Source organism: Bordetella ansorpii (genome assembly GCF_900078315.1).
GTDB classification, from domain to species: domain Bacteria; phylum Pseudomonadota; class Gammaproteobacteria; order Burkholderiales; family Burkholderiaceae_B; genus Bordetella; species Bordetella ansorpii.
Window position 1 is genome coordinate 1144834 of record NZ_FKBS01000014.1, and the last position, 55140, is coordinate 1199973.

The 55140-nt window shown below is 64.5% G+C and carries 56 protein-coding genes, 1 tRNA gene and 4 pseudogenes (2 of these 61 cut by a window edge); 32 read left to right on the plus strand and 29 right to left on the minus strand.

The annotated features are described in order from the left end of the window. The 8 genes in view from A7W11_RS12875 to A7W11_RS12910 are tightly spaced (at most 38 nt apart) and all read right to left on the minus strand, a layout consistent with a single transcriptional unit that may run on beyond the window. A protein-coding gene (locus A7W11_RS12875) for an AAA family ATPase (RefSeq protein WP_066412673.1) crosses the window boundary here: on the minus strand, positions 1 to 517 show its 5' portion. The gene continues 2108 nt to the left of window position 1, outside the view; only the first 517 of its 2625 coding nucleotides appear in the window; its start codon is at positions 515 to 517; the stop codon falls past the left edge of the window. A 9-nt stretch (positions 518 to 526) separates the two neighbouring features. Beyond that, positions 527 to 1252 (minus strand): CBASS effector endonuclease NucC, encoded by a 726-nt coding sequence (gene nucC, locus A7W11_RS12880; protein WP_066412676.1) that lies wholly within the window; start codon positions 1250 to 1252, stop codon positions 527 to 529. 38 nt (positions 1253 to 1290) lie between these two features. Next, positions 1291 to 2193, minus strand: a complete 903-nt coding sequence (locus A7W11_RS12885) for a CBASS oligonucleotide cyclase (protein ID WP_003105624.1) — start codon at positions 2191 to 2193, stop codon at positions 1291 to 1293. Further along, complete coding sequence (gene cap7, locus A7W11_RS12890; protein WP_003090159.1) at positions 2193 to 2693, minus strand: type III CBASS phage resistance system CD-NTase-associated protein Cap7; 501 nt, start codon at positions 2691 to 2693, stop codon at positions 2193 to 2195. Before cap7 ends, A7W11_RS12885 begins: the two co-directional genes overlap by 1 nt. Continuing rightward, the gene (gene cap8 / locus A7W11_RS12895) at positions 2690 to 3160 is read right to left on the minus strand and encodes a type III CBASS phage resistance system CD-NTase-associated protein Cap8 (protein WP_003105626.1); all 471 of its coding nucleotides are present in this window, start codon (positions 3158 to 3160) and stop codon (positions 2690 to 2692) included. Before cap8 ends, cap7 begins: the two co-directional genes overlap by 4 nt. After that, positions 3157 to 4071 (minus strand): CBASS system CD-NTase-associated protein Cap6, encoded by a 915-nt coding sequence (gene cap6, locus A7W11_RS12900; protein ID WP_003105629.1) that lies wholly within the window; start codon positions 4069 to 4071, stop codon positions 3157 to 3159. The genes cap8 and cap6 overlap by 4 nt, the downstream gene beginning before the upstream one ends. Before the next feature lie 17 nt (positions 4072 to 4088). Continuing rightward, the gene (locus A7W11_RS12905; protein ID WP_003109777.1) at positions 4089 to 4664 is read right to left on the minus strand and encodes a PIN domain-containing protein; all 576 of its coding nucleotides are present in this window, start codon (positions 4662 to 4664) and stop codon (positions 4089 to 4091) included. Continuing rightward, on the minus strand, positions 4661 to 5131 hold the full coding sequence (locus tag A7W11_RS12910; RefSeq protein ID WP_003050245.1) for a helix-turn-helix domain-containing protein: 471 nt from the start codon (positions 5129 to 5131) through the stop codon (positions 4661 to 4663). Before A7W11_RS12910 ends, A7W11_RS12905 begins: the two co-directional genes overlap by 4 nt. Before the next feature lie 203 nt (positions 5132 to 5334). Here A7W11_RS12910 and A7W11_RS12915 point away from each other — a divergent pair, with 203 nt between their 5' ends. The 16 genes from A7W11_RS12915 (at position 5335) to A7W11_RS12990 (ending at position 19374) form a co-directional block, all read left to right on the plus strand. After that, entirely contained in the window at positions 5335 to 5718 is a 384-nt protein-coding gene (locus tag A7W11_RS12915; RefSeq protein WP_003120001.1) for an integrative conjugative element protein, RAQPRD family, read from the plus strand. After that, positions 5715 to 5948, plus strand: coding sequence for a TIGR03758 family integrating conjugative element protein (locus A7W11_RS12920; RefSeq protein ID WP_003050225.1), 234 nt, complete (start codon positions 5715 to 5717; stop codon positions 5946 to 5948). The genes A7W11_RS12915 and A7W11_RS12920 overlap by 4 nt, the downstream gene beginning before the upstream one ends. Positions 5949 to 5964: 16 nt before the next feature. Further along, positions 5965 to 6324, plus strand: coding sequence for a TIGR03745 family integrating conjugative element membrane protein (locus tag A7W11_RS12925; protein ID WP_003090173.1), 360 nt, complete (start codon positions 5965 to 5967; stop codon positions 6322 to 6324). Between the two features lie 11 nt (positions 6325 to 6335). After that, positions 6336 to 6734 (plus strand): TIGR03750 family conjugal transfer protein, encoded by a 399-nt coding sequence (locus A7W11_RS12930; protein ID WP_003105639.1) that lies wholly within the window; start codon positions 6336 to 6338, stop codon positions 6732 to 6734. Beyond that, entirely contained in the window at positions 6731 to 7423 is a 693-nt protein-coding gene (locus tag A7W11_RS12935) for a PFL_4703 family integrating conjugative element protein (RefSeq protein ID WP_003105641.1), read from the plus strand. The genes A7W11_RS12930 and A7W11_RS12935 overlap by 4 nt, the downstream gene beginning before the upstream one ends. Next, positions 7420 to 8331, plus strand: coding sequence for a TIGR03749 family integrating conjugative element protein (locus tag A7W11_RS12940; protein ID WP_004350604.1), 912 nt, complete (start codon positions 7420 to 7422; stop codon positions 8329 to 8331). Before A7W11_RS12935 ends, A7W11_RS12940 begins: the two co-directional genes overlap by 4 nt. Then, positions 8321 to 9739, plus strand: coding sequence for a TIGR03752 family integrating conjugative element protein (locus tag A7W11_RS12945; protein ID WP_066412683.1), 1419 nt, complete (start codon positions 8321 to 8323; stop codon positions 9737 to 9739). Before A7W11_RS12940 ends, A7W11_RS12945 begins: the two co-directional genes overlap by 11 nt. Beyond that, on the plus strand, positions 9720 to 10169 hold the full coding sequence (locus tag A7W11_RS12950; RefSeq protein ID WP_003109775.1) for a TIGR03751 family conjugal transfer lipoprotein: 450 nt from the start codon (positions 9720 to 9722) through the stop codon (positions 10167 to 10169). The genes A7W11_RS12945 and A7W11_RS12950 overlap by 20 nt, the downstream gene beginning before the upstream one ends. Continuing rightward, positions 10169 to 13060: a conjugative transfer ATPase gene (locus A7W11_RS12955; RefSeq protein ID WP_003105079.1), complete on the plus strand. Its 2892-nt coding sequence runs from the start codon at positions 10169 to 10171 to the stop codon at positions 13058 to 13060. Before A7W11_RS12950 ends, A7W11_RS12955 begins: the two co-directional genes overlap by 1 nt. A 24-nt stretch (positions 13061 to 13084) precedes the next feature. After that, positions 13085 to 13852: a DsbA family protein gene (locus tag A7W11_RS12960; RefSeq protein WP_003090202.1), complete on the plus strand. Its 768-nt coding sequence runs from the start codon at positions 13085 to 13087 to the stop codon at positions 13850 to 13852. 175 nt (positions 13853 to 14027) lie between these two features. Beyond that, positions 14028 to 14522 (plus strand): JAB domain-containing protein, encoded by a 495-nt coding sequence (locus tag A7W11_RS12965; RefSeq protein WP_003090203.1) that lies wholly within the window; start codon positions 14028 to 14030, stop codon positions 14520 to 14522. Between the two features lie 164 nt (positions 14523 to 14686). Then, complete coding sequence (locus A7W11_RS12970) at positions 14687 to 15133, plus strand: TIGR03757 family integrating conjugative element protein (RefSeq protein ID WP_003109772.1); 447 nt, start codon at positions 14687 to 14689, stop codon at positions 15131 to 15133. 83 nt (positions 15134 to 15216) lie between these two features. Continuing rightward, positions 15217 to 16080 carry a TIGR03756 family integrating conjugative element protein gene (locus tag A7W11_RS12975; RefSeq protein WP_425265766.1) on the plus strand — a complete coding sequence of 288 codons (864 nt, stop codon included), beginning with the start codon at positions 15217 to 15219 and terminating at the stop codon, positions 16078 to 16080. A gap of 9 nt (positions 16081 to 16089) precedes the next feature. After that, positions 16090 to 17484, plus strand: coding sequence for an integrating conjugative element protein (locus A7W11_RS12980; RefSeq protein ID WP_003109770.1), 1395 nt, complete (start codon positions 16090 to 16092; stop codon positions 17482 to 17484). Further along, a complete protein-coding gene (locus A7W11_RS12985) occupies positions 17481 to 17840 on the plus strand; it encodes a hypothetical protein (RefSeq protein ID WP_003090212.1) in 360 nt (119 codons plus the stop codon). Before A7W11_RS12980 ends, A7W11_RS12985 begins: the two co-directional genes overlap by 4 nt. Before the next feature lie 13 nt (positions 17841 to 17853). Continuing rightward, a complete protein-coding gene (locus tag A7W11_RS12990) occupies positions 17854 to 19374 on the plus strand; it encodes a conjugal transfer protein TraG N-terminal domain-containing protein (RefSeq protein WP_003090214.1) in 1521 nt (506 codons plus the stop codon). A gap of 11 nt (positions 19375 to 19385) precedes the next feature. On the opposite strand, the gene A7W11_RS12995 is transcribed toward A7W11_RS12990, so the two are convergent. The 3 genes from A7W11_RS12995 to A7W11_RS13005 all read right to left on the minus strand — a co-directional run bounded on the left by A7W11_RS12995 (position 19386) and on the right by A7W11_RS13005 (position 21107). Then, positions 19386 to 19751 carry a DUF3742 family protein gene (locus A7W11_RS12995; RefSeq protein ID WP_003090216.1) on the minus strand — a complete coding sequence of 122 codons (366 nt, stop codon included), beginning with the start codon at positions 19749 to 19751 and terminating at the stop codon, positions 19386 to 19388. Positions 19752 to 19835: 84 nt separating this feature from the next. Next, a complete protein-coding gene (locus A7W11_RS13000; protein ID WP_003090219.1) occupies positions 19836 to 20468 on the minus strand; it encodes an RES family NAD+ phosphorylase in 633 nt (210 codons plus the stop codon). A gap of 12 nt (positions 20469 to 20480) precedes the next feature. Next, positions 20481 to 21107, minus strand: coding sequence for a hypothetical protein (locus A7W11_RS13005; protein WP_003109769.1), 627 nt, complete (start codon positions 21105 to 21107; stop codon positions 20481 to 20483). A 315-nt stretch (positions 21108 to 21422) separates the two neighbouring features. Here A7W11_RS13005 and mobH point away from each other — a divergent pair, with 315 nt between their 5' ends. The 4 genes and pseudogenes from mobH to A7W11_RS13025 all read left to right on the plus strand — a co-directional run. Further along, positions 21423 to 23270, plus strand: coding sequence for a MobH family relaxase (gene mobH, locus A7W11_RS13010; protein WP_003109768.1), 1848 nt, complete (start codon positions 21423 to 21425; stop codon positions 23268 to 23270). 293 nt (positions 23271 to 23563) lie between these two features. Then, positions 23564 to 24760: pseudogene (locus A7W11_RS13015) on the plus strand (efflux RND transporter periplasmic adaptor subunit). Positions 24761 to 24852: 92 nt separating this feature from the next. Further along, positions 24853 to 25334 (plus strand): annotated as a pseudogene (locus A7W11_RS13020) (efflux RND transporter permease subunit); the annotation flags it as partial. Positions 25335 to 25577: 243 nt separating this feature from the next. Further along, positions 25578 to 27044: pseudogene (locus A7W11_RS13025) on the plus strand (chromosome partitioning protein ParB); the annotation flags it as partial. A gap of 207 nt (positions 27045 to 27251) precedes the next feature. Here A7W11_RS13025 and A7W11_RS13030 read toward each other — a convergent pair. The 10 genes from A7W11_RS13030 to A7W11_RS13075 all read right to left on the minus strand — a co-directional run bounded on the left by A7W11_RS13030 (position 27252) and on the right by A7W11_RS13075 (position 35319). Then, the gene (locus A7W11_RS13030; protein ID WP_023980163.1) at positions 27252 to 27770 is read right to left on the minus strand and encodes a GNAT family N-acetyltransferase; all 519 of its coding nucleotides are present in this window, start codon (positions 27768 to 27770) and stop codon (positions 27252 to 27254) included. A gap of 17 nt (positions 27771 to 27787) precedes the next feature. Then, on the minus strand, positions 27788 to 29017 hold the full coding sequence (gene chrA / locus A7W11_RS13035; protein ID WP_003107233.1) for a chromate efflux transporter: 1230 nt from the start codon (positions 29015 to 29017) through the stop codon (positions 27788 to 27790). Beyond that, the gene (locus A7W11_RS13040) at positions 29014 to 29343 is read right to left on the minus strand and encodes a PadR family transcriptional regulator (protein ID WP_015014846.1); all 330 of its coding nucleotides are present in this window, start codon (positions 29341 to 29343) and stop codon (positions 29014 to 29016) included. Before A7W11_RS13040 ends, chrA begins: the two co-directional genes overlap by 4 nt. Before the next feature lie 71 nt (positions 29344 to 29414). Beyond that, positions 29415 to 29837: an arsenate reductase (glutaredoxin) gene (gene arsC / locus A7W11_RS13045; RefSeq protein ID WP_003107236.1), complete on the minus strand. Its 423-nt coding sequence runs from the start codon at positions 29835 to 29837 to the stop codon at positions 29415 to 29417. Positions 29838 to 29851: 14 nt separating this feature from the next. Then, positions 29852 to 30937: an ACR3 family arsenite efflux transporter gene (gene arsB / locus A7W11_RS13050; protein WP_003109696.1), complete on the minus strand. Its 1086-nt coding sequence runs from the start codon at positions 30935 to 30937 to the stop codon at positions 29852 to 29854. A gap of 10 nt (positions 30938 to 30947) precedes the next feature. After that, positions 30948 to 31445: an arsenate reductase ArsC gene (locus tag A7W11_RS13055; protein ID WP_003107241.1), complete on the minus strand. Its 498-nt coding sequence runs from the start codon at positions 31443 to 31445 to the stop codon at positions 30948 to 30950. Positions 31446 to 31457: 12 nt separating this feature from the next. Further along, positions 31458 to 31928, minus strand: a complete 471-nt coding sequence (locus A7W11_RS13060; RefSeq protein ID WP_003107243.1) for an ArsI/CadI family heavy metal resistance metalloenzyme — start codon at positions 31926 to 31928, stop codon at positions 31458 to 31460. Between the two features lie 13 nt (positions 31929 to 31941). Beyond that, positions 31942 to 32289, minus strand: a complete 348-nt coding sequence (locus A7W11_RS13065; RefSeq protein ID WP_003107245.1) for an ArsR/SmtB family transcription factor — start codon at positions 32287 to 32289, stop codon at positions 31942 to 31944. Between the two features lie 929 nt (positions 32290 to 33218). Next, positions 33219 to 34643 carry a Cu(+)/Ag(+) sensor histidine kinase gene (locus A7W11_RS13070; RefSeq protein ID WP_003121551.1) on the minus strand — a complete coding sequence of 475 codons (1425 nt, stop codon included), beginning with the start codon at positions 34641 to 34643 and terminating at the stop codon, positions 33219 to 33221. After that, a complete protein-coding gene (locus A7W11_RS13075) occupies positions 34627 to 35319 on the minus strand; it encodes a heavy metal response regulator transcription factor (protein WP_003097513.1) in 693 nt (230 codons plus the stop codon). Before A7W11_RS13075 ends, A7W11_RS13070 begins: the two co-directional genes overlap by 17 nt. Positions 35320 to 35573: 254 nt before the next feature. Here A7W11_RS13075 and A7W11_RS13080 point away from each other — a divergent pair, with 254 nt between their 5' ends. From A7W11_RS13080 to A7W11_RS13120, 9 genes are all read left to right on the plus strand, one after another. Beyond that, a complete protein-coding gene (locus A7W11_RS13080) occupies positions 35574 to 37475 on the plus strand; it encodes a copper resistance system multicopper oxidase (protein WP_003097515.1) in 1902 nt (633 codons plus the stop codon). A 25-nt stretch (positions 37476 to 37500) separates the two neighbouring features. Continuing rightward, positions 37501 to 38481 (plus strand): copper resistance protein B, encoded by a 981-nt coding sequence (locus A7W11_RS13085; RefSeq protein WP_005408883.1) that lies wholly within the window; start codon positions 37501 to 37503, stop codon positions 38479 to 38481. A 37-nt stretch (positions 38482 to 38518) separates the two neighbouring features. After that, positions 38519 to 39004: a DUF411 domain-containing protein gene (locus A7W11_RS13090; RefSeq protein WP_066412685.1), complete on the plus strand. Its 486-nt coding sequence runs from the start codon at positions 38519 to 38521 to the stop codon at positions 39002 to 39004. A gap of 33 nt (positions 39005 to 39037) precedes the next feature. After that, a complete protein-coding gene (locus A7W11_RS13095; RefSeq protein ID WP_003097518.1) occupies positions 39038 to 39310 on the plus strand; it encodes a DUF2933 domain-containing protein in 273 nt (90 codons plus the stop codon). Positions 39311 to 39465: 155 nt separating this feature from the next. Further along, the gene (locus A7W11_RS13100; protein WP_197286470.1) at positions 39466 to 41904 is read left to right on the plus strand and encodes a heavy metal translocating P-type ATPase; all 2439 of its coding nucleotides are present in this window, start codon (positions 39466 to 39468) and stop codon (positions 41902 to 41904) included. A 141-nt stretch (positions 41905 to 42045) separates the two neighbouring features. After that, positions 42046 to 42432 (plus strand): copper homeostasis periplasmic binding protein CopC, encoded by a 387-nt coding sequence (gene copC / locus A7W11_RS13105; protein ID WP_003090319.1) that lies wholly within the window; start codon positions 42046 to 42048, stop codon positions 42430 to 42432. A 4-nt stretch (positions 42433 to 42436) separates the two neighbouring features. Beyond that, positions 42437 to 43363: a copper homeostasis membrane protein CopD gene (gene copD, locus A7W11_RS13110; RefSeq protein ID WP_003116797.1), complete on the plus strand. Its 927-nt coding sequence runs from the start codon at positions 42437 to 42439 to the stop codon at positions 43361 to 43363. 128 nt (positions 43364 to 43491) lie between these two features. After that, positions 43492 to 43776 carry a CopK family periplasmic copper-binding protein gene (locus A7W11_RS13115; protein WP_003090336.1) on the plus strand — a complete coding sequence of 95 codons (285 nt, stop codon included), beginning with the start codon at positions 43492 to 43494 and terminating at the stop codon, positions 43774 to 43776. Between the two features lie 231 nt (positions 43777 to 44007). Beyond that, the gene (locus tag A7W11_RS13120) at positions 44008 to 44898 is read left to right on the plus strand and encodes a LysR family transcriptional regulator (protein ID WP_014833982.1); all 891 of its coding nucleotides are present in this window, start codon (positions 44008 to 44010) and stop codon (positions 44896 to 44898) included. 4 nt (positions 44899 to 44902) lie between these two features. Here A7W11_RS13120 and A7W11_RS27465 read toward each other — a convergent pair whose 3' ends face one another. From A7W11_RS27465 to A7W11_RS27475, 3 genes are all read right to left on the minus strand, one after another. Then, positions 44903 to 45208 (minus strand): helix-turn-helix domain-containing protein, encoded by a 306-nt coding sequence (locus tag A7W11_RS27465; protein WP_003097526.1) that lies wholly within the window; start codon positions 45206 to 45208, stop codon positions 44903 to 44905. Positions 45209 to 45384: 176 nt separating this feature from the next. Then, on the minus strand, positions 45385 to 45741 hold the full coding sequence (locus tag A7W11_RS29195) for a hypothetical protein (protein WP_459562135.1): 357 nt from the start codon (positions 45739 to 45741) through the stop codon (positions 45385 to 45387). 415 nt (positions 45742 to 46156) lie between these two features. Beyond that, positions 46157 to 46949, minus strand: a protein-coding gene (locus A7W11_RS27475) for an IS5-like element ISStma16 family transposase (RefSeq protein WP_086009121.1) whose coding sequence is annotated in 2 segments (ribosomal slippage) — positions 46157 to 46691 and positions 46690 to 46949 — 795 coding nt in all. Because the reading frame shifts where the segments join, the coding sequence is not laid out codon by codon here. 278 nt (positions 46950 to 47227) lie between these two features. Here A7W11_RS27475 and A7W11_RS13140 point away from each other — a divergent pair. Beyond that, positions 47228 to 48463: a TolC family protein gene (locus A7W11_RS13140; RefSeq protein WP_024099874.1), complete on the plus strand. Its 1236-nt coding sequence runs from the start codon at positions 47228 to 47230 to the stop codon at positions 48461 to 48463. Positions 48464 to 48601: 138 nt separating this feature from the next. Here the strand turns inward: A7W11_RS13140 and A7W11_RS13145 are convergent, their stop codons facing one another. Next, the gene (locus A7W11_RS13145) at positions 48602 to 50536 is read right to left on the minus strand and encodes a tyrosine-type recombinase/integrase (protein WP_003097548.1); all 1935 of its coding nucleotides are present in this window, start codon (positions 50534 to 50536) and stop codon (positions 48602 to 48604) included. Positions 50537 to 50763: 227 nt separating this feature from the next. Next, a tRNA-Gly gene (locus A7W11_RS13150) sits at positions 50764 to 50839 on the minus strand. Between the two features lie 295 nt (positions 50840 to 51134). Between A7W11_RS13150 and murB the strand changes: the two genes are divergently transcribed. Beyond that, positions 51135 to 52211, plus strand: coding sequence for a UDP-N-acetylmuramate dehydrogenase (murB, locus tag A7W11_RS13155; RefSeq protein ID WP_066412687.1), 1077 nt, complete (start codon positions 51135 to 51137; stop codon positions 52209 to 52211). A 77-nt stretch (positions 52212 to 52288) separates the two neighbouring features. On the opposite strand, the gene dapB is transcribed toward murB, so the two are convergent. Together dapB and A7W11_RS13165 are read right to left on the minus strand one after the other, a co-directional pair. After that, on the minus strand, positions 52289 to 53083 hold the full coding sequence (gene dapB / locus A7W11_RS13160; RefSeq protein ID WP_066412689.1) for a 4-hydroxy-tetrahydrodipicolinate reductase: 795 nt from the start codon (positions 53081 to 53083) through the stop codon (positions 52289 to 52291). Between the two features lie 302 nt (positions 53084 to 53385). Next, positions 53386 to 53823: pseudogene (locus tag A7W11_RS13165) on the minus strand (outer membrane protein assembly factor BamE); the annotation flags it as partial. 164 nt (positions 53824 to 53987) lie between these two features. On the opposite strand from A7W11_RS13165, the gene fur reads away from it, so the two are divergent. Further along, entirely contained in the window at positions 53988 to 54407 is a 420-nt protein-coding gene (gene fur / locus A7W11_RS13170; RefSeq protein WP_066412691.1) for a ferric iron uptake transcriptional regulator, read from the plus strand. 72 nt (positions 54408 to 54479) lie between these two features. On the opposite strand, the gene A7W11_RS13175 is transcribed toward fur, so the two are convergent. Next, positions 54480 to 55140, minus strand: the 3' portion of a protein-coding gene (locus tag A7W11_RS13175; RefSeq protein WP_066412692.1) for an amino acid ABC transporter ATP-binding protein. The gene runs 68 nt beyond the window's last position; only the last 661 of its 729 coding nucleotides appear in the window; its start codon lies beyond the right edge, outside the window; the stop codon is at positions 54480 to 54482.

Sequence of the window (55140 nt, forward strand, 5' to 3'; positions counted from 1 at the left end):
CGGGCTGGACGGCCTGCGCCTCGCCCGCCGCCGTAGACGACAGGACTGGCGCGATGTGGCGGCGCAGGCGAGCGTTGTTGCAGTACGTCCGCTGGTCGACCCGCTTGGCCTGCGCTTCGCTGATCGAACCGAGCATCGCCACTTCCAAGGCTTCGCAGAAGCTGCTCTTGCCGGTGCCGTTGGCACCGTAGACCAAGGTGATGTCATGGCTGAGGTCGAACGTCTCCTGCCGCATGAATCCTCGAAACGGCCCGACTTCGAGCTGGTGCAGTCGCCCGAGCGCCGGCCCGTTTTCGGGGCCGCGCGCGTCCCCGTCGTAGGCGACAGGCATCTGCGCCAGATGCGCGATGGCCAGCGGCGCCAAGCGCGTGGAGCGCCCCCGGCGTGCAGCACCGACCTCGGCCAGTGGCTGCAGGTGATCGAGCACCAGGTGCGCCAGCCGGCGCACGTCGTCGTGCACGTGCCGCTGCGTCAAGTGCGCCAGGAACCGGTGGTACTCCGAACGTATGCTTGCCACAGCGACCCCTCACTTGGTCAACCACTGACCGTAAGCCTCCACATCGATCATGGGGACCGTTCCACTGAACTGAAGCTGCGCGATCAGCTTGAAAAGAAACGCGGTCGCCGGCTTGTTTTCGTTGGTGTAGCTGTACGCGCCGCTGGCTTGGTCATAGAAAAAGTGCCCGTGGGCGGCAACGCATCCGATGTCCACACGCCCCTCGGTGAGGTTTGCGTTCAGCGCCTTGTCCATGGATGGACCCAATGCAGGACTCCATTCGCTCTCGAAGGTGAGCAAGCCACCCAGAATCGGAATCAACGGCTTCGCTGGGTAGGTCCCGCCAGCGTGCGGGATCGGCAGGCTCGTGCGGTGCAGCCTGCGCACACTGGCGACCTTCTCCTGGGCATAGGCCACAAGCCCCGCGTCAGCCGTCTGCTTGGCCTCGAAAACGGCGTACACGCTTTCGGCTGGAATGATCGTCTCGTTCTCGTAGGTGAAGATAAAAGGCGAATATTGCCGATCAAACACCACCACATCGATCTGCTGGCTGAAGTTCCCCAGGCTGTCCACCACATGCGCCTTCGCCGCCTGGTACCGTTTGGGCAGATAGGTATCCAGCATGTCGATCCAGACGTTCTCGCTCGCATCCCCCTTCGTACCCGGGTGACCGAAGGTCTTGCGTACTACGGACAAGCGCTGCTGGATGTCTTCATGCAGGGACGACAGGAGCTGGGAAAGCGACCACTGGGACATGCTGTACCTCGATGGGACGTGTATGGAAGCCGATGGAATCAGGACAGTGGGAACTTGGGGCCAAACAGTGCGCGCCAGGCGCGAAGCGCTTCGATATTGCGACCACGACGCGCGTGGTCGATGGCGATGCTTGCGTCCTGGCTCGCCTGGAACAGCAGCTGCTGCGCGCGCTGCTTGCGCGCGGCATCCATATCGTTGCTGATCGCCGGGCCAAGTCCGGCGGGATCCGGCCACTCGTCATGAACACGATCGGCAAGCGTGGCAAAGAACGACTGGATCTCGCGATCGAACGATCCTCCCCAGCCGCCGTAAAGACACTCAAGGGCCATTACCTCGATCAGGAACGAGGGCTTCACCGGCTTCTGATCGCCGTGCTTGGGATTGTTGTTCCAGTACTTCACCATGCGCACGAGACCTTTCCACTCATTGCCATAGGCTTGGTGCGCTGCGGTCGCCTTGTCCTTATGGATCTCCGGGTCCGTCTTGATCCACTTTCCGGACGCCGTATCGGGGATCTCATACTGGTCGCCGGTGTCGAATGCGGGCACCGCATCCACGCTGACCACCCGGTAGTCCGTGTTGTCCTCCGCGTCGATGTGAACACCGAAATCCACGTTGATCGAGCGCGCCTGTTTGCGCACGGCCGCCGAACCGTATTTCTCCACCAATGCAGAGTGGAAATCATCCAGCACTACCGATGCGGCCTTGCCGTGGTAATGCTTCTCCGAGTCCTTCAGCACGAAGAAGATGTCGATATCCTTGAGCGGCTTCGTCTTCGTGTATCGAGCATAGGACCCGGTCAGGAAGCTGCGCGCAATGCCGAACTTGGTCTGCAGGTAGTCCCGCACTTCGTTCTGGCGTTGCGAGGCATTCTTCTGTTCGCGTTCGTTGAGTTCCAGACGCGACTTGAACTTGCGAAAAGCTTCATCGATCGACAGCATCAGCGTTGCCTCCAATATCCGGCCTGACCCGCCAGGCCGCTGTGTTCGACAGTCGAGCCTAGGCTCTGCTTGACCATTCCATCCGTCGAGCGATAACTTCCTTTGCTCCACCCCTCCACATCAGGCCGCCCTGGCTTTGTATCGAGCATTAACTTGTACTTGGCCTGCGATGGCAGCAGCCCAGCTTTCTTGATCGCGTACTTCAACTGCTCGGTATCTGTCCAGAAGCTGCCGTCGCCATCGGACCACCCATACACGATGTCGATATCCCATCGGGTCACGAGTTTGTCGGTTGCCGGGTTGTAGATCTCCAGAATCACCTTGCGCAGATCACCGGTCCCGAGCCACGTCTTGATGGCTCGGGTATTGCTCTCCCAGCGATCCGCGAAGTGCTCGGGGTCCAGCCCACTGAGCAGGATGATGTCTTTCAAGCTCTTGAGGATGTTGTCGGTCACATAGGTAACCGAGTGCGTGTACGAGTAGGTGGCGACGGTGCTCATGACTTGAGGAAACCTCCGAGGTCGAGCGACAGCGCTTGTCCAGCATCGGCCTGCGCCTGCGTGGCAATTCCTTGGCTCAAGTCCCGTGCAATGATGCGAGAACTGTGCTTTTTGAGCGCGGTTTGCACCCAGCCGAGCTGCTCCTTCGGACACGGCAGCGAGACTCCCCAGTCTCCCTTCAACGGCTCGAACCCCAAGACTTCTTCGTTGGCATCATCACCATCGATCGCGTCTTCGTCGAAGAGGCAGTAGATCCTGGTCCGTGGTCCATCGCATGTCGCAACGATGGGCGCGCTCTTGGGTGCCTGGTCGGCGATCAAGCTGGCGGCCACGCCCGCCACGGCCCTGAGTTCAGAGCGAGCCGTGCCGTCCTTGCCCTGAGTGAGCAGTTCGACAATGGCATCCCACGTCTGCAACGCATCGCGGTGCGGCGAGCTGCGAAACGTCCGGCTGACAACGGTGGTCATTTTTGCTTCCCTCCTTGAAGGCGCATTTGCGTTGCCTGTCGTATCGCACTGCGCAGGTGCTCTACGGAAAGCTTGTTCGGATCGATAGCCACTTGCGGGTCGGCCGCGAGGGCGTTGGCTACGACCTTGCGAATGGCCCGACCATCCAATCCGACGCACTCGCCAGCGCACGCGTCGAACTGGTGAGCCGAGGAAAGCTTGCCAATCCCCGGAAATGTCTTTGCCAGGCCATTCAGGCAGTCCACCAGGATCTGCTTGCAGGCATCCTTGCCGGGCAGTGGCACCTCCATCACCATGTCGCAACGAGATAGGAAGGCACTGTCGACGGCCTGTGGGAAGTTGCTGGTGGCCACGAACAGCAGATGCGGGTTGCGTTCGGCCAACATGTCCAACTGCACCAACACCGCGTCGGTGGCCCGGTGCACATCAACCGGGTTGGCTTCCAGGCTGAGCTTGGCTCGATCAGCCGCAAGCGTTTCGACCTCGTCCAGAAGGACGATCGTCGGGCCCGCCGCTGCGGATTCTGCGATCGATTGCGAGAACAGGTCTGCCACGGCGCGTTGAGTCTTTCCCATTGCAGAGCTCGTCAGCGTGTGAGGCTCTACTTCCAGCAATCGAAACTTCGCAGAAGAAAAAGATTCGGCCACACGATGCGCCAAGCCCCGTGCCAAGGAGGTCTTCCCAGTCCCCGGCGGGCCGACCAACAAGATCACGCCGTGCAGGGGGAGTACCGTGCGCTCCACCTTGGGGCGCACCGTGAAGTTGACGATCGCCTGTGACAGCAACTGCTTCTTGAGAGCTTCGTCCATGACGATGGAATCCCACAGGGCGCCCAGCGACGTGTCCGGCAGCTTCCAGCTTCGATGGATGCCTTTCGGCAAAGTGGCGTCTGATGAAGGATTCTTGGTCATCCGTGGCTCTCGGCGGGTCAGAGAATGGTGCGATAGGTCGCCAGCACCTTGGTCGTTTGCACAAGGCCCTGGCGCAGCAGGATTTCGAGATAGCGGTCCACCTCGATCGGCGGATGCTTGAGTTGGGCACGCTGGCGCTGCGCAGCCGACACCACGGCGGCCGCGTCCAGATCCAGTAGGTTGTCCACAAACTCATCGGGGTGCTGCGATTCGATGCCGTACGGAGCCAGCAGATCGTTCGGGAAATCCCGTTCGTTGAACGTCACAATCACGCTCGCACCGCAGCGAATCGCCGCAGCCAGGACGTGCCGGTCGTCCGGATCGGGCAATGTCAGGCCTGCCACGAGCGCTTCGTAGCCCTCCACCAAGCCGTCCGGAATTGCCCGGTCCATGAGATCCGACGTCCTGTCGACCTGAACCCGGGTGAGATCGGGGCGGTTGATCAACAGGTTGCGTTTCCACTCCTCATGAATGGCTTGGCTCCACCGCGCCCGGAAGCGGCCAGACAGGCCGAGCCACATCAGGAAATCCCGCAGTGGCGCGGGATATAGAACGCACGCGTCGTAGACGGCGGTGAATGGGGAATGCCTCATTCGTATCCCATTCCCAACTCTTGCGACTGCTGAGCGAGTTCGGCCATCGCCTGCTCACTGGCGCGCTCGCGCGCTTCCTTGTACTGCATCAGATCGGCGAACCTCACCCTGCGGTGCTTGCCGGTGCGATGAAATGCCAACACCCCATCTTCGAGCAGCTTGACGAAATGGGGACGGGACACGTTGAGCAAGTCCGCCGCCTCTTGGGTCGTCAGCTCTGCATGGACGGGCACCACCTTTACTGCATTGCCATCGGCCAACTCGGCCAGGATGTCGACCAGCAGGCGTAAAGCCGAGGTAGGCAGTTCCACCTGATGAGCCTGTTTGTGGTCATCAAAGATCTGGATGTGCTGCGTCTCGAACTGGGTTGCGAGGTAAGCCGCCAAGGCACGTTGACCCTGGACGGCTGCCTTCACCTCTCCCGCGGCGGGAAGGGTCATCTTGGATTGGGCAGTGGCGGTGGTCATGGGTAGCTCCTAAGCGAAAACGGTTGCAGAGCCGATCATATTCGAAATACTCGAAAAACGCAATAATCGAAGCGCGACCCGTGCTTTTGTAGGTTCGCTCGCAGCATGCCCAATCCGGTCGTCCGCCAGTTCCTATTGTTTGCGGCCTGAAACAGCCCTGATCTCCACGATCAACCCATTGCTGATCACACAGGAATGGCGCGATGGTGGCTTCGATCTGGCTGCGCGCCGCGCATCGCGGCGTGCCCACTTTTTTCGTGACGGCCCTCGTGCTGGGCCAGTCCCCGATGGCATTGGCCGAGTCCCCGGCGCAGCGCCAGGAGTTGGTCGCCGCGCTGCGCCAGCTCGACGCGCTGGAACGCACCGTCGCGGACAGCGCCGCGCATGCCCCCATCCAGCCGGGCGAGCGCTACCACTTCGATTACCCACGGCTGCTGGCTGACCTGGCGCGCGTGCGCGCCGGCATCCAGTTCCACCTGACGCCATCACGCGCTCAGCCGCGCGACCCCTCCGAACTGGCCGGCGACTACCGCACCGAGCGGGCCGCTTCGCCATCGCCGAAGACGACTGCGGAGGGCGAGCAATGAACGGCGCCCAGGTCTCGGCATTTCAAGCCAACAGCGGTATCGCGCCTTCCGCGATGGCGACCGTCCTGGTCGGCGTCGTGTTCGCGGTCCTGCTCGTGTGGGGCGTCTGGGCCATCCGAACGGCCTATGTGGGGTGGTCCGAGAGCCGCCTCAACCAGCGCCAGTTCCTCGGCGTCTGCATCCGCTTCGTCGCGATGTACCTCGTCCTGAGTTTCTTCCTCCTGTCCTGACATGAAAGGCCCGACCATGCACAACCGCAACCTCACTTCCCGTTTTGCCCAGCGCGCCGCCGTGGCCCTGGGCGCCGCCGCGCTGCCCGCACTGTCGTTCGCGCAAGGTCTGCCGCAGTTGGAGAACCCGACGCGCGGCACCGGCAACGGCATCATGGAGACCATCCGCAACTACGGCTACGACATCATCATGCTCGTGGCCCTGCTGGTGGTGGCGTCGATGTTCATCGGCGTCTGCTACCACGCCTACGGCACCTACGCGGAGATCCACACCGGCCGCAAGACGTGGGGCCAATTCGGCCTCACGGTCGCCATCGGCGCCGTGCTGCTCGTGATCGGCATCTGGCTGCTCACCGAAGCCACCGGCATCCTGTAAGCGAGGCCGGTATGTCCGAGCAGCAGCACGTCCGTGCGGACGGGACGGTCACGTTCCTTCCGCACCGGCTCAACCGCCATCCCGTGGTCGTGCGCGGCCTCACCGCCGACGAGCTGTGGATCTGCTGCGGCCTGTCCGGCGCGGCCGGCCTGCTGGTCGGCGCGCCGCTTTCGTGGGTGTTCCGCACGATCGCCATCGCACCGACGTTCGTTGTCCTGGGCGTGGCCTTGGGCGTGTTCATCGGCGGCGGCATCCTGCGCCGCCTCAAGCGTGGGCGCCCCGACACCTGGCTGTATCGACAGTTGCAGTGGCGCATCGCAACGCGCCATCCGCTGATGGCCGGCTGGGTGGGCGGCCACGTGCTGATCTCGCGCTCGGGCTTCTGGTCCACCCGCAGGAGCATGCGATGAGCCGCTTCAAGAACGAGATCGCCCACCTGCAGGCGCACATCAAGACCTTGCGCCTGGGCGCGGGCGCGCTGGTCATTGTCGCCCTGGTCATGGGCGGCGGCTGGTGGAGCGCGCCGCGCGACCTGACCATCCACGTCCCGCCCGACCTGCGCTCTGGCAGTACCCGCAAGTGGTGGGAAGTGCCGCCCGAATCGGTCTATGCGTTCACGTTCTACGTGTTCCAGACGCTGAACCGCTGGCCGACCAATGGCGAAGAAGACTACTCGCGCAACCTCCATACGCTCTCGCCGTACCTCACCCCGTCCTGCCAGGCCTTCCTGCGGGCGGACTATGACTACCGCCGCTCCACGGGCGAGCTGCGTCAGCGCGTGCGCGGCATCTACGAGATTCCCGGCCGCGGCTATGGCGACGACCCCACGGCGCGCGTGCGCACCGTATCCGATCGCGACTGGGTGGTGACGCTGGACATCACGGCGGACGAGTACTACGGCGCCGAGCAGGTCAAACGCGCCCTGGTGCGCTATCCGATCAAGGTCACGCGGGTGGACGTCGATCCCGCCCGCAACCCGTTCGGCCTGGCGCTGGACTGCTACGAAGGCGCGCCCCAGCGCATCAGTGCACCGGAGCCGGCGCGCCCGGCGCCGAGTGACCTGAATCCGCAAGCGCCTCAAGGAGGAAACACCCCATGAAGCATCCTGTACTCGCGCTGCTGGGGCTACTGGCCGTGGCCGCGGCACCCGTCGCCCAGGCGGTGGAGATCCTGCGTTGGGAACGCATGCCACTGGCAGTGCCGCTGAAGGTCGGTCAGGAACGCATCGTGTTCATCGACCGGAACGTGCGCGTGGGCGTGCCCGCGGGCGTGGGCGAACGCCTGCGCGTGCAGAGTGCGGGTGGCGCGGTGTACCTGCGCGCCAGCGAGCCGATCGAGCCCACGCGGTTGCAACTGCAGGACGCCGACACGGGCGCGCTGATCCTGCTGGACATCGCAGCCGAACCGCCCAAGGACGGGGAAGCCGAGCTGGAGCCGGTGCGCATCGTCGAGGGTGACAGCGCACCGGGACGCTATGGCGAGCAGGCCGACAGTGCCGAGGCCCCGGCACGCGCCCAGGGCCAGGCAGGTGCGCGGACCGCGCGGCGCGAAACTCCGGTCCCTGTCGTGCTGACGCGCTTCGCCGCGCAGAACCTCTACGCACCGCTGCGCACCGTCGAGCCGCTTCCGGGCGTCATGCGGGTCAACCTGCCCCGCGACCTCGACCTGGACACACTGATGCCAACGCTGCCGGTGCGCGCGGTCGCGCTCGCGTCGTGGCGCCTGGAAGACCAATGGGTGACTGCCGTGCGCCTTACCAACACCGGCGCCGACTGGGTCGCGCTCGACCCGCGCGTGCTGCAAGGCGATTTCCTCACCGCCACCTTCCAGCACGAGGCGCTGGGCCCGCGCGGCACGCCCGAGGACACGACCGTCCTCTACCTGGTCACGGGCGGCCGCGGCCTCGCGCAGTCGCTGCTGCCGGCGATTCACCGCTTCGACCCTGCCGTGCATCTGCCGCAGCCGGACGGCGACGAGAACGCCAAGGAGGCCCGCCATGCGCAGTAACGGCCTGCTCAAGTGGCTGATGATCCCTGTCGCCATCCTGGTGCTGTTCGTCGGTATCCGGCTGTTCTCGGGTGGAGGCAGCACGGCGCCACCCGCGGCGGACAACGGCGCCCAGCTCACGCCCGAGGAAATGAAGGCGCTGGGCATCGAAGGCGACACCCCGCGCGACACCGTGGCGACGCTCGTTGCCCAAGTGAAGCAGTTGCGCACCGAGCTTCAGACCGCGCTCTCGGACAACAAGTCGCAGCGTGAAGAGAACCAGCGACTGCGCCAGCGCGAGAACTCCATCGACCAGCGCATCAACTCGGCGCTCGAATCCGAGCGGTCCAACCTGCGCCGCGACCAGGAGCAGGCGGCCAGCGCGCGCCAGCAGACCGAAGGGCTGCTCGCCGACCTGCAGCGGCGCCTGGACAGCATCGGCGGGCGCGGCGGCGGCCATGCGGACCTGCCCGTGGGCCTGGGGCTGCAGGGCGGCGACGAGGCCGGCATGGAGGGCGGCGTGCGGTGGGTCGAGCCGGACGACGCAAAGCCCGCCGAGGGGCGCAACGGCGGTCGTGGCGCGAGCGGCGGAATGAGCTTCCCCACGAGCTTCGGCCCGGCGCAGAGCACGCTCGAAACCACCGCGGAAACCGTGGCCAACGCGGGCGCCCGCGCCTCTGGGGTCAAGAGTGCCAAGCCGGTCTATACCGTGCCGACCAACTCCACGCTCATGGGTTCGGTCGCCATGACCGCGCTGATCGGCCGCGTGCCGATCGACGGCACGGTCAACGATCCCTATCCGTTCAAAGTCCTGGTCGGGCCGGACAACCTGACCGCCAATGGCATCGACATTCCCGACGTGGCCGGCGCCGTGTTCAGCGGCACCGCATCGGGCGACTGGACGCTTTCGTGCGTGCGCGGCCAGGTGCGCAGCATCACGTTCGTCTTCAACGACGGCACGATCCGCACGATCCCCGAAGACCGCGAGGGCAACCAGCAGAACAACCAGCAACGCGACGGCTTGGGCTGGATCAGCGATCCCCACGGCATTCCTTGCGTCAGCGGCGAGCGGCGCAGCAACGCCCAGCAATACCTCGGCTCGCAGGCCCTGATCACCGCGGCCGGTGCCGGTGTGGCCTCGCTCATCGAGAGTGGCAGCGGCCGCATGTCCTATGTCGGCTCGGACGGCTCCATCGGCACCGTGGGCATCACCGGCCAAGAAGCGGTCGGCCAGATTCTCGCGGGCGGTGTCCGGGACATGTCGGCCTGGGTCAACAAGCTCTACGGCCAAGCCTTCGCCGCCGTCTATGTCCAACCCGGCGCCAAGGTTGCCGTCCACCTCGAAAAGCCGCTCGCCATCGACTTCGATCCCGAAGGCCGCAAGGTCGATCACCGCGCAGGAGAAAGCCATGCCCTTGAACTTGACTAACCTGGCCCGTGGCCTAGCACTGGCCCTCGCCGTCGCGGTGCTCGCCGGCTGCGCCACCAGCAAGGAAAAGCTGTTGACCCACGGTGACCGCACGATGATGGACATCTGGCAGCAGGAGGCCGGCGACGGCGGTGGCGCAGCCGGACGGAACGCCGGCCGCCAGTTGCTCGATGCGCGCCAGAGCCTGCGTCGGCCCCTGACCGACGCCGACGTGCAGGCCGCACCTGTCGAGCAGATGCGCTACACGCGCACCGCGCGCAATGAGGTTCACCGCCAGTTCCAGCGTCTGCCCAATCCCGATCTCGTGATGTACGTGTACCCGCACCTGGCCGGCACCGACCCCGTTCCCGTGCCGGGCTACACGACGGTTTTCCCCTTGTACCAGCGCGTGCAGTACGCGATGCCTGGCGAGAGGACGGAGGACTACTGATGCGGTGGAAACTTCCATGGCCGAAGCTGGCTGCCGTCAGCGCCGAAGACACCGCCGCCGACGAGCAGCCGGACGGCTGGCAGCGCCACGTCGAGGCCTTGCAGCAAGCCGGCATCCCCGAACCCGGCGCCGCGGTCCAGGGCCGCAAGCCGGCGACCGTGGCCGACGAGCAGGCGCTGTACGACGTCGCACCGTCCTTCGTGGAACTGCTGCCCTGGGTGGAGTTCTTGCCCGAGTCGAAATCGATGCTCCTGGAGGACGGCCAATCGGTGGCCGCCTTCTACGAGCTGGTGCCGCTGGGCACCGAAGGCCGGGAACCCGGCTGGCTCGCGCATGCCCGCGACGCCCTGGAAAACGCGCTTCAGGACAGCTTCGATGAACTGGACGAGAACCCGTGGGTGCTCCAGCTCTATGCCCAGGACGAACCGAGCTTCGACCAGTACATGCAGACCTTGCGCGATTACGTGCAGCCACGTGCGCGCGGCTCGGCGTTCACCGAGTTCTACCTGCGCTTCTTCGGCCACCACCTGCGCGCTGTGGCCAAGCCCGGCGGCCTGTTCGAGGACACGGTGGTCACGCGGCTGCGCTGGCGCGGCCAGACGCGGCGCGTGCGCATGGTGGTGTACCGCCGCGCGAGCGGACAGGGACAGGCAAACCGCCGCGGCCAGACACCCGAGCAGATGCTGGGCATCGTCTGCGACCGCCTGTGCGGCGGCCTGGCGAACGCCGGCATCCAGGCCCGGCGCATGGTCGCGGCCGACGTCCACGACTGGCTGCTGCGGTGGTTCAACCCGCGCCCCACGCTGCTCGGGCCTGGGGTGGAGGACCGGGAGCGCTTCTACGCGTTGGCGCGCTATCCGGACAGTACCGAGGAAAGCGAGGCCGGCGAGATCGAGCTGGCGAGCGGGCGGGATTTCAGCCAGCGGCTGTTCTTTGGGCAGCCGCGCTCGGACGTGGCGCAAGGGGCCTGGTACTTCGACGGCATGCCGCACCGCGTGCTGATCACCGACCGGCTGCGCATGCCGCCCGGCACCGGGCACCTGACCGGCGAGACCCGCAAGGGGGACGCGATCAACACGCTGTTCGACCAGATGCCCGAGGACACCTTGATGTGTCTCACCATGGTGGCCACGCCGCAGGACGTCCTCGAATCGGACCTCAACCATCTGGCGAAGAAAGCTGTGGGCGAGACGCTGGCGTCGGAGCAGACGCTCAAGGACGTGCATGAAGCCCGCTCCCTGATCGGCAGCGCGCACAAGCTCTACCGGGGCACTCTGGCGTTCTACCTACGCGGGCGCGACGAGGCGGAACTGGATCGGCGCGGCCTGGACCTCGCGAACGTGATGCTCAACGCCGGCCTGCAGCCGGTGCGCGAGGACGACGAGGTGGCGCCGCTCAACAGCTACCTGCGCTGGCTGCCGTGCTGCTACAACCCCGGCAAGGACCGGCGCCGGTGGTACACGCAACTGATGTTCGCCCAGCACGCGGCGAACCTGTCGCCAGTATGGGGCCGCGCCCAGGGCACGGGGCATCCCGGCATCACGATGTTCAATCGCGGCGGCGGCCCGATTACGTTCGACCCCTTGAACAGGTTGGATCGGCAGATGAATGCCCATCTGTTTCTATTTGGCCCCACCGGCTCGGGGAAGTCCGCCACGCTCAACAACCTGCTGAACCAGGTGACGGCCATCTACCGGCCGCGGCTTTTCATCGTGGAAGCCGGCAACAGCTTCGGCCTGTTCAGCGACTTCGCCAGGCGCCTGGGCCTGACCGTGAACCGGGTCAAGCTGGCCCCCGGATCGGGCATCAGCCTGGCGCCGTTCGCCGACGCACGCCGGCTGATCGAAACGCCCAGCGACGTACAGACGCTCGATGCCGACGCGCTGGACGAAGACCTGCCCCCCGATGCCTCGGCCATGGAAGCGGACGAGCAGCGCGACGTGCTGGGCGAACTGGAGATCACAGCGCGGCTGATGATCACGGGCGGCGAAGACAAGGAAGAAGCGCGGATGACGCGGGCCGACCGCTCGCTGATCCGCCAGTGCATCCTCGACGCCGCCGAACATTGCGTGGCCGAAAAGCGCACCGTGCTCACGCGCGACGTGCGCAACGCGCTGCGCGCCCGTGGCCAGGACCCGACGCTGCCCGAGATGCGGCGCGTGCGGCTGCTGGAGATGGCGGACGCGATGGACATGTTCTGCCAAGGCACGGACGGCGAGATGTTCGACCGTGACGGCACGCCGTGGCCCGAGGCCGACATCACGCTGGTCGATCTGGCGACCTACGCCCGCGAGGGCTACAACGCGCAGCTCTCCATCGCCTACATCAGCCTGATCAGCACGGTGAACAACATCGCCGAGCGCGACCAGTACCTGGGCCGGCCGATCGTCAACGTGACCGACGAAGGTCACATCATCACCAAGAACCCGCTGCTCGCGCCCTATGTCGTGAAAATTACAAAAATGTGGCGCAAGTTGGGCGCCTGGTTCTGGCTGGCGACGCAAAACATCGACGATCTGCCGCGCGCCGCAGAGCCCATGCTCAACATGATCGAGTGGTGGGTGTGCCTGTCGATGCCGCCGGACGAAGTGGAGAAGATCGCCAGGTTCCGCGAACTCTCGCCGGCGCAGAAGGCGCTGATGCTCTCCGCACGCAAGGAAGCGGGCAAGTTCACCGAGGGCGTCATCCTCTCCAAGAGCATGGAAGTGCTGTTCCGCGCCGTGCCGCCAAGTCTCTACCTCGCGCTCGCGCAAACCGAGCCCGAGGAGAAGGCAGAACGCTACCAGCTCATGCAGCAGCACGGCGTCAGCGAGCTGGATGCCGCCTTCAAGGTGGCTGAGAAGATCGACCGGGCACGTGGCATCGAGTCGCCGACCCTGGACCTGCCCTGAATCTGCCGTACACCGGAGAACGCCATGGAACAGAAACGCCCATCCATTCCGATGCAGGTACAGGCGTTCCGCCGTCGGCGCTGGAGGCTCAGCTGGCCCTGGGTGTTGGCCGCCGTGCTGGTAGCGCTGCTGCTGATCTGGCTCGTGTCCCGCTATTCTGGCAAGTCCACTCCCCAGACTTCAACGCCGGTCAGCGTGACGCAGGTGGCCGGGCCTCCGTGGCAGATGGGAAATCCGGAAGGGCGTTTCACGCTGACGCTCTACGCGGACCTCGAATGCCCGTTCTGCCGATCCTATTTCCCAGTGCTCAAGCGTTGGGTGGCCGGCAACGCGGACGTGGCCTTGCAATGGCACCACCTCCCGTTGGCCGCGCATGAGCCGGCCGCGTCTGCCGAAGCGAGCCTGGCGGAGTGCGCCGGCGAATCTGGCGGCCATGCCGCCTTCTGGCAGGCTGTCGAGTGGGTCTATGCCCACACGCGCAGCGACGGCCAGGGCTTGCCCGAGGACCTGCGGTACCCCGACCTTACGCCAGCCATCGAGCAGTGTCTGGCGAGCGAACGGCCCGAGGCGCCGATCCGCACCCAGACGGCGGAAGCCACGAGCAGCGGCGTGACCGCCACGCCGTCGCTGCGGCTGCACGATCGCGAAACCGGCAAGGCGATCCTACTGCAGGGTCCGATCGAGGGCGATGCCTTGCTGTCGGCCATGGACATGCTCGCGGCCGGCGATCCCGCCGCCACACCTACTACATCGGAAATGCCTGCCGACGTCGTCGGCGACATGCCCAGGTAGCCCCGGTCTTCAAGGCTACGGCGCAGTCCACTGCGCTGACCGAAACCCGTTCGCCTCGCATCCTGGCCGCGAACGATCACCGCTGCCGCGGTGATGGATGCACCTTGTTCGTTCCCCAGGAGGGCTTGCCCTCCCAGGGCGCGCGCCCTCCGATCTCACCGTCTGGAGGTTCGCCATGTCTTTCGTCGTCAATGACTCCTGCCTGGAGTCGCTTTCCGCCATCGCTGCCCAACACGAGGACTGGATCATCCAGCAAGCCATTGCACTGCTGGAGAAGCGGGTTTTCAAAGCGGGTGCGAAACTCCTCGACCCCACGGCCGTGCGCGACTACCTGCGCGTGAAGCTGGTCGCCGAGCCCAATGAGATATTCGCCGCGGTGTTCCTGGACAGCATGCACCAGGTGCTGGCCTACGAGCCGTTGTTCAGGGGCACGATCAACTCGACTTCGGTCTATCCGCGTGTCGTCGTGCAGCGTGTGCTGGAGTTGAAGGCCGCCGCGGTGGTCTTCGCGCACCAGCACCCCTCGGGCATTTCCGAGCCGTCGAGCGCGGATCGCATGCTGACCCAGCAACTGCAGGCCGCGCTGGCGCTCATCGATGTGCGGGTACTGGACCACATCATCGTCGGCCAGGGTGCCCCGTTCTCCTTTGCGGAGTCCGGCCTGCTGTAAGGGTTGCACTGCTTCGTTGATCAGCGCGGAGGCTTCGGCCTCCGCTTTTTTCTTTGCGGCGACGCAAGCAGGTATGCGGGGTGGCCGCGATGCGCATTGTTTGTTGGGGCCGCCTGGGGTTCGGCGTTTGACTATGGCCCTGATCAACTTCCGGGGCACATGACATGCCAGCAGCTTTTACCCGGTTCGCACCAGGCTGGCGAACCCTTGGCCTGGCCGTGGCGCTGCCGACGTCTCTGGCGGTGTTCAGCCCGGCCACCTTCGCCGCCGACGTGGTGGTCGTCACCGACAGCCGCCACCCGGTCAAGACCATGGGCGGCGAGCGACTGATCGAGTTGGGCGAAACGCCCCGGATCGAGGCCGAGCTTTCCGCGAATCTTCCAGCCGACCCTGAGCGGGCAGCAGCCATCGTCCGGCAACGCCTGAAGCAAGGCGGCACCGATCTTCAGCGCCGCATCGGCACCGCCTACCAGGGCGTCACCGACGCATGGAGTTTGGGTGTCACGACCATCCCGGCCGTCGTGGTGGATCAACGCTTTGTGGTCTATGGCGAGCCGGACGTGGCCCGGGCCGTCGCGCGCATCGAGCAACACCGGAGGACGCAGCCGTGACCCATCGCCCATTCGACCTGCTGCGCCGCCTGCGCGTCGCCGTGGCCTCGCTGCTGCTGATCAGCGCCACGGGCAGCTACGCCTTGAACACCGCCACCATCGTGTCCTCCGTCATGTCGCCGGACTGCCTGGAGTACCGGGTGGTGGGCATCTGCTACTGGCTCTACTGCACCTGGACGGGCTGCACGGTGCGCACATCCACCAAGGTCCGGCACTACGTGCCCGATGCGGTCGTCTCCAGCTACAGCAACACCGGAGAGAACCCCTGGGTCGAGGTGCAGGCGATGAGCACGCCCAACCCATCCGCACAGGCAGGTGGGGATGGGACCACGAACGAAGACCACGAAAACAACCTCGCCAAATTCAAGAACAGCGATGTCATCGGCCATCCTGGCGGCGAGGTATTCAACCAGTTCGCATCGTCGTCGGGCTATTTCTGCCAAGGCGCGGGCACGGCCTTCATGCCGTATCTACTCAGCACCCTGGACACGCTGGCTTGGCGCTACAACGTGCCTGAAATGGCCTACCCGGAGGCGTTGATTCCGGGCATGCGCGAGGTCGGTGCGCGCACCACGATGAACCTCTGGGGCAATGTCTATCCGCGCGGCGGCTTCCTGCATCAGACCGATGACTACAAATCCGGGGCCGTCGTGGCCCAGCGCGCCGGTGATGTCGTCACGCGCCGCGGGCAGATCCACGTGTACCAGCCGCTGCTTGCCAACGCCCGCGACGGCTACTGGCCGGCCGGCGCGCTGATGGAGGGTGATGCCTCTACGGGCAAGTGGCAGGAGCTGACGCCGCGCCTGTCCAACACCTGCGTGGTGTTCCCGCACAGCGGCACGCTGACCCAGGCCCAACAAGGCGACTACGCCTGGGCGCTGTGGCGTCCCTATGCGTGCTGCGAACGCCGCGGGCAGGTGTTCCTGGGCAGCGTCGATTTCCTCTGAGGTGCCACGATGAAGCGTCCTGAATCGATGAACCTTTCCGCCAAGGCGTGCCGCCTGCTGCGCCCGAAGGCGCTGGCCGGCCCGCTCGCTCTGGTCTGCGGCCTGGCGTGGGCGCAGGTCGGATACCAGAACAGCGGCCCCGTCCTCGGCGATGACGTCATGTACTCGATCGGCGGTGGCAGTGCGGTGTCCATGGGCCGCGCGGCCGGCATGCGCTCCATCGGGGTCGGCGTGGGGTGGAACAGCAACCTGATCTGCGGCGACATGAGCATCCAGACCACGCTGCGCAATCAGCTCAACGGCATCACGAACGGCTTTCAGCAGATCATGAGCAACGTGATCCAGAGCGCGACCAGCGCGGTTGCATCGCTGCCGGCGCTGATCATTCAGCGCGCCGATCCGGGCCTGTACAACCTGCTGACCAACGGCGTGCTGCAGGCGCGGCTGGACTTCGACCGCTCCAAGCTGACGTGCCGCGCCATGGCGGAGAAGATGGCCGAGACTGCGGGTGGCCAGCTTGGCTGGAGCCAGATGGCCGAAGGCATGGCCTTGCGTGACGCGGTTGGCAGCAACGATGCCGTGTCGGCCGTCGAGCAGGCCGAGACGCGCCGCGGCAACGACGGCCTTCCCTGGGTGGGCGGCAGCAATGCCGGTGGCGCAGGCCAGTCCGCCATCCGCGTGGTCGGCGACGTCACCCGCGCGGGCTACAACCTGGTCAACGGGCGCGGCGTGACGGACACATCCTCCATCGCGTCCACCAGTTGCGCGAGCCTGTCCTGCCAGACCTGGACGTCGCCGCAGCAGGCGACCGAATGGGCCACCCGGGTCCTCGGGGAACAGGTGCAGCGCACGTGCGATTCCTGCACCAAGACCGAGACGGTGCCCGGCGTCGGGCTGACGCCGCTGATCCAGGAGGAGTACGAAGCCAAGCTGGAAGTCTTGCAGGAACTGGTTTCCGGCGTGCGCAACACCACCTTCGAGAACTTGCGCGAGGCCGGCAGCACGTCGCTGCCGATCACGCGCGGCGTCATCGAGGCGCTGCGCGACGAGCCGGACCAGGACCTGCTGGCGCGGCGCCTCGCGTCCGAGGTGGCGCTTTCGTCGGTGCTGGAGAAGGCACTGCTGCTCCAGCGCACGCTGCTCACCGGCAAGAAAGAGCCCAACGTGGCAGCCAACGAGTTGGCAGTCGAGGCCGTGAACCACGAGAGCGACACGCTCGACCGGGAGATCCGCAACCTCAAGACCGAACTTGAACTGCGGCGCGAGCTGGCGAACAACTCGCCGATGGCCATCATCCAGCGCCATGGCACGCGCGCGGCAGGCTCGCGCGGCATCTATGAGGGCGATCCGGTGCCCGACCGCCTCGACCAGTTGCAGAAGGGCAATCCGGGAGGCCGGCCATGAGCGCGGAGCGCATGGCCTGGCGCCCCTTGCGCTGGCTCATCAGCCGGCGTGCGGCGAAAGCACTGCTGTGGGCGGCCGTGATCGTCGCCGCTGCGGTGGGCGCCAACATCGCCGGCATCTATCTCGTTGGCAGCGTGGCCGGCTGGGAGCGGTGGCTCGCGGCCGCATCGGGCTACTTCTTCGTGTGGCGGTTGTTCCTGTACGGGGCGACGGCCTGCGGCTGGGTCTGGATGCGGCGGCGGCTGCTGGCGCGCGAGGACAGCACGCTGGCCCGACGCCGGCTGATTCGCGCTGAGGTCGCCGGCATTGTTGCCATCGTGGCGCTGGAAGCCAGCCTGTTGATGCAGGCCGCTTGAGGGGATCGAGGCCATGACGCTTTTCACGACCGACTACCTGGAGTACTACCTAACCCTCGTGTCCTGGATCGTCAACAACGGCATCTGGGCGGTCCTCGTATCCAGCGGGGTATTCGCGCTGCCTTTCGTCGCCATCATCGTGCAGGAGTGGTTGAAGGCCCGTGCGGAAGGCGCCGACGAGGGCAACAAAGGCGTGCTGAGCGCCGCCCGCATCGAGAACCGGGTCTTCGTCGCCATCGTGGTGGTGATGTTCGCCGGCATTCCGTTCATCGACGTGGACCTGAACACCATCCAGTACGACAGCTCGCGCTCGGCCCAGTGCCAGGTCAGCGTGGCGCAGCCCGGGGATACCGGCTGGTCGCAGTCCTTCAGCACCATCAACAACCAGTCGGCGAAGGTGCCGGTGTGGTGGGCGTTCATGCACGCGCTCTCGCGCGCCGTCACGGGCGCTTCGGTGGCAGCGATCCCGTGCGGCACGGACCTGCGGCAGATGCGCATGGAGATCGACGCTACGCGCATCGATGACCCGGTGCTGGCTCAGGAAGTAGCGGATTTCTCGCGGGATTGCTATGGGCCTGCACGGGCCAAATTGTTCATGCAGCGCCCTCAGCTCGATGAGCAGCAGATGCACGACGTGACCTGGATCGGATCGCGGTTCTTCACCGACACGAACGGCTACTACGACACATACCGTTCCAGCACCCCACGCGAGGACTGGCCCTATGACAGCACCCGCGACGCAGGGCTTGCGCAGGTGGCCAGCGGTGGCGGCTACCCGACCTGCCGCCAGTGGTGGAGCGATGGAAGTAACGGCCTGCGGGCACGCCTGCTGGGTCAGGTGGACCCGAGCCTGTTGAGTCGCCTGGCGGGCTGGGCCGGGTTCCTGAGCCGGGCCGAGGTGGACGACTCGGTGATCCGAGCCATCGCGTCACCGCGGCAGCAGAAGTTGAACCAGGGCAGCGTCTATACGGACTACGGAGGCCAGATCGACAAGACCTTGCCGAACATCGTGACACGGGCCACGGGAGACGTTGGGATGGCCGTCGGCGCGATTGCCGCGTTTCCCGCCATGGACGTCGTGAGACAGTCTCTACCCATGGTCCTCGCCTTGCTCAAGATGGCGCTGGTCATCTGCATCCCGCTCGTGCTGGTCGTGGGCACCTATGACCTGAAGACGGTCGTCACGGTCAGCGTCGTGCAATTCGCGCTGTTCTTCGTGGATTTCTGGTTCCAGCTCGCTCGCTGGATCGACAGCACTATCCTCGATGCGCTCTATGGCTGGGGCTTTGGCTGGAACCGGCCACACACGAACTTCGACCCGCTGGTGGGGCTGAACAATGCGTTCGGCGACATGCTCTTGATGTTCGTCGCGGGCACGATGTTCCTGGTGCTGCCAGGATTCTGGCTGGCAAGCCTGACCTGGGTTGGAATTCGGGCGGGACATGCCATTCAGGGGTTGTCGGACGGCAGCAAGAGCGCCGGCCAAGCCGGGGGCAAGGGGGCTGGGGCACTCACGGGAGGCAAGCTGAAGTAGCCCGGAGTCCGTCAGTCGTCGGTGTACAACTCGTGCGACGTATCGTTGTACAGATTGGGATCGTAGCCCGGTGTCTTGCGCAGTTCTGTGAGATCGGTGAAAGGCCACTCGTCCTCGTCAGAGGTATTGGCAGCAGCAGCCCACGCCGCCGCCACGACGCCCAACAACACGAGTGCGAACCAAAAAGCAACGTAGAGCAGCAATCCCACCACAGACAGCTTGACCACCCACACGAGCGCGGTGGCAACGGCCGCCGGCACCCCCTTGGACACCAACCAGTTCGACGCCCGACGTTCGCCGCGCGCGTAGGCGCGCCATCCGCGGCCAAAGGTGCGGCCGAGGCGTTCTGCGGTGCTGATGCGGGTCGTGGTGTTCATGGTCGTCTCCTGCTACAGAGGGATGCCTATTCCAGTTTGGTCCATTTCATTCTGTTTGGGGCTTCAATGTGCTCTCTTGCCGCTTCAGGACGCTTCGTCATCCGGTTCCACCGGCCCGGGATCAGGCTCCACGCCGACGCGATACGTGGCAACGAAGCGCGGCCAGTCCACATGGTCCACCAGGTCGATGTCATCGACAACGCCGACTCTTGCTGCCGCACGCTCGAACAGGGCGATGCTCTTGGCGGGATAGTTGTTGCGCGACGGATAGAGCACCCCGTCGAACAGCGGCTGGCCATCATCGCCGAGCATCGCATGCACCTGGGCGGACACCTGCTGCGTGTGCGTGTAGTCGCGGCTGGCCAACTGTTCCAGGTTCAGGCCGAAGTAACCCGCCATGACACCCTCGGCCGTGAGATCGGCCAAGCGCACGTCGTCCAGGACCCCCACGGCCCGCACGAGCCGGCTCTCGACTTCCTTCAGCGCAATCGAGCGCTTCTCGTCCGCCAGCCACTGGTGCTTGTGAAACACCGACTCCATCAGCGCCGTGGACAGGTCGCGGCCCAGGTAGAGCACGCCGTAGGTCCGCGCCGGGTCGTCGTAGCGATTGGTGCCGCTGCGGCCATAGTACAGCGGGCTGCCCCGATAGACGACGCGGCTCACATGCTGGAGCAGTTCACCCGCATCGATCAAGAACAAGGGCAGTTCGCGGCTCATGGCGGTCTTGCCTCAATGCACCTGGACGCCCAGCACGTTGAACACCGCTTCGGCCACGTCATCGATTGTGCCATGCGTCACCGCATCCACCGGCGAGCGTCCGCCCAAGCCTTCGAGCGGTTCGGATAGTGCGCGGTAGATCGTCCAGTGGTCGATGCCCTCGACCTCTTGAAGCACGGTTTGGGTCAACTGCTGCTTCACCGGGTCGAGCTGCCAGTCGGGCAGCTTCTGGCCGCGCGGCCCCACATTCAGCGCCAGCAGCCGGCGCGCGAGGATGTCCTTGTAGATCTGCTGGCGCGACTTGTCCGCCAGCTTGGCGTACTCGGGGATCGGCAGGTTGTGCGGCTGGTTGAAGGATTCCAGCAACACGGCGCGGCCTCGCTGGACGTCGGTTTCAGTCGGGGTCCAGCGCGTTTCGGTGCGCAGCGCGGCCGCCTTGCGCGCCAGGGCCTGCTCCACCGTTTCGCCTTCGAGGTTGGCTGGCAGTTTTACCGCCTCCACGCGCTCGTGAATGAACGCCTGCAACTCGGCCGCGAAAGCCGGCGCATCCCGGATTTCAACGGTATCCGCGAAACGGCGCACGTCCTCCACGGTGACGCGCGGCAGACGATCGGCAATGAATTCAATGGCGGTGGGCATGGTCATCTCCCAAGCAGGTTTGAGACAGGATTCACTCTAGTCGCCCTTGTCGCATTTGTCAACTTGGTCGCCTGAGCGAGAGCCTACCTGCCGGGGGTAGCGTCCCCGCAGCATAGGCAGGGGCCAGCGCCAGGTCTCCGTCCAATCCATTCGTGCGGGTTCCACATTGACGCTGGAGACGCAACCCAGGCCCGGCTATACCGAAACGGTTAAAGGCCAAAGGGCCGAAACGGCAAGGGAATGGGGTGCAAGGGGAAAGGCCCTACCTCGAAAAGGCGAAAAGGCCTCCCGGCCGGCCCCCCAGAGGACACCCGCATGCTCTCCCTGTTCCAGCGAAAACGGCCCCCGGTCGCTGCCCCGTCGCCAGCGCCCGCCACCGACCTCCCGAAAGGGTTGCTGCGGCCCGAATCGGCCGCATCGCTGCTGGCAACACCGCGCCGGCAGAAGCTGCTGGAACACATCTGGCAGCGCACGTCGCTGTCGCGGCGGCAGTTCGCCACCCTATACCGCACGCCGCTGGAGCACTACGCCGAGTTGGTCCAACAATTCCCCGCATCGGAAAGCCATCACCACGCTTACCCCGGCGGCATGCTGGATCACGGGTTGGAGATCGTCGCCTATGCGCTCAAGCTGCGGCAGTCCCATCTGCTGCCCATTGGCGGCAGTCCCGAAGACCAGGCGGCGCAGTCTGAAGCCTGGACTGCCGCAGTCGCTTATGCCGCGCTGCTGCACGACATCGGCAAGATCGCCGTCGATCTGCACGTCGAACTGTCCGACGGCTCGCTGTGGCACCCCTGGCACGGCCCGCTGCACCAGCCATACCGCTTCCGCTACCGCGACGATCGGGAATATCGGCTCCACAGCGCCGCGACAGGTTTACTCTACCGTCAACTGCTCGACCGTGATGCCCTGGACTGGCTCAGTGGCTATCCCGACCTGTGGGGACCGCTGCTCTACGTCCTGGCCGGCCAGTACGAGCGCGCCGGCGTGCTGGGCGAACTTGTCGTGCAGGCCGACCGGGCTTCGGTGGCCCAGGAACTGGGCGGCGATCCGGCCCGCGCCATGGCTGCACACAAGCATGCGCTGCAGCGCAAGTTGCTCGACGGGCTGCGCTACCTGCTCAAGGAACAGTTGAAGCTGAACCAGCCGGAAGCCTCCGATGGCTGGATCACCGAGGATGCCTTGTGGCTGGTAAGCAAGACGGTCTCGGACAAGCTGCGTGCGCACCTGCTGTCACTAGGCGTCGACGGCATCCCCGCGAGCAACACCGCCGTCTTCAACGTGCTGCAGGATCACGGCATGTTGCAACCGACGCCGGACGGCAAGGCGGTCTGGCGCGCGACCGTGACCAGCACGACTGGCTGGTCCCACTCATTCACCCTGCTGCGTCTCGCTCCCGCGCTGATTTGGGAGTCTGGAGAGCGGCCAGCGCCCTTCGCAGGGGCAGTGGCAATCGACGGGACACCGGCACCCAACAATGCCGATGCCTTGGTGCCCTCGCCGGCAATGACGGCAAAGCCAGCCACCGACGATCAAGAGTCCCTTCCATGGGAGGGCGTCGACGCCGCGACTCCGGTTCACTTGCCTGCCGCACAAGCCGCACCCGATGTCATGGAGGACCTGCTGGCGATGGTAGGAATCGGCGATTTGCTTGTTCCCCAACAGGATGCGGAAGCCGTCTCGGGCGACGCACCCGCCGCTGGCCCTCAAACGCCACCGCCAACCTCGATGGTGCCCGTGCCGTCATCAGCGCCGGTGCCCACGTCCTCGTCGGCGCAGCCATCGGGCGAGCACTTCATGGCGTGGCTGAAACAAGGTATCGCTACCCGCCGGCTGGTCATCAACGACGCGAAGGCGCTCGTGCATACGGTGGGCGACACGGCCTACCTGGTCAGCCCCGGGGTATTCCAACGCTACGCACAAGAACACCCCCAGGTCGGGACTCTCGCCAAGCAGGAGAACCAGCAGGATTGGCAATGGGTACAAAAGCGCTTCGAGCGCCTGCAACTGCATCGCAAAAAGCCCAGGGGCCTGAACATCTGGACGTGCGATGTCACAGGCCCCAGGAAGTCCCGCCGCCTGTATGGCTATCTATTGCACGATGTTCGGCTCCTGTTCGCAGAGCCACCACCGAACAATCCTTACTTGTCACTTCTCGCGTAACCGGCGGCTCAAGAGCCGTCCAAAAATGCGACGCGGCGGACCAATCCGCAACGGCGCGAATCAGAACGTCGATATCGCTTGACCTCAAGTTTTGAGGCTTTGTAATGCCGCCGAGGTCGGTTTGCGCGCGCGTTCTGCGACGAGACGAGAAGCCGACAACCAACGGGATTCGATCTCTGCCGCATCTGTCGCTCATGGTCTTGCGCTGCCAAGAAAGCAGCGTCAGGGGACAGCGTGCAGCGCGATCGCGCTCGCTTCATTCGCTTTACGACCTGACCACGGAACCTGTTCAGATGACGACTTCCAGCTCCGACCCTCGCGGCGTGCGCCTGCTTTGGATACTGATCTCCCTCAGCGCGATGGCGCTCGCAGGTTGTAAAGAGAACGCCGGAGCTGGCGCCGGAGGCCATCCACCGCCGCCGCAAGTCAGCGTCGCGCAGGTCGAGATCAAGCCCATCACGTAATGGGACGAATACAACGGACGCATCGAAGCCATCGAGAGCGTCGAGCTGCGCCCACGGGTGTCTGGCTACGTCGAGCGGGTCGCCTATCGCGAAGGAGACGAGGTCAAGAAGGGCGATGTGCTCTTCATGATCGATGCCCGAAGCTACCGCGCGGAACTGGCCCGGGCCCAGGCGCAATTGACCCGGGCGCGCAGCGAAGCCGGCCGCAGCAGAAGCGAGGCGCAACGTGCCAAGGTGCTGGTCGAGCAGCAGGCTGTCTCCACCGAGGCCTGGGAGCAGCGCCGCGCCGCTGACGAGTCCGCGCAGGCTGAGGTGCAGGCCGCGCAGGCTGCGGTGGAGACGGCGCAGTTGAACCTGGAGAGGACCCAAGTGCGCTCGCCCATCAACGGGCGCGCCAGCCGTGCCCGCTTTACCGCAGGCAACCTGGTGGCCGCCAGCGATGCAGCCAGTGTGCTAACCACCATCGTGTTCCAGGACAGGGTCTATACCTACTTTGAGGCCGATGAGAAGGCGTTCCTGCGCTACTCGCGCATGGCGCGCAAGGGAGAGCGCCCCAGCGAGCGAGGCGGCCAGCTGCCGGTCCAGATCGCCCTGGCGGACAAGGCGGACTTCTCTCACACCGGCACGGTGGACTTCCTCGACAACCAGGTGGACCGGGGCAGCGGCACGATCGCCGTGCGCGCGGTGCTGGACAACAAGGATCGCGTTTTCACGCCGGGCCTCTATACCCGCGTGCGACTGGTCGGCAGCGGCGAATTCTCGGCCGTGTTGATCGACGACAAGGCGGTGCTGACCGACCACGACCGTAACTACGTCTACATCGTAGACAAGGATGGACTGGCGCAGCGACGTGATGTGAAACTGGGTGGCAGTTCCCATTGGCTGCGCATCGTGCGAGGGGGGCTGGCGGCGGGCGACCGCGTGATCGTCAACGGCGCGCAGAAGGTGTTCTTGCCGGGCATGCCTGTGCAGGCCACGGCGGTGCCCATGGTGGCTGCTGCGGCGCCCGCGTCCGCCACCAAATGAAGCACCACGCCGGAGCGCGCCACCGATCGGACGTATCACACAACGAGCGGCGCGGCGCGCTTCCCCCTGGACTCCTTTCAAGGTATTAGCCCATGGACCTCTCCAAGTTCTTCATGGACAGGCCGATCTTCGCGGCTGTGCTGTCGATCGTCATCTTCGTCTCGGGCCTGCTCGCGATCCCGGCGCTGCCGATCAGCGAATATCCCAAGGTCGTGGTGCGCGCCGTGTATCCGGGCGCCAACCCCAAGGTGATTGCCGAGACCGTGGCGACACCCCTGGAGGAGCAGATCAACGGCGTCGAAGGCATGATGTACATCAAGTCTGTCGCCGGCTCCGACGGCGTGCTGGTGACCACGGTCACCTTCCGTTCTGGCATCAACGCCGATGACGCGACGGTGCGGGTACAAAACCGCGTCGCCCAGGCTCAGGCCCGGCTGCCCGCGATGTGGTGCGCCAGGGCATCACCGTCCAAAAGCAGTCCCCCGCCTTCCTGATGGTGGTGCACCTGACATCGCCCGATAAGCAGTACGACACGCTGTACCTTCGCAACTACGCCCGGCTGCACGTCAAGGACAGTTGCACATCGAGCCGCGCAAGACCGACAACGAGTAGTCCTGTCCCAAGCAGTCGGGCGTCCCGGCGCGCCGCCGTCGCGCTGTCGTGCTGCGCATTGAGCCTCGCTGCGCGAGTCTCGCCCCTGTCGGGCTTCCATCGCTGGCGCCTCCGGCCCGGCTCGCTGATCCGTGCCTGCGCGCTCCGCTTGCCGAAAACCGGCGTGCGTGGGTGGCGTGAGGGGGCGGTCTTGCTGTGTCCCTTCGCCGACGACCACGCCGCGCAGGAAGTCACGTTCTATGGTGCGCCGGAATGGCAGCGCAGCCCGTCCAAGCTGCGCGAGCGCCTGACCGAGCGCGAAATCGACGCCGCGCACGCGCTGGTGCGCTTCGTCGGGCTGGACGCCTACCGGCAGGCAGGCGGCGGCATCCGCCGCGACCTGTTCGCGGAAGGCGATGCCGGAACCTACCTCACCGATACCGCAGTGCTGGAAACGCTCGTGCGCGACAAGCTGGCAACGCTGGCCGAGGACGTGCGCGCCGAGGGCTGGGCATGGGTGGAGGCCGTGCCGCATCTGGCCTACGAGGAACGGCAGGCGTTCCAGAACGCCCCGCGCCACCGCCGCGAGCCGACCACCCGCGAGGCCCGCCGCATCGCCTCGCTGGAAACCCGCCTCGAAAAGATCGACGCCGAACTGGAAGAAGCCTGCGACGCCGAGGACGAGGCCAAGGCCGAGAAGCTGGAACAGCGGCGCGATCAGGTGGTCGGAGAACTGCAAGACGCGGAGAATGCCTTGCAAGGCTACGCCCCCGAAGTGCGCGAGGTGGCCGGTGCCATCGTCACCATCGACCGCAACGGCGAGGCTGTTATTCATCGCGGCCTGCTGCGCGAAGCCGAGGCCAAGGCGCTGCGCACGCTGGAAAAGCTGCGGCGCGGCTTCGGCAGCACCGAAGGCGAAGCCGCCAACGAGGAGCACGAGGACGCCGACGACCCGCCCAAGGCCGCGAGCCTGTCCGACCAGCTGGCGCAGCGGTTGAGCGCCCACCGCACGGCGGCGCTGCAAATCGAAGTGGCCCGGCATCCGCACGTCGCGCTGGCCGCGCTGGTGCATGGCATGGTGCAGAAGGTTTTGCAGGACAGCTACCACGGCCACGACCTGCCGCTGGGCGTGAGCCTGAAAGTGCAAGACCGGCTGGAAGGCATGGCCCCGGACTGGCCGGAGTCGCCCGCCGCTGTGGCGCTGCGCGAACTGCAACAGGTAGCCGGGGAAGCCTTGCCGGAGGACAGCGCCGAACTGTTCGCCGCGCTGCTGGCGAAGTCGCAAGACGAACTGGTGCGGCTGCTGGCCGTGTGCGTGGCTTCCACGGTGGACGTGGTGACGCCCCGTGCCACGCCGCACCAGCCCGGCGCAGAACTGGCGCAGGCCGTGGGCCTCGACATGGCCGCATGGTGGAAGCCGACCGCAGAAGGCTACTTCAAGCACGTTTCCAAGGCCGTGATTCTGGATGCCGTGGGCGCGTTTGCACCGGAATTCGTCACCCGGCTGGCGAAGCTCAAGAAGGCCGACATTGCCAGCGAGGCCGAGCGGCTGGCCGATGGCACCGGCTGGATGCCCGCCATCTTCAAGGCCGAAGGCCCGCAGGAGGCCGCGCAGGAAGAAGGCCCGGAGCAGGACGCCCCGGAGGATACCGAGGCAATGGCGGATGAACCCGCCGAGGCACTGGCCGCTTGACCCGCGCCGAAGGCAAGCGCCCCGGCCTCGACCGGGGCGCTTCGCTTTGTGTGGTGGCGCATCGAGACGAAGGAATAACCGCGATCAGCACCGCGCCCAGGCCGTTCCGCCCTGGGCGCGGTGGACGCGAAATCCGGGTGCGACAGTGGCCGCGCCCGGTGTTCAAGGCCAATAGCCGAATTAAAACGCCGCCGCCTTCGCGCTGGCTCAGGCGGCGGCGTTGAAGGCATCGCTGTAGTGCGCGATGCCTTCCGGCACTGTCCCATGCAGGGCCAGCGCCATGAAATAGCCGGGCGGCACGCCCGGCAGTTGCAAGCCCGCATGGGCCTGGAAGCCAAAGCGCGTGTAGTACGTTGGATCTCCCAGCAGCACGCAGCCTGCGGCCTGCATAGCCCGCAGTTCAGACAGCGCCTGTTCCATCAGGCGCGAACCGATGCCTCGCCCCTGCCTTGGCGGCAGGACGGAGATCGGCCCCAACCCATACCAGCCCTCGGTCTTTCGCCTGTGCTCATGGGTGATCGTTACTGGCGACAGCGCGACGTGACCGACGACGCGCCCATGTTCTTCGGCCACGATGGAAAGCGTCAGTTCGTTGGCGGCACGCAAGGCGCGCACGATGAATTGCTCGGTGTGGCTGGTGTGTGGTGCATCAGCGAAGGCGGCGGTCGTGACCGCTTCGATGGCGGCAATGTCGTCGGCGGTTTCGTGTCGGAGCTGGATGGTCAGGGTGTGCCACATGAGATTCAGACGCCCATCGCCATGACCCAGCCCACCAGCCCGGCTAACAGCACCACGAGCGCCGGCGGCACGCGCCCCACCGTCAGCAGTCCGAACGAGAGCAGCGCCAGCCCAAAATCCGCCTTGCTGTGGATGGCACTCGTCCATACCGGGTCATAGAGGGCGGACACCAGAATACCGACCACGCCGGCGTTGATGCCGGCCATGGCCGTCTGGATGCCCGCGCGGTGGCGCAGCCCTTCCCAGAACGGCAGTGCACCGACCAGCATGAAAAAAGCGGGGAGGAAGATCGTGCCCAGGAGTGCCAGCCCGCCGATCCAGCCATGCAGCGGTCCGTGGGCGACCGCGCCGAGGTAGGCCGAGAAAGTGAACAGCGGCCCCGGCACGGCCTGCGCCGCACCGTAGCCGGCCAGGAAGTCGGCATTGCTCACGACGCCGCTGGGCACCACCGAGGCCTGCAGCAGCGGCAGCACAACGTGTCCACCGCCGAAGACCAGTGCACCGGAGCGGTACACCCCTTCCAGCAGGGCTATCGTGGACGAGTCCGTGGCTGCCGCCCACAGGGGCAGCCCGACGAGCGGTGCGGCAAACAGCAGCAGCGCCACGATGCCCAGCTTGCGCGAGACGGGGTAGCTGTGGGCGTGGCCGCCGCCGGGTTGCGCGATCTTCAATGTCCACCAGCCCAGCAGCCCTGCCACCGCGATGGCGGCAAGCTGTCCCGCGGCCGAGGGCAGGACCATGGTCAGCAGCGCCGCCAGAATGGCCAGCGCGGCGCGCGGCCGGTCCGGGCACAACGACTTGGCCATCCCCCAGACCGCTTGCGCCACGATGGCCACGGCGACGACCTTGAGCCCGTGCACCCAGCCGGACTGGGCCAGCCCCTGGTACTCGGCGATGCCAAAGGCGAACAGGATCAGCGCAATCGCCGATGGCAAGGTGAATCCGGCCCAGGCCGCCAGCAGCCCCAGCCAGCCCGCGCGGCCCAACCCCAGCGCCATACCGACCTGGCTGCTGGCCGGCCCCGGCAGGAACTGGCACAGGGCGACCAGATCGGAGTAGCTGCGGTCATCCAGCCAGCGGCGACGCTCGACGAACTCCGAGCGGAAATAGCCCAGATGCGCGATCGGCCCGCCGAAGGAGGTCAGCCCCAGCTTGAGGAAGGCGCCGAAGACTTCGACGGGTGAGCCGCGCGCGGCAGCGGCCTCATGCTGCAAGGTGTTGGTGGAATCTGTCATTTGTGCATCGCCTCCCCGGTGAACTCCCGGATGCGGTCCTTGGCCAGCGCCAAGCCTTCCTTGCCCTTGGGCGTGATCGTGTAGAGCTTGCGCACGGTGCGCCCTTCACGCTCCTGGCGGGAGACGAGGTAGCCGTCGCGCTCCATCTTGTGCAGCATCGGGTACAGCGTTCCGGGGGAGAGGCGGTAGCCGTGGTGGGCCAGCTCGTCGATCATCCATTGCCCGTAGATCTCCTGCTCGGCTGCGTGGTGCAGCACATGCAGGCGGATCAGCCCCGACAGCAGGTCGTGGTGCTCCATGGCACGTGGAGTAGGTTTCTCTTTCATATCGAATATCGATAACGAAATTCGATAATACCAGCCTCACTTCAGATTGCCTGCCGCTTGTGCGGGAGGTCTCAGACCCTGCGACCCTCCGCATCCACCACGGCTTCGCCGTCTTCCTTGCGGAACGCGCCGCGCTGCGGCTGCGGCAGGATGTCCAGCACGGCCTCTGAGGGCCGGCACAGGCGCGTGCCCAGCGGGGTCACCACGATGGGCCGGTTGATGAGGATGGGGTGCTGGAGCATGAAGCCAATCAACTGCTCGTCACCCCACTTCGGGTCATCGAGGCCCAATTCCGCATAGGGCGTACCCTTCTCACGCAGCACGGCGCGCATTGGCGCGCCCATGTCCGTGATCAGGCGTTGCAGCGTTTCGCGGTCAGGCGGTGTCTTCAGGTATTCGATAACGTTCGGCTCTTCGCCGCTGTTGCGGATCAGAGCCAGCACGTTGCGCGACGTGCCGCAGGTGGGGTTGTGGTAAATGGTGATGTTGCTCATGAGTCGTGTCTTGGTTATCCGCGGGCAGGGTTCGGGCCGCACTCATACCAGCCCTTGCTTTGGTTGACGATCCGAACGACCAGTAGCATGACTGGCACCTCGATCAGCACGCCGACCACGGTGGCCAGCGCGGCGCCGGACTGGAAGCCGAACAGGCTGATGGCGGCGGCTACGGCAAGCTCGAAGAAGTTGCTGGCGCCGATCAGCGCCGAAGGACAAGCGATGCTGTGCTGCTCGCCCGCCTTGCGGTTGAGCCAGTAGGCCAGGCCGGAGTTGAAGAACACCTGGATCAGGATCGGAACGGCCAGCATGGCGATGACCAGTGGCTGGCGGATGATGGCCTCGCCCTGGAAGGCGAACAGCAGCACCAGCGTGAGCAGCAGCGCCGCGATGGACAGCGGCCCGATGCGCTCCAGCGCCCGGTCGAAGGCGGCTTGGCCCTTGCTCAGCAGGGCGCGGCGCCAGAACTGGGCCAGGATGACGGGAATCACGATGTACAGGCCGACCGATACCAGCAGCGTGGCCCACGGCACCGTGATGGACGATAGGCCCAGCAGCAGGCCGACGATGGGCGCGAAGGCGAACACCATGATGGTGTCGTTCAGCGCGACCTGCGACAGCGTGAACACAGGATCGCCCCCGGTCAGCCGGCTCCAGACGAACACCATGGCTGTGCAAGGTGCGGCGGCCAGCAAGATCAGGCCCGCGACATAGCTGTCGAGCTGGTCGGCGGGGAGCCACTGCGCGAAGACCTGGCGGATGAAGATCCACGCCAGCAACGCCATCGAGAATGGTTTGACGGCCCAGTTGATGAACAGCGTCACGCCGATGCCGCGCCAGTGCTGCTTGACCTGGCCGAGAGCGCCGAAGTCCACCTTGAGCAGCATGGGAATGATCATCACCCAGATCAGCAGGCCCACGGGCAGGTTGACCTGAGCCACTTCCGTGCGGCCGATGGCCTGGAACACGCCCGGCGCGAACTGGCCGAGCGCGATACCGGCGACGATGCACAGCAGCACCCACACGCTCAGGTAGCGCTCGAAGACGCTCATGGTGGGGGCGGCCGGCACGCGGCCGGCCGTTTGGGTTCCAACACTCATCGCGCCAACCTCACTTCGTACCAATGCTGCGCAGCTCGTGCTGCAGCGACATGGCATCCAGGCGCTGAATCGGCAGCGACAGGAACAATTCGATGCGTCGGCGCAGCGTCAGCGCCGCATCCGTGAACGCCTTGCGCTTCTGCTCGTCGGTGCCTTCAACGGCTGCAGGATCAGGCACACCCCAATGCGCCGACATCGGGCGCCCCGGCCACACGGGGCAGACCTCGCCGGCGGCGTTGTCGCAGACCGTGAAGATGAAATCCAGCTCCGGCGCACCGGGCGCCGCGAACTCGTCCCAGTTCTTGCTGCGGTAGCCGGCGGTCGGCATGTGCAGCCGCTCCAGCGTGGCGAGCGCCAGTGGGTGGACTTCGCCCTTGGGGTGGCTGCCCGCCGAGTAGGCGCGAAAGCGCCCCTGGCCCAATTCATTGAGGATGCCTTCGGCCAGGATGGAGCGGGCCGAGTTACCCGTGCAGATGAACAGGGCGTTGTAGGTCTTGTCGGTGGTCATGGGTATCTCACATCAGCAGCAGGAGGAAGCCGGCTTCACCGCAACGCCCACCGGCTTGCCGCGCACCGGGGTACAGCACGCTGCGGCGGAAGTCGCTGCAGGCGCCGCTTCGTTAAAGACCGGAATGTTGCCCAGCGTGTGGAAGTGCTCCCAGGCCACGCCCTGCGGATCGGTGATCCAGTGCTTCTCGCTGCGCGCGTAGCAGCAGGTCGTGGTGCCCTCGTCCAGCAGCGTCATGTCGGCCGCCTCGGCGCGGGCCTTCAGCACCGCCAATTCCTCGGCATCGTCGGTCTGGATACCCAGGTGGTCGATGCCCGGCTTGTTGCCACGTGTGGAGATGGCGAAGTTGACCGGCGGGTCTTCGAGCATCCATTTGGCGTAGTCGCCTTCGACGCGCGCGGGCTGCGCGGCGAACAGTTGGGAATAGAAGCCGATGCTGCGGTTCAGGTCATCGACGTGCAGGTGGACGTGAAAGCGCTTCATGGGGGTGATCCTTTCAGCAGGAAGTACAGGCAGAGGAGGATTCGGTGACCTCGCACGCGCCGCCCTGGCAGCAGTGCTCGGTCAGATAGCCGAGCAGCCCATTCATCTGGGTGAAGTCGGCGCGGTAGATCAGGTTGCGGCCCTGCTGCTCGATGGTGACCAGGCCGGCATGGGCCAGTTCTTTCAGGTGGAAGGACAGGGAGTTGCGGGCCACGTCGAGCTGGTCGGCGAGGACGCTGGGTGTCAGCCCTTCGGGGCCGGCGACCACCAGGGCGCGGAACACGCGCAGCCGCTGGGTATGGGCCAGGGCGCCGAGGGCGGAAATGGCTTGGGTCTCGTTCATGATTCGATAATACAACATTTATTGAATCATTGGCAAAACGCTTCAATTGAATGGAGCCTGCGCGCTTGCGAGGCTTGACTTTCAAGACAGTTGCTCACGCCTTCGCGCCTGCGGCGCTGCGCGCTTCGCTTGCCTCCAGGGGAAAGCCCTGCGGGCTATCCCCGCCGCGCGATGCTTGGCGCCCCTCGATGCCGCCGAACCGGCTGCGCCGGATCGGCCCGGCCAGCGCCCCGCCGCGATGGACGGGACGCTGGCGAACACGCTGGCGCTTGCTGCGGCAGGTTGTGCAGGTGCGTGCCGTCCTCAACGCGGTTCAGGGACAACCCGCCCGGCATCGCTATGGAGCTTCCACGCCACGCCTCAAGACCGGCGCTGCAAGGCATGGCGGGGCGTTCTCGCCTGTCGTTGTGGGGTTGACCTGGCCCGCGTCAGCGGGCGAGTCGGAGAAGCCTTCGGGCGGGGTGCAGTGGTCAAGTTTTAGTGGACACCTGCATAGGTAGTTTTGGCGGTTGGCTGCGTTCATATGCAGCCGGCGCCTGATAGCAGTACCTTGATCTTGATCAATAAGACTCTCTGTACCCAGCTACGGGTACATATACCCGCGCAACGAACCAGCAGACCAACTTCCAACTCACCTCAGGGGCTCAGCGCACACAGCCAGGTCTGCGCGCGATCGAGGCGCCGAGCAGGCAGACGTTCGGCACTGACCGCTGAGGCTATCGACGATCGGTGACCGGATCACGACCGAGCAAAGGCCCCCGCGCGCGGTGTGGACGTAGCGATGGGATACACAAGCGCATGATGTCGGCGCCTGCCGCTAGGACTGGGCACGTGGCAGTCACGGAGAAAAAATGTCCCGCTCGCGTAGCAACGTGGCCGGCCGGGTAGATCCCAGAATCAGGCAAAGAGATACGCCAGTTGGCTGGACGGACCGCAGCGCCCTCGGACTACTGCCGCAGATGGGGCAATACCAAGTCAAACCTGGTGACAAGCTCACTGGAGGTCACGGCAACGGAGCCACCATGTGCCTCCGCAATCGATTTCACGATGGCAAGGCCAAGACCGGCGCCCGCCGTATTTCGTTGCCGTGCCGGATCAACTCGGTAGAAGCGGTTGAAGAGCTTTGGTAGATCGCGCTCAGGAATTCTCTCACCGGGATTGACCACACTGATCGTTGTCCACTGCTCGTCCTGCGAAAGCAAGACCGTGATGCTCTTGCCGCGAGGCGTGTGTCGAATTGCATTCGAGAGAAGATTGTTCAGCGCCCGGGTGAGCATTTCCCGATCCGCCGCTATGCTGCCGATCGCCCCTTTAACACCAAGCGTAATGCCGCTATCTTCTGCCAGCGCCTCGAAATAGTCGAACAGACTCCGCACCAATTCGGACAGATCAATGGTAGACAGACGCAAGTTGCGGGGATCATTTTCCGTTTGGGCAAGAAACAGCATGTCACCAATCATGCGTCCCATCCGATCAAACTCTTCCAAATTTGAATAGAGGATTTCTCTGTATTCCTCGTTGCTGCGCGGCTGGCCAAGCGCCACGTGAGTCTGCGTGACCAGGTTGGTGACGGGCGTGCGCAACTCGTGCGCGATGTCTGCGGAAAAGTGTGATAGCCGGGTGAAGCCTTCCTCGATTCTCGCCAACATATCGTTGAAGGCGAATACCAGTTCCGCCAGTTCGATCGGCACATCCCGAGGATCCAGCCTCACATCCAGCTTTGAAGAGCGAATCGCCCGAATCTCTTCATTGACCTTGCGAATCGGCAGGTGGCCCCACTGCACCGCCAGCCAAGCCACACCGAGCGCCAGGCACATGACCAAGCCGGTTGCCCACCAGAGCATGCGCTTGAACTCCGCCAGGAAGTCGAGATGAAAGCCGATGTCCATGGCAGCGACGATGCGGTAGCCGGGCGCCGCTGAATCGTCAGCAGGCAGTTGCAGCACCACACCTCGATATGACCTCTGATCCTCCTGCCACACGATCAAATCGTCAGCGGTGATGCGGTTGACCAACTTTTTGCTACTGGCAAGTTTAGACAGGTCAGGACCGGGCGTGGCATAGATGCTATTGCCAGCCCCATCGTAGACGCCGTACGTCATCCCATGATGTCCTGCGACTGCGTTGGCCAAGTGTTGCTTCAGTTCGTCGCTTGCGATGTCACTTGCAAGCTGGTGCAAGGGCTGAGCCAAAGCGGTTGTCACTGCCTCCAGTTCGTGGGCATCCTGTTGAGCAAAGTGGTGCTCCAACGACCGGAGAATGACCCAATTGAACACAAGAAACACCAAGGTCGTGGCGATACCAACGAGGGCCGTGACCCTCAATGCAAGCGACGCTGGACGGCTTTGCCGCGGCTTATGGCGCAGGGGCATCATCGGGCGCATCGAGCGTGTATCCCATTCCACGCACGGTGTGGATGAGCTTCGGATTGAACGCATCGTCTATCTTCGCGCGTAGACGGCGGATGGCTACATCGATGACGTTGCTGTCGCTGTCGAAATTCATGTCCCATACCTGCGACGCGATCAGAGACCGTGGAAGGACCTCCCCCTGGCGACGGGCCAGGAGCTCAAGCAACGCGAACTCCTTGCTGGTGAGATTGATGCGTTGGCCAGCGCGCGTTGCGCGCCGGCGCGCCAAGTCCAGCACCAAATCGGCAACCTGGATGCGATCAGGCTGGCTCGGAGCGCTTCCGCGTCGCAGCAGCGTCCGCACCCGCGCCAGCAACTCAGAGAACGCGAATGGCTTGACGAGGTAGTCGTCCGCTCCCAGTTCCAATCCCTTGACACGGTCGTCTACACCGCCACGCGCCGTCAGAAAGAGCACAGGGACCTGTTTACCGGCATCTCGAAGGGCACGCACGATGCGCCAGCCATCGACATCCGGCAGCATGACATCCAAGACCACCAGATCGTATGTCTCGCCCATGGCCAGGTGGTGTCCGTCCAATCCGTTGCGCGCCAGATCCACGACGAATCCCGCCTCCATGAGACCTTGGCGGACGTAATCCGCCGTCTTGTTCTCGTCTTCAACGACCAGCAGTTTCATCGCATGTCCCATGAAATCGCTACGGCGCGGAAAAATAGCCGCTCACGATGTACGCATTCATCCACTTTCAATCAGCAATTTACTGGTTGCCAGCTTCCACGAACATGACACGAACATTACATGAATGTAATTCAGGGGTCATTCGATGGAAAGTGCCCAACCCATAGCATGACCTGCATTGCGTCGAACTGTGCCGCTCAGGATGGGGTGGCGTTTAGAACGACTTCCGAGTCATCTATGGAGGATTTCAGGCCATGCCGCCTCGTTCACCCTTTTTTATCGTGCCCACACAGGGCCTTTCTCGTCGGCGTTTCGTCCAAGGGTTAGCCGCCGGCGGCGTTCTCGCTGGGCTGTCCACGCCGGCGTTCAAGGCATTTGCCCAGCAAGGCTCCGCGACGCGCGGTGCCGCCCCTGTGCTGAAGGGCACCGAGTTCGACTTGGTGATCGCCGAATCGCCCGTGAACTTCACGGGCAAGCCAGGCGTGGCTACGACCATCAACGGCTCGCTGCCGGCACCGACATTGCGTTGGCGCGAGGGTGACACCGTCACAATCCGTGTAACCAACAAGCTGCGTGAAGCCACATCCATTCACTGGCACGGGATCATCCTGCCGTATCAGATGGATGGCGTGCCGGGCATCAGCTTCAATGGCATCGCTCCCGGCGAGACCTTCACGTACCGCTTCAAGGTTCAGCAGAGCGGCTCCTACTGGTACCACTCGCACTCCGGCTTCCAGGAACTCACGGGCATGTACGGGGCGATCATCATCGACCCCGCTGGCGCCGAGACCATCCACGCCGACCGTGACCACGTGCTGCTGTTCTCGGATTGGACCGACGAAGACCCGATGCGGGTGTTCACCAAGCTCAAGTCCCAAAGCGACTATTACAACTACAACCAACCTACCGTCTTCGACTTCTTCCGGGACGCCTCGCGCGAAGGCACGGCCGCTGCGATCGACAAGCGCAAGATGTGGAACGAGATGCGGATGAATCCGACGGATCTCGCAGATCTGTCTGCCGCCACGCTGACCTATCTGGCCAACGGCGTCACCCCCGCCGGCAATTGGACGGCGCTGTTCCGACCGGGTGAGCGCGTGCGGCTGCGCATGGTCAACGGTGCGGGCAACACCTTCTACGACGTACGCATTCCAGGACTGAAACTCACGGTGGTGCACGTCGATGGTGTTGACGTGGAGCCGGTGACCGTCGATGAGTTCCGATTCGGTCCTGGCGAAACCGTCGACGTGATCGTCCAGCCACGGGATGACGCTTACACGATCTTCGCCCAGGCGATGGACCGGACAGGCTACGCGCGTGCCACGCTGGCCGTGCGTGAAGGTCTTCAAGCTCCCGTGCCTGCCCTCGATCCGGTCGAATGGCTGACCATGAACGACATGATGGGCGGCATGATGGGGGGCATGGACCATGGCGGGTCCGGCCAGGCCATGGAGATGACCGGGATGACGGGCATGACGGGCATGACCGGGATGACCGGGATGGGCTCGGGTTCGATGTCCGGGATGGATCATGGGGCGATGGCAGGCATGAATCACGGCGCCATGAACCACGGTGGCATGGCGATGGATCACAGCCAACACGCCGCGGCGGCGGGGGGACTGGCCGTGCCCAGCACTACTGCTCGCCACGCTCGCACCGAGTATGGTGCCAGCACGGACATGCGCGTTGACATGGCGCGCACCAACCTCGATGACCCCGGCATCGGACTGCGCAACAACGGTCGGCGCGTGTTGACCCTCGCGGATCTGCATACCCCGTCGGGGCCGCTGGACAAGAGAGGCCCCGGCCGGGAGGTCGAACTGCACCTCACGGGCAACATGGAACGCTACGCATGGTCCCTGGACGGGCTGGAGTTCGGAAAGTCCACGCCGGTGCACTTCAAACACGGCGAGCGGCTGCGGGTCATTCTGCACAACGACACCATGATGACCCATCCCATGCACCTGCACGGCATGTGGAGCGAGCTGGAAAGCCCCGACGGTCGCTTCCTTGCGCGCCGCCACACCCTGCCGGTGCAGCCGGCACAACGCATCAGCTTCCTGGTGACAGCCGACGCGCTCGGCCGCTGGGCGTGGCACTGCCACCTGATGTTCCACATGGATGCCGGCATGTTCCGCGAAGTCGTGGTGTCTTGAACCCAGCGCACAAGGAAGACCAAGAATGTCCAAAGCACTCCCCACTCGCGCACTGGCCACGACGCTTCTGGCCCTGGTAAGCGTCGCCGCCCAGGCACAAGCACAGAACGACCATGCAGCGCACGGCCAGGCCGACGCTCAAACGGCCGCGCCATCCACTCAGACCGTGGCTCCTGCCGCCGACCCGCACGCGGGTCACGCGACGTCGGCGAGCGGCTCGACCGCGGCCCCGGCCATGGATCACGGCAACATGCAGATGCAGGGCGGGTCGGCGCCTCCTGACGCCCGCGATCCGCATGGCTACTCCAATGGCCTGACATTGGGATCGGGCGACTACGCCGTACCCGGTGTGCCGCGGCTGATGCTGGCCGACGAACACAGGTTCTTTTCGTTGCGCGGCGAAACTCTGGAACGCCGCTTCACGCGCAAAGGAGACGACTCCACGGCCTACGACCTCCAGGCGTGGTATGGGACGACCTACAACAAGGCCGTCGTGAAGGCCGAAGGCGATATCGCCAAAGGAAAGCTCGAAGAATCGCGTACCGAGCTTCTCTGGGGGCACGCCGTCGCACCGTACTGGGACACCCAGCTCGGCGTTCGGGTGGATAACGGGGAAGGCCCGAGCCGTCAATGGTTGGCTTTCGGCATCCAGGGCCTCGCCCCCTACTGGTTCGAGCTGGAGGCGACGGGCTACGTGGGAAGTGGTGGACGTACGGCGCTGCGTGTCGAAGGCAGCTACGAGCTGCTGCTGACCCAGCGACTGATTCTGGAGCCTCGCGCCGAGTTGCAGTTTTATGGCAAGGACGACCCGGAACGCGGTATCGGCAAGGGCCTGGCCGAAGCGTCTGCTGGCTTGCGCCTGCGCTATGAATTCAGTCGCCAGTTCGCCCCCTATATCGGCGTGGAACGGGCGGGCAGCTTCGGACGCACCGCGGACTATGTGCGTGCCGAAGGCGGCCGTGCGCAGCAGACGCGCTGGGTGGCTGGCGTGCGATTCTGGTTCTAGAACCTAGCGGGTTTGATCATCTGATGAGAGGCGATCCATGAACATGCACTACGACAGAAGCCAGGGCAAAGTGCCGAGACGCCAGGCATTGATCGCTGGCTTGTTGGTGATGGCACTCGCAGGACCGAGCCTGGCGCAGAGCCGACCGATTGCCAAGGTCTGGAAGGACCCGAGCTGCGGATGCTGCAAGGACTGGGTCTCACACCTGCAAGGCGCAGGCTTCGATGTGCAGGTTCTCGACACCGGGAACACCGCAGCGCGCACGCGGCTGGGCATCCCGCAGAAGTACGGTTCTTGCCACACGGCGCAGATCGGCGGCTATGCCATCGAGGGTCATGTGCCTGCCTCGGACATTCAACGCTTGCTGCGCGAAGCCCCGCAGGCCATCGGCCTCGCGGCGCCCGGCATGCCGGTCGGTTCGCCCGGCATGGATGGTCCGACCTATGGTGGACGCAAGGACGCCTACGACGTGCTGCTGATTGGGAAAAACGGTAGCAGCACGGTCTATCAGTCGCATCGCTGACCATCCATCAACCCTTCTCCGTGGAGATATGCCATGCAGCATCAGCACACACAGACCCCCAGCGATCGCCCCCGGTTCTGGCGATCGCGCTACGGCGTGGCGTTCCTCATCATCGCCGCTGTCGCCGCGTATTTCCTGCTCAAGGAGCATACGGCACATGTTGCCGGCTATCTCCCCTTCCTGCTGCTGGCGGCTTGTCCGCTGATGCACCTGTTCATGCACCGTGGTCACGGCCACGGCGGACACGATCATGCCGCGCGTCAGGGTAAGGAAGGTGCCGCAGCCTCCAAGGAGCAGAAGCAATGAGTCGAGGCACTCGCACCGTGCGAGCACGCGACGCCGCGCTTGTCTCCTTGCGCGCCTGCGGCCTGCTGCGATCACCAGACACCAAAGGTTAACGGCGGAGGGCACTTGTCACTATGAATTCACCCAGCAAGTCTTCAGGACATGAGCACGCAGGCATGGCGGCGGGTGCCACAACGTCCGGCCCGCATACGCACCACCATCACGCCAGCCATGCTGGAAGTGACGACGCGGGCGGGTCCTCAAGCCACACGCAGCCCGATGCCGCGACGCGAGATCCGGTGTGTGGCATGGCGGTCACGGCGGCGTCGGAGCACCGTTCCACGCACTTGGGGAACACGTACTTGTTTTGCAGCACCGGATGCAAGGCCAAATTCGACGCCGATCCGGCGCGATATGCCAGCGGTGACGCGGGCATAGGCACAGGCAGCGGCCATGCACCGCATCACCATGCCAGCACCGCAGTTTCACCGGCCCCGGCGGCATCGCCAACCGCGCCCGGAACCATCTACACCTGCCCGATGCACCCGGAGATCCGCCAGGATCATCCGGGAACCTGCCCCAAGTGCGGGATGACGCTGGAGCCTCTGCTGCCCGACCTCGATGACGACAACCCGGAGTTGCGTGACTTCTCGCGTCGCTTCTGGTGGACCTTGCCGCTGACGCTCGTGGTCTTGGCGCTGGCGATGCTGGGCGAGCGGCTGCACCTGATGGACATGGCTACACAGAGCTGGGTCGAGTTGGTGCTGTCGTTGCCGATCGTGCTGTGGGCCGGCTGGCCCTTCTTCTCCCGCGGCTGGCTGTCCGTGGTCAACCGCAGCCCGAACATGTGGACACTGATCGGCCTGGGAACGGGTGCGGCATTCATCTACAGCGTTGTGGCAACCGTTGCGCCGGAAGTGTTTCCAGCTTCCTTCATGTCCATGGGACGGGTCGGCGTGTATTTCGAGGCCGCCGCCGTCATCATCTCGCTGACACTGCTCGGCCAGGTGCTGGAACTCAAGGCCCGCTCCCAGACTTCGGCAGCCATCAAGTCGCTGCTGGGGCTGGCACCCAAGACGGCGCGGCGCATCAATGCGGACGGCAGCGAGGAAGACGTGCCACTCAGCCATGTGCACGTCGGCGACCTGCTGCGCATCCGACCCGGCGAGAAGGTGCCGGTGGATGGCATCGTGCACGAGGGCAGCAGCTCGATTGACGAATCCATGCTGACCGGCGAACCGCTGCCCGTCAGCAAGCGCGTGGGCGACAAGGTCATCGGGGCCACACTCAACACCAGCGGCGCGCTGGTCATGCGTTCGGAGCGGATCGGCTCGGACACCGTTCTATCGCAGATCGTCCAGATGGTCGCCCAGGCGCAGCGTTCCAAGGCACCGATGCAACGCATGGCCGATGTCGTTGCCGGCTACTTCGTGATGGCCGTCGTCGCCATTGCGGTAACGACGCTCCTTGTATGGGGATTCTTCGGGCCACAGCCCACCTGGGTCTATGGACTGATCAATGCGGTGGCCGTCCTGATCATCGCCTGCCCGTGCGCGCTGGGTCTGGCCACGCCGATGTCGATCATGGTCGCAACGGGCCGTGGCGCCACGCAGGGCGTGCTGTTCCGCGATGCCGCGGCGATCGAGAATCTTCGCAAGGTCGATACCCTCGTCATCGACAAGACAGGAACCCTGACCGAAGGCCGACCTGCTTTCGATCAGGTCGTCGCAGCCCCCGGCTTTACGAACGATGAGGTGCTGCGTCTTGCGGCCAGCCTGGACCAGGGCAGTGAACACCCCCTGGCCGACGCCATCGTGCAGGCCGCGCGTGCCCAGGGCCTCCAACTCGTGAAGCCTCAGAGCTTTGAATCGGGAACCGGCATCGGCGTGCGCGGAAAGGTTGAGCACCGGCAACTGGCGTTGGGCAACACAGTGCTGATGGAACAGTCTGGCGTATCGGTGGAACCGCTCGTACCCCAGGCCGAAGCTCTGCGCGGCGAAGGGGCCAGCGTCATGTACCTGGCGGTGGACGGGCAGCTCGCGGGCTTGCTCGCCGTGTCCGATCCGGTCAAGGGCAGCACCCCCGAGGCCCTGGCCGCGTTGAAGGCTGCGGGCCTGCGGGTCATCATGGCCACCGGGGACGGGCAGACCACCGCCAAAGCCGTCGGTGCACGCCTAGGCATCGACGAGGTGCATGGTGAGGTCAAGCCGGCGGACAAGCTCATGTTGATCGAGCGACTGCAGAAAGAAGGACGCATCGTCGCCATGGCCGGAGACGGCATCAACGACGCGCCGGCCTTGGCGAAGGCAGACGTGGGCATCGCCATGGGAACGGGAACCGACGTGGCGATGAACAGCGCCCAGGTCACGCTGGTCAAGGGTGACCTGCGTGGCATCGCTGTCGCTCGCACGCTCTCGGTGAGTACCGTGCGCAACATGAAGCAGAACCTCATGTTCGCCTTCCTCTACAACGCGCTGGGCATCCCCATCGCCGCCGGGGTTCTCTATCCCCTCACGGGCTGGCTGCTGTCGCCGCTGATCGCAGCATTGGCGATGAGCCTGAGTTCGGCGTCGGTCGTTGGCAACGCCTTGCGCCTGAGAGCGAGCCGACTGTGACCGGATTTTCTTTCTGAAACTACAGGAGCCTGCTATCGCCCAGCAAACCGTTTCTTTCGTTCCACGCCGTTGCAAAGGTGCAAGCCTTATCTCGGCATTTCGTTCTTAAACCACACCTCACACATCCAGGTAGAAACTTCTATGACCCGTTCACATTTCATCGCCAAGCTCGTCGCGCCGATCGCTGCTGGTCTGTTCGCCACCGCCGCATTCGCGCATCCTTCGCTGGTGTCTTCAACGCCGGCCGACAAGTCGCAGGTTTCTGCGCCAGCCACCATCGAACTGAAGTTCTCCGAGACGCTGGTGCCGCAGTTCTCCGCCGCGAGCCTTGTCATGACTGGCATGCCGGGAATGGCGAGCCATGGCCCGATGAAGATCAACGCCAGCGTCGCGGCTGCCGGCGACGGCAAGACCATGGTCATCACGCCGGCACAGGCGCTCCAGCCCGGTGACTATCGCGTCGAATGGCGTGCCGTCTCCTCGGACACGCATCCGATCACGGGTAACGTCACCTTCAAGGTGAAGTAAGCCCATGGCCGGGGATTGGTTGACCATCGTCCTGCGCCTGGCGCTGTATCTGGACCTGGCGGCGGCGTTTGGCGTCGCCATGTTCGGTCTCTATGCTTTGGGCAACGACGAGCGATCCTCGACGATCTCGCGCCGCTATCGCGTCCTCATTGGCGCATCCGCTGCCATCGGCATTGCCCTGTCGATGTGGGGCATGACGGTCATGGCCAAGGCCATGTCCGGTGCCCAGAGCTACGCGGAGCTGTCAACGCACGTCTTCGACATGCTCATTACGGGCACGCACATGGGCATCGCCTGGTGCATTCGCATCCTCGCGCTGTTGGTGTGTGTGCTCGTCGCAATGTTGAAATTGAACGCTACCTTGCGATTTGCAGTGATGGCGCTCTCCACCGGCGTGGCGCTGGCGACCCTTGCGTGGGCAGGCCACGGCGCGATGGACGACGGCGTTCGCGGCTACATCCATCTTGCGTCGGATATCACGCACCTCTGGGCAGCGGGCGCTTGGGTGGGCGCATTGGTGGCGTTCTTGATGCTGGCATCCCACAAGCAGGATGTCGCGCAAGACCCGGTAGCGGTCCTCAGTCGGACGTCGAATGGCTTTACTCGCATAGGTACAGCGATCGTGGCTGCACTCGTCGTGAGTGGAATTCTCAATTACCTGTTGATCGCCGGACCATCGTTTGATCCGCTCATCTCGACGCTGTATGGCCGGCTGCTGATGGTAAAGCTCTTGCTTTTCGCAGGCATGCTGGCGTTGGCTGCTGCCAATCGGTATCGGTTGAGCCCGAGCCTGGAGGCTGCTTTGAAGGCAGGCAATCGCGCACAGGCAGTCATCAAGCTTAGACAGAGTCTGTTCACGGAGGCGACCTTGGCCGTTTTGGTTCTGGCGAGCGTTGCATGGCTTGGCATCTTGTCTCCCACTGGAACCTAGTCCTTCATGGGCGGCAGATGACAGCACATGAATTGAATGTAATGCACGGGTAAGCGCTCTGTAGACCGCCTGCTTCTACATTTAACGACGCGGCGCAAGTTGTCGTCGTTTTTACAAAGGAGTCGATCATGAAATCGCAAATTGTCATTGCCGCCCTGTTGAGCGCTCTCTCCGTGCCAGCCTTCGCCGGTCATGCAGCAGCCCAAGCAGCCAAGGAAATGGTTCCCTTGGCTGACGGGGGAACGCTGTACATCTTCAAGGACGGAAAGATGGCACAGGAAAGCCGCTTCGGGCGCGCCGTCTATCTCAATGTCGGAGCTTCGGTGTCGACGAAGGATGGGCGCAACATCGCGATCACCAGCAATGAAGTCGCTCGCCTCGGGTCGCTGCTACAAAAAGAGCACGGCGGATGACGCCGCGGGTGTGCGGTGCTTTTCAAAGCTTCTGCACAGTGTGACAGAGACGCGCGCCCCGATTGGGCGCGCGCGCTTGGGACGCGTCACGAGCAACCACGAGCGCTCAAGGTGCCAGTTTTTGCGATGTCAAGCGCATCAACTTCCCTGAAATGGATCCAGCCTCCCCGTCCACCGTGATTCGTCCACGGGACATCTGGCGCGAATGAGGACTTGCGAGGAGCCCGATTTATGGAGTTGCGTCATCTACGATGCTTTGTCGTCTTGGCAGAGGAGTTGCATTTCACGCGGGCGGCCGAGAGGCTGCATATAGAGCAACCCCCCTTGTCTCGCGCGATCAAGGAATTGGAAGATGAGCTTGGGGTCACGCTGTTTGACCGCGACCGCAGGGGCACACGGCTGACCGTGGCGGGGGCGGCATTCTTGCAGGACACCCGCCGACTCTTCACTGTCCTGGAGCAAGCGCGTGAAAATGCCAGAGCCATTGCCGCGGGCCTGAGGGGCAGCCTGCGCATTGCAATTTCCGATGGTGCGATGGACCCACGACTATCGGCGTTCCTAGCTCGTTGCCGCGCGGAAGAGCCCGAGGTCGAGATACGTCTCTCCGAGGTACCGCTGACCGAGCAGATACGGGGCCTACGGTCTGGCGACTTCACGATCGGATTTGCACACGCGGCGGATGTTGGCGAAGGCATCGTGGCTGAACCGATCTGGCGAGACCCGATTGTGATCGCCATGCCAGCGCGGCACTCGCTTCTTGCGCACAAGCAAGTTCCGCTGAACGAACTTCAGGGTCACCCACTGGTTCTGTGCGACAAACTGGCCTGCGAAGGCTACTGCCGAGAACTAAATCGGCTGCTACAGGTTCTGGAACACAGACTCAACGTTGTCGAAGAAGTGTCGTCGCTGGACATGATGCTAACGCTCGTCGGCGCAGGCTATGGGATTGGTTTCATGACGGCGACCAAGATTCCCATCAGCCAGAGGCCGGACGTGGTGATTCGCCCTCTGGCGCAGGACACGGCGGTAATCACAACCTATCTGCTTCGGCCAGAAAGCAGCAACTCATCGGTTTCGCTGGATCGCTTCATCGAACGTCTGCGAGGACCTCCGGGTGACTAAAGCGTCAATGCCTATCTGAATCGTGCGCCGCGGCACGAAGATTGCGTTCGGCTGCGCTGACGAGTTCCGCAGCACTGAGCTTGAGTCCGGCGGCGATTCTTAAGATCAGAGCGAGAGTGGGCATGTGCTCCCCACGCTCTATTTTGCCCATGTGCGATCGCTCGATCCCTGCTTTCGCAGCCAGTTCTTCCTGAGCAACACCTTGCGTCAGGCGGGCGACACGAACGGCCGCTCCGAATGCCAACGCTGGCTCGGCGTCGAAAGTGGTAGTTCCTGGGGGACGGCCTCGTCGGACAGTTCGCTTCTCCATCCTTGGAAGCGTCGAACAGTCCAAACAATTTAACCACGTTAAGTTTAACTCAAACTAGCTATCATGAAGACTTTCCATCCTTGTCTTATCGCTTCTTGGGGCCTCTCATGCACGACGCCACCAGCCCACGCCCACAGCTCAGGCTCGCCATAGCGCCTGGTGTGGCCTCTTCGTACCTAGCTGCATTGCTTGCCCTGCAGCGCGCGGAGGAGCCCGAAGTTTCTATGGAATTTAATGAGGTTACGGCGAGCGATCTCATTACGGGCCTCTACAAACGGCGCTTCGACGTCGTCTGCACGCGCCCAATAGCCGATGGCCCCTACGAGGTCATTACGCACCTGCAGCGACTCTCGGGACAGACGAATCTTGTAGCTGATCGATTTGAGCTTAGAGCCTTGCGAGTTGCCGAGGCGCGTAAAGCATGACAACCACGTGCGGTGCCCGCCCTTGCCGGTGGATTTGCAGCGGGTGCCGGTTCGGGCCAAGGCGCCGTCCAGACGCATCAATTCATCCTGGAAACTGACCTTGATCAATTCAACTCCCTACAACTTCCAATAGTATGTCCGCATGATCGGCTTAAGGCGCCTTCTCGCAAGATGGAGCCGCTGGATTACCAGCGGCCTAGTCGTAACCTTGCTTTTCTCGCAGGTTGCGATGGCGATGTACGTCTGTCCCAAGCCAGACCCGAGGGCATCTGTGGAAACCACGCAAATGCGTGCCACGATCTCGATGCAGCAGGCTGACAAGTTGCCAATGTCGGATTGCACCGGCATGCCTGATTCCATGGACAGCGAAGCGCCACAGTTGTGCCACGCTCATTGCAGTGGCGATCGGGAGTCGGCGCTTTCATGGCAGGGGCTGGACATTCAGTTTCTCGCGGCGCACGTGATGTGGCTCGCCAACTCGCTGCCCGGGTTGGTTCTCGACCGGGTAGCCCTCAGAGCGTGTTCAAAGTCTTTTGAGCAAGAGCACCAAGAATGCCAAGTGGACGAACTGCAGGCTGGTGTTGAGCCATCGCTCGCAGTTCTTCCACAGCCTCCTGTTCTTGTCCAGCCAGGCAAAGCTGCGTTCCACGACCCAGCGCTTGGGCATCACTTTGAAAGTGTGAAGCTCGCTTCTCTTGGCGATCTGCACCGTCACATGCCCTCCCAGAATCTGCTGCACGCCTTGCGCGAACGGCCGACCGATGTAGCCTGCATCGCACAGCAGGCTTTGTAGCCGGCTCAACCGGGGCTTGCAGCGCTGTAGCGCCTGCAGTGCGCCTTTGCGGTCCGTCACCTCGGCCGTGGTCACCGCTATCGCATGCGGCAATCCCTGGGTGTCCACCGCGATGTGGCGCTTGATGCCCGAGACCTTCTTGCCTGCGTCATAGCCCTTCAAGCCCGCCGTGTCCGTGTTCTTCACGCTCTGCGCGTCCACGATCAAGAGCGTGCTGCAGGCGTTGCGCCCCAGTTTCTCGCGGGCCGCGCCAACCTGATTTTTTTAATGCCTGCTCCAGCAGGCTGCCACCCTCGCGTGGCTCGCTCCAGATGGCAAAGTACGAGTGCACGGTGCGCCATTTGGGAAAGTCGCTGGGCAGTGCCCGCCACTGACAGCCCGTGCGCAGCAGGTACAGCACGGCGCAGAACACCTCGTACAGCTCCACTTTGCGTGGGGCAGTCTTTCTGCGCGCACTCTCCAGCAATGGCCGGATCACCTCGAACTGCTCGCGCTTGATGTCGCTGGGGTAGCCTTTTCTCACCCAGCGAGCTTCTCACATCAAGAGGGCGAGACTTTGAACACGTTCTCAGGCGGCACGTTACCTACATTCCTCCCAATCCCCGCGCGGGCTTTCCGCCGATCTACCTCACGTTCCAAGTCCTGCGGAATTGATTTATGTGTCCGTGCTCGCCGCGCACCGATGCGGCAGACCACGTGATTTCGTGAATACCAATTCCGAGGACAACCATGTTTACTCCCTTTTTTGGCGCCCCCGAGGGGCGCCCGTCGGCGTACGGCCGAGGCACAACGCCGGCCTCGATGCGAGTGCATCGTCTGAAAGCTATCAGCATCGCGTTGGCGGGCAGTGCGCTTGTCTCGCCTGTAGCCTACGCCCTCGATTTTGCTGAGGCACGCCTTATCGCGGAGCAGCAGAGCCCACGCATAAGCGCGCAGCAGTTGCAGGTTAACGTCGCCGAATCCGTGCAGAAGGCAGCAGGCTCGCTGCCCGACCCCAAGCTCTCGCTCGGCATCGAAAACTACCCCATCAGCGGCATGGATCGCTGGAGCATGACGCGCGAATCCATGACGATGCAGCGCTTGGCGCTCATGCAGGAAGTGCCCAACAGGGCCAAGCGCGACGCCCAGGTCGCCAGCGCGCAGGCGCGTGTGGATCGAGAACGCGCGGCGCTGGTTTTGCAGCGATTGCAGATCCGCCAGGAACTCAGCCTGGCGTGGATCGCCGCGCAGGCGGTGGAGCAACGGGAGATACTGCTGACGGAACTGCTCGCGGAGAACCAGCGCCTGCAAGACAGTCTCCCCGCTCGCGTCGCCGGCGGCACCGCCCAGGCTGGCGATCTGTTGGTCGCGGAACAGGAGGCGCTGACACTCACGGACCGCCGTGACGATCTACAGCGGGACCGGGCCAAGGCCAGGGCCGCGTTGCGGCGCTGGGTGGGCTCCAGGGCCGACGAAGCACTGCAAGGCGATCCAGGCCCGCTCACTCGCCCCGTCGCGCAACTGCGCACAGAACTGGCGAATCACGCGGAGCTTGAACTCTATCCGGCGATGCAAAGCATGGCCCGGGCCGAGTCCCGCGAAGCCCAATCAGAGACCCGCGGCGATTGGGCCTGGGAGATAGCCTATAGCCGGCGTGATCGCCGATGGGGCGACATGGTGTCATTTCAGGTGACATTCGATCTGCCTTGGCAGAAGGATCGACGCCAAGTGCCCATGATCGAGGCAAAACGGCACGAGTTGGAACGTCTGGACGCCGAACGCGAAGACGTGGCGCGGCGGCATTTGCAGGAGCTGGACGACAGCGCCGCCGAACTCCAAGCGTTGAACAGCCAGATCGACCGCCTGCAGACCGCCGGCTTGCAACTGGTACGGAACCGAGCGGCGCTTGCATTGAGCAACTACCGATCCGCCAAGGGGGACCTGAGCGCTGTGCTCAGTGCACGCGCCCAGGTGCTGGAGACGCGCATGCGTCTGATCGACCTTGGAGCGCAGCGCGACAGCCTCGTCGCCCGACTGAACAGCCTGATCGCGGACTGAGTGGAGACCCTCGCCATGAATACCTCTTCGAGAAACATCCTTGCCGGCTTGACGCTGGTTGCTGCCGGTATTGCCGTTGGATGGGGCGTCGCCCAATGGCGCGCCGGCCACCTCAGCGGCTCCCCCGCTGCCAACGCGTCAGGCACTTTCGAGCATTGCCGCATCATTTAGCAACCGTTGAATGCGCTGGCGAGTCTCCTCTGGAATACCTTGCACAGACGAGTCAGGTCCGGGCCTGTTTGGCTGCTGCTGGGTGCCCGCGATGACCCGCACGACCATGCCCAAATTTCCTGGTGTCACGATGTCGATGGCTGCGCGATCACCCAGGTCCGGATGTGGGCGGGTCAGCATCCGGTACAGGTCCCACGGATCCGCATGCGGGCACTGGTTCATGAGCACCTGTGCCAGCTTGTGCTTGAGGGGTACCAGCTGCCAGTCGGGCACGCGTTGCCCGCGGTTGCCCAAGCTGATGGACAGCAGCTTGCCCGCCTTCAGCTCGCGGTTGATCTGGTCCTTGGACTTCCCGGCCAACTTGCCGAACAGCGGGACCGGCAGACTGCTCGGCGATTCGTAGATGACCAGCATTTCCTCGCGCTCGCGCTGGATGACAGACACCTCCGGCTCTGGCGCATGCGTCGGGGGCGGTGGTACCTGCGACAGTCGCTGGAATGTGATTCCCCCGTCGTTTGGCGTCACGACGATGGGTTCGGCCACCACAGGCGGAACGGATGCCGCAGAAGCAGCAGCGACGATGGTGTTGGGCTTGTCCTCCTCTGCCATGGCCGGCACGCCCTCGATATGGATCGTGAGGTGCGCGCTGGCCGCTTCCACTTGGCCCTGTTCGAGCAGATCGAGACGATCCGCCCAGTCCTGCATCATCCGGCGGCGCGGCTCAACATACTTGGCGTGGTTGTAGGCCGAACTCACCTTGTTCGGGTCCGAGTGCGAAAGCTGCGCGTCCACCCAAATCTTGGGATAGCCGATCTCGTTGAGCGCCGTCGAGATGGTTCCGCGGATGCCGTGACCGGTCAGTTGATCCTCGTAGCCCATTCGTTTCAAGGCCGCGTTGAGGGTGTTCTCGCTGATGCGCTTCTTGAGTTCGCTGCGGTGCGTGAGCAGATGGACCTGGGCCGGCCTCATCACACCCAACAGGTAGCGCACGATCTCGATGGCCTGCACGGACAACGGCACGATGTAGGGCGGAACGTCCTGCGGGCGCTTGCCGGCCTTGCGCATCTCGTCTTGGAGTTGCTTGACGATCTGCGGCGGGATGATCCACAGGCCACGGTCGAGATCGAACTGGTCCGGGGTCGCCAGCCGCAGCTCGCCGGTACGCACGCCGGTCAGGAACAGCAGCCGGATGCCGAGTTGGGTCTGCCAACCACGAGGGTTGTAGAGCCTGAGCTTGTGCAGGAACTCGGGAAGCTCCGGAAGATGCAGGTAGGGGTTGTGGTTCACCGGGGGCTTGGGCTCGGCCACCACGTCCAGGTCGGAGGCCGGATTGGCTTCCAGCCCCTCCACGATGACGAGGGCATAGCGGAACAACTGCCCCAGCCAGGTGCGGACCTTCTCGGCAGTGGTGAACGCCTTGCGCTCCTCGATCCTCGCCAGGACGCCCAGGAGTTGGGGCCGGCGAATGTCGTAGATCGACATCTGCTTGAGGCTAGGCAGCACGTCCTTGTTGAAGATCCGCAGGATTTGCGACAGCGTGCTGTTCCTGCCCTCCTTGATTTCCTTGCGGCGATGCTCGACCCACGCATCGAAGACGGCCTTGAAGGTGTAGTCGGCCGCAAGCTTGACCGCGTGTCGCTTCTGTTTCCGATCGGTATGGGGGTTGACGCCCTTTGCCAGAAGCGCCCGGGCTTCGTCGCGCAAGGTGCGCGCTTCGCGCAAACCGATCTCGGGGTAGTTCCCCAGGGAGATGCGCTTTTGCTTGCCGAGCCAGTAATAGCGCAAATGCCACGACTTGCCGCCGGTGCGGGCGACCACCAGGCCGAGGCCATCGGTGTCGGGGATGCTGTAGGTTTTCTCGGCGGCCTTGGCTTGCCGCACGGTCAGATCAGAGAGTGTCATCATCAAGCTCCTAAGTCTTGGACTTAGGCCCGATGCTGCTTGTCATCCCGATCCAACCCCAGCAACAACCCGGAACCGGCACGACCCGCATTCTTTGGCCTTGTTTTTGGCCTCAAAAATGGTGGCTGTCAGTGGACTTCCGTGGCTTTCGCTGGAATGAAAAAAGGAGCCGAAGCTCCTCTTTTCAATGACTTACAGACGTCAGTGGAAGTCTGTAGATCATAAATTGGAGCGGGAGACGAGTCTCGAACTCGCGACCTCAACCTTGGCAAGGTTGCGCTCTACCAACTGAGCTACTCCCGCAGAGAGGGCGCATTATACACAGATAAATCGAACGTGCACGTCGCCTTTGCGCTCTCCTCGACGCCGGCGGATGCAGCCTGCTCGAAAGCGTTCCTGCCGCTGCGTCCGAGCGCGGTCGGGCGAGAGAGGGCAACGCATTCCACAGACGCGCCAAGGCCCTCTGGAACTCGAATCCCCAAGGAGAAAATCCCCCTTCTTCGCAAAACCTCTTTACTCGTGCAACCCTTCCTGAATCCTCTTCCCCACACCCCGTCAAGTATCATCTCCCCAGTTTCCACGCTGCATCCCGCCCGCCATGTCCCAGCCCGCCGATCCTGCCGTTTCCGGCGCCATGCTGACGCCTGCCGCCTGCGATCTCACTCACGCCAACACCTTCGGCCTGGTCTCGCACGCACCCGCCTGCGTCACCCTGGACGACACCGCGCAACTGAAGGCGCTGTCCGACCTGGCCCTCCAGCATCCTTCCCTGCTGATCCTGGGCGGCGGCAGCAACGTCATCCTTCCCTCGCGCGTCCCCGGCCTGGTCGCCCGCGTGGCCTTCAAGGGCATCCACCTGGTCGAGGAACGCCCCGACGCCTGGATCGTCGAAGCCGCCGGCGGCGAGGTCTGGCATGATTTCGTCGCGCATTGCATCGAGCAAGGCTGGGACGGCCTGGAGAACCTGGCATTGATCCCGGGCACGGTCGGCGCCGCGCCCGTGCAGAACATCGGCGCCTATGGCGTCGAACTCGACCAGCGCTTCGACAGCCTGCTGGCCTGGAACCTGCGCGAACGCTGCCTGGTGCGCATGACCGCCCGGGACTGCCGCTACGCCTATCGCGACAGCCTCTTCAAGCACGCCGAGCCGGGCACCTGGGTGATCGTGTCGGTGCGTTTCGCGCTGCCCCGGCCGTGGCATGCCGTGGCCGACTATCCCGACCTGGCCCGCGATCCCGTCCTGAATCCCGGCCCGCGCCGGCCCGGCGAGACCGCCACGCACCCCAGCGCGCGCGACGTGTTCGACGCGGTGTGCCGCATTCGCCGCGCCAAGCTGCCCGATCCCGCCGTCATCGGCAATGCCGGTAGCTTTTTCAAGAACCCCATTGTCGACGCTGCCCTTCGCGAAGACCTGCTGGCGCGCTTCCCCTCGCTGGTGTCGTACGCGCAGCCCGATGGCCGCTACAAGCTGGCGGCGGGCTGGCTGATCGACCAATGCGGCTGGAAGGGCAGGACGCAGGGCGCGGCCGGCGTGCACGACCGCCAGGCGCTGGTGCTGGTGAACCGCGGCGGCGCCCGCGCCGACGACATCCTGGACCTGGCCACGGCCATCCAGCGCGACGTGGAAGAGCGCTACGGCGTACGGCTGGAGCGCGAGCCGGTGCTGGTGGCGTAAGAGGGCAAGTTCCCTACGCAATGAAAAAAGGCGGCCGCTTCATGCGGGCCGCCCGTTTCGGCAAGCTGGAGATGGAATCAATCCAGGCCCAGCACCGCCTGCATGTCGTAGATGCCCGTCTGCTTCGATGCCAGGAAGCGCGCCGCGCGCAGCGAACCTTCCGCGTAGTTGGCGCGGGTGGTGGAGCGGTGCGTGATCTCGATGCGCTCGCCCGTGCCGCAGAACATGACGGTGTGGTCGCCGACGATGTCGCCGCCGCGCACCACCGAGAAACCGATGCTGCCGGGCTTGCGCGCGCCGGTCTCGCCGTGGCGCGCCCACTCGGCGACGTCGGGCAGCGCCACGCCCCAGGCGCGGGCCACCGTTTCGCCCATGCGCAGGGCCGTGCCCGAGGGGGCGTCGACCTTGTTGCGATGGTGCGCCTCGAACACTTCGACGTCGTAGCCCGAGTTCAGGATCTTGGCGGCGATTTCCAGCAGCTTGAACGTGGCGTTGACGCCCACGCTCATGTTGGGGGCGAACACGATGGCGATCTTCTGCGCGGCCACTTCGATGGCGGCGCGGCCGCTGTCGTCGAAGCCGGTGGTGCCGACGATCAGCTTGGTGCCGTGCTGTACGCAGGCCTTCAGGTGTTCCAGCGTGCCCTCGGGGCGCGTGAAGTCGATCAGGCAGTCGGCATTGGCCAGGGCATCGAGCGAGTCGGTGATGGCCACGCCGGTATTGCGGCCCAGGAAGGCGCCGGCATCGTTGCCCAGCGAGGGCGAGCCGGCGCGATCCAGCGCCACGGTCAGTTGCAGGTCGGGGGCGTCGAGGACGGCCTCGATCAGCATGTGGCCCATACGGCCACTGGCGCCCGCGATGGCGATACGCATGGAATTTCCTTGGAGTTGGCTAGGCATGGCGGCGATCAGCGCAGCGGCTGGGCGTCGCTGCCGGGCAGGCCGGGCGAATAGGGCGCGGTGCTGGCCGGTGGCTGGATCACCACGTTGGGGGTGACCTGGCGGCTGCTTTCCTGACGTTGGCGGGCCTGATCGGAGTCGGTCGTCTGGCCGGCCTTGCTTTGCTGGGCTTCAGCCTGGCGGGCGGCCTCGGCGCGAGCGGCGTCGGCCTTGGCGTCCGGGGCGACGGCGGGCTGGGCCGCCGATGCGGCGCCCGGCTGAGCGGCCGGTTCGGACTTGGCCTGGTCGGCCGGCGCGGCGGGCGCCTGCTCGATTGGCCTGCCGTCCTCGTCCAACTGGTACGGCTGCAGCGTGGGCTGTTCGTCGCCGGCCCAGCGGGCCAGGCGGTCGTTCTCGAACCACACGGTGAACTTGCGTTCGCGCGCATCGCCGTAGCCGGGCTTGTAGTAGTACGGATAGTCCCAGCGGTCGGAGTGCAGCACGCTGGTCAGCATGGGGCTGCCCAGGGCGAAGCGGACCTGTTCGCGCGACATGCCGGGCTGCAGCAGGGCGATCTGCTCTTGCGTGATCCAGTTGCCTTGCTGGACGTCAATCTTGTACGGGAAGCCCCATTTGCTGCCGGAAGAGCATCCGGCCAGAACGGCCGCGATGCCCAGTGCTGCCAGGCCCGTCTTGAGAATCCGGACGGACCGGATGGGATTACGTGCAATCATGGACACTTGCGCCCCGCCATTATTGAGAAACGAACAAAACCGTTATCATAAAGGTTTCAAGAAGATAGTTCCGTGTAGCGGCAACAAGATGGCCGGCGGGTGTAGCGAAGCCGGCCGGTTTCTGCGCCCGGGGTCCGGCTTCTGCCTACGGATAGCGAGCACATATGACCGACCAAAGCGACCTGAAAAACATGGGCCTGAAGGCGACGTTCCCGCGCCTGAAGATCCTCGATATCTTCCGCAAGTCGGACGAGCGCCACCTCAGTGCCGAAGACGTCTATCGTGCCCTGATCGCCGAGAACGTCGAGATCGGCCTGGCTACCGTCTACCGGGTGCTGACCCAGTTCGAGCAGGCCGGCATCCTCAGCCGCAGCCAATTCGACACCGGCAAGGCTGTTTTCGAACTGAACGACGGCGACCACCACGATCACCTCATCTGCACCAACTGCGGCGTGGTGGTCGAGTTCTCGGACAACGAAATCGAGAAGCGCCAGCACAAGATCGCCAAGGACAACGGCTTCGCGCTGGAAAGCCACGCGATGGTCCTGTACGGCATCTGCGGCAATTGCCAGAAAAGCCGCTAAGGTAAGAACCGGCCTGGCGCCGGTTTTTTTTTATGGACGGCGGTGGGCCGCGCCCGTGGCGCCGCCCAGGCGTCAGCCGTGCATTCCCAGGAACTGCCGCAGTTCCGCAGTGCGCGGTTGCACGAACAGTTCTGCCGGCGGGCCGGATTCGTGGATCCTGCCTTCGTGCATGAACACCACCCGGTCGCACACGTCGCGCGCGAAGCGCATCTCGTGCGTCACCATCAGCAGGGTCATGCCGTCGGCGGCCAGTCCGCGCACCACGCTCAACACCTCGCTGACCAGCTCCGGATCCAGCGCCGACGTGATTTCGTCGCACAGCAGCGCCATCGGCTGCATGGCCAGCGCGCGCGCGATCGCCACGCGTTGCTGCTGGCCGCCCGACAGCTCGGCGGGCCAGGCGTCGAAACGGTGCCCCAGGCCCACGCGTTCCAGCATGGTCTGCGCCAGGTCGCGGGCTTCCTCCTGCCTGATCTTCTTGCCCACCATGGGCGCCAGCATGACATTCTTGCCCACGGTCAGGTGGGGGAACAGATTGAACTGCTGGAAGATCATGCCCACCTTCAGGCGCAGCCGGCGCAACTGCATTTCCGTGTCGCCCAAGGTCGCGTCGGCCACCATGATGGCGCCGCCGTCGAGCGATTCCAGGCCATTGATACAGCGCAGCAGCGTGCTCTTGCCCGAGCCGCTCTTGCCGATGATGGCGATGACTTCGCCGGGCTCCACGCGCAGC

Coding starts and splice junctions, on each gene's coding strand:
- nucC (WP_066412676.1), bottom strand. CDS start 1,252: ATGTCCCAGTGGTCGCTTTCCCAGCTCCTGTCGTCCCTGCATGAAGAC.
- A7W11_RS12885 (WP_003105624.1), bottom strand. CDS start 2,193: ATGCTGTCGATCGATGAAGCTTTTCGCAAGTTCAAGTCGCGTCTGGAA.
- cap7 (WP_003090159.1), bottom strand. CDS start 2,693: ATGAGCACCGTCGCCACCTACTCGTACACGCACTCGGTTACCTATGTG.
- cap8 (WP_003105626.1), bottom strand. CDS start 3,160: ATGACCACCGTTGTCAGCCGGACGTTTCGCAGCTCGCCGCACCGCGAT.
- cap6 (WP_003105629.1), bottom strand. CDS start 4,071: ATGACCAAGAATCCTTCATCAGACGCCACTTTGCCGAAAGGCATCCAT.
- A7W11_RS12905 (WP_003109777.1), bottom strand. CDS start 4,664: ATGAGGCATTCCCCATTCACCGCCGTCTACGACGCGTGCGTTCTATAT.
- A7W11_RS12910 (WP_003050245.1), bottom strand. CDS start 5,131: ATGACCACCGCCACTGCCCAATCCAAGATGACCCTTCCCGCCGCGGGA.
- A7W11_RS12915 (WP_003120001.1), top strand. CDS start 5,335: ATGGTGGCTTCGATCTGGCTGCGCGCCGCGCATCGCGGCGTGCCCACT.
- A7W11_RS12920 (WP_003050225.1), top strand. CDS start 5,715: ATGAACGGCGCCCAGGTCTCGGCATTTCAAGCCAACAGCGGTATCGCG.
- A7W11_RS12925 (WP_003090173.1), top strand. CDS start 5,965: ATGCACAACCGCAACCTCACTTCCCGTTTTGCCCAGCGCGCCGCCGTG.
- A7W11_RS12930 (WP_003105639.1), top strand. CDS start 6,336: ATGTCCGAGCAGCAGCACGTCCGTGCGGACGGGACGGTCACGTTCCTT.
- A7W11_RS12935 (WP_003105641.1), top strand. CDS start 6,731: ATGAGCCGCTTCAAGAACGAGATCGCCCACCTGCAGGCGCACATCAAG.
- A7W11_RS12940 (WP_004350604.1), top strand. CDS start 7,420: ATGAAGCATCCTGTACTCGCGCTGCTGGGGCTACTGGCCGTGGCCGCG.
- A7W11_RS12945 (WP_066412683.1), top strand. CDS start 8,321: ATGCGCAGTAACGGCCTGCTCAAGTGGCTGATGATCCCTGTCGCCATC.
- A7W11_RS12950 (WP_003109775.1), top strand. CDS start 9,720: ATGCCCTTGAACTTGACTAACCTGGCCCGTGGCCTAGCACTGGCCCTC.
- A7W11_RS12955 (WP_003105079.1), top strand. CDS start 10,169: ATGCGGTGGAAACTTCCATGGCCGAAGCTGGCTGCCGTCAGCGCCGAA.
- A7W11_RS12960 (WP_003090202.1), top strand. CDS start 13,085: ATGGAACAGAAACGCCCATCCATTCCGATGCAGGTACAGGCGTTCCGC.
- A7W11_RS12965 (WP_003090203.1), top strand. CDS start 14,028: ATGTCTTTCGTCGTCAATGACTCCTGCCTGGAGTCGCTTTCCGCCATC.
- A7W11_RS12970 (WP_003109772.1), top strand. CDS start 14,687: ATGCCAGCAGCTTTTACCCGGTTCGCACCAGGCTGGCGAACCCTTGGC.
- A7W11_RS12980 (WP_003109770.1), top strand. CDS start 16,090: ATGAAGCGTCCTGAATCGATGAACCTTTCCGCCAAGGCGTGCCGCCTG.
- A7W11_RS12985 (WP_003090212.1), top strand. CDS start 17,481: ATGAGCGCGGAGCGCATGGCCTGGCGCCCCTTGCGCTGGCTCATCAGC.
- A7W11_RS12990 (WP_003090214.1), top strand. CDS start 17,854: ATGACGCTTTTCACGACCGACTACCTGGAGTACTACCTAACCCTCGTG.
- A7W11_RS12995 (WP_003090216.1), bottom strand. CDS start 19,751: ATGAACACCACGACCCGCATCAGCACCGCAGAACGCCTCGGCCGCACC.
- A7W11_RS13000 (WP_003090219.1), bottom strand. CDS start 20,468: ATGAGCCGCGAACTGCCCTTGTTCTTGATCGATGCGGGTGAACTGCTC.
- A7W11_RS13005 (WP_003109769.1), bottom strand. CDS start 21,107: ATGCCCACCGCCATTGAATTCATTGCCGATCGTCTGCCGCGCGTCACC.
- mobH (WP_003109768.1), top strand. CDS start 21,423: ATGCTCTCCCTGTTCCAGCGAAAACGGCCCCCGGTCGCTGCCCCGTCG.
- chrA (WP_003107233.1), bottom strand. CDS start 29,017: ATGACAGATTCCACCAACACCTTGCAGCATGAGGCCGCTGCCGCGCGC.
- A7W11_RS13040 (WP_015014846.1), bottom strand. CDS start 29,343: ATGAAAGAGAAACCTACTCCACGTGCCATGGAGCACCACGACCTGCTG.
- arsC (WP_003107236.1), bottom strand. CDS start 29,837: ATGAGCAACATCACCATTTACCACAACCCCACCTGCGGCACGTCGCGC.
- arsB (WP_003109696.1), bottom strand. CDS start 30,937: ATGAGTGTTGGAACCCAAACGGCCGGCCGCGTGCCGGCCGCCCCCACC.
- A7W11_RS13055 (WP_003107241.1), bottom strand. CDS start 31,445: ATGACCACCGACAAGACCTACAACGCCCTGTTCATCTGCACGGGTAAC.
- A7W11_RS13060 (WP_003107243.1), bottom strand. CDS start 31,928: ATGAAGCGCTTTCACGTCCACCTGCACGTCGATGACCTGAACCGCAGC.
- A7W11_RS13065 (WP_003107245.1), bottom strand. CDS start 32,289: ATGTTGTATTATCGAATCATGAACGAGACCCAAGCCATTTCCGCCCTC.
- A7W11_RS13070 (WP_003121551.1), bottom strand. CDS start 34,643: ATGCCCCTGCGCCATAAGCCGCGGCAAAGCCGTCCAGCGTCGCTTGCA.
- A7W11_RS13075 (WP_003097513.1), bottom strand. CDS start 35,319: ATGAAACTGCTGGTCGTTGAAGACGAGAACAAGACGGCGGATTACGTC.
- A7W11_RS13080 (WP_003097515.1), top strand. CDS start 35,574: ATGCCGCCTCGTTCACCCTTTTTTATCGTGCCCACACAGGGCCTTTCT.
- A7W11_RS13085 (WP_005408883.1), top strand. CDS start 37,501: ATGTCCAAAGCACTCCCCACTCGCGCACTGGCCACGACGCTTCTGGCC.
- A7W11_RS13090 (WP_066412685.1), top strand. CDS start 38,519: ATGAACATGCACTACGACAGAAGCCAGGGCAAAGTGCCGAGACGCCAG.
- A7W11_RS13095 (WP_003097518.1), top strand. CDS start 39,038: ATGCAGCATCAGCACACACAGACCCCCAGCGATCGCCCCCGGTTCTGG.
- A7W11_RS13100 (WP_197286470.1), top strand. CDS start 39,466: ATGGCGGCGGGTGCCACAACGTCCGGCCCGCATACGCACCACCATCAC.
- copC (WP_003090319.1), top strand. CDS start 42,046: ATGACCCGTTCACATTTCATCGCCAAGCTCGTCGCGCCGATCGCTGCT.
- copD (WP_003116797.1), top strand. CDS start 42,437: ATGGCCGGGGATTGGTTGACCATCGTCCTGCGCCTGGCGCTGTATCTG.
- A7W11_RS13115 (WP_003090336.1), top strand. CDS start 43,492: ATGAAATCGCAAATTGTCATTGCCGCCCTGTTGAGCGCTCTCTCCGTG.
- A7W11_RS13120 (WP_014833982.1), top strand. CDS start 44,008: ATGGAGTTGCGTCATCTACGATGCTTTGTCGTCTTGGCAGAGGAGTTG.
- A7W11_RS27465 (WP_003097526.1), bottom strand. CDS start 45,208: ATGGAGAAGCGAACTGTCCGACGAGGCCGTCCCCCAGGAACTACCACT.
- A7W11_RS13140 (WP_024099874.1), top strand. CDS start 47,228: ATGCGAGTGCATCGTCTGAAAGCTATCAGCATCGCGTTGGCGGGCAGT.
- A7W11_RS13145 (WP_003097548.1), bottom strand. CDS start 50,536: ATGACACTCTCTGATCTGACCGTGCGGCAAGCCAAGGCCGCCGAGAAA.
- murB (WP_066412687.1), top strand. CDS start 51,135: ATGTCCCAGCCCGCCGATCCTGCCGTTTCCGGCGCCATGCTGACGCCT.
- dapB (WP_066412689.1), bottom strand. CDS start 53,083: ATGCGTATCGCCATCGCGGGCGCCAGTGGCCGTATGGGCCACATGCTG.
- fur (WP_066412691.1), top strand. CDS start 53,988: ATGACCGACCAAAGCGACCTGAAAAACATGGGCCTGAAGGCGACGTTC.